The sequence below is a fragment of the Paenarthrobacter sp. NyZ202 genome, assembly GCF_049860755.1.
In the GTDB taxonomy this organism is placed as follows: domain Bacteria; phylum Actinomycetota; class Actinomycetes; order Actinomycetales; family Micrococcaceae; genus Arthrobacter.
Genome location: NZ_CP187556.1, coordinates 907,725 through 965,395, shown reverse-complemented (window position 1 = coordinate 965,395; position 57,671 = coordinate 907,725). Strand labels below are relative to the sequence as shown.

Sequence of the window (57,671 nt, the reverse complement as noted above, 5' to 3'; positions counted from 1 at the left end):
GAGCGCCGAAGTACAGATTCCACGCCTGGCCGCTGCGGAGATCGGGAATGATGCGAGCCTCCTGCTCGGCAAGGTCCATGCAGGCGTTTTGTCCCTCAACAAGCGTGTCCTGAGCGATTTCAGGCTGAGGGAACGCTCTTTCGCTGTGCTGACCCTCGCCTGCAGCGGACTTGAAGCCACGCAACGTGAGCTTGCCGAATTCCTGAGCCTTGATATGAACCAGGTGGCCGGGCTGATCGATGACCTGGAACACCGCGGCCTGGTGGAGCGCGTTCCGGGGCAACGGAACAGACGGTCCCGGGCCATCGTCTCCACGGCCGAGGGGCGCCGTATCCACACCAAACTGCGGGCAGAACTGCAGGCCTGCGAGCAGCAGCAGCTCGCCCACCTGAGCGACGAAGAGACTGAGCAACTCAAAGTTCTCCTCCGAAAGGCGCTCTGGGGTTAGCTCCTCGGTGCCGTGGACATCTGCACAACCAAACCCGCGATCGATATGCATCTGTCCATATCAGAGGCTTTTGAGTTATGCAAGGATCAAAGTTCATCTCCTGTCGAGCGTTTACGGGTCTGCTGAGGCAATCCGTACTAACCGGAATGGACCCATGAATCTCCCGCTTTTCCACGACCCCCTGCAGGGCACCGTCACCGTCGACGCCCCCGTACGTGATCCCAGGATCGGACGCGACGCCGCGTTCAGCCGGAACGCGCAGTCCCGCAGCACGCAACCACGCCCCACCACCACAAGGGCCCCGCGCACGGAGCACAGAACGCCCGTTCCGACGCGCAGCGCCCGCCAGCGCAAGGTCGCCGAAGACCTCCAGGCGCTCATGGCACGGACCGCGAACAGCCACTAGCATCCCACCATGGGCATCCACATCGGCACGTCGGGTTGGAGTTACGACCACTGGAACGGCGTGCTCTACCCGCCGGGCCTCCCCACGGCCAAGCGGTTGGATGCCTACGTCGCCAGGTTCAGCACCGTTGAGCTGAACGCGAGCTTCTACCGATGGCCACGGGATACCACCTTCGCCGGCTGGCGCAACCGCCTGCCCGCCGGCTTCGCCATGTCCGTCAAAGCGCCTCGCGGCCTGTCGCACGGCAAGAAGCTTTACGCTCCGGAGGTCTGGTTGGAGCGGATCAGCCGCTGCTGGCACGAACTGGGCGACAAGCGGGCGGTCCTTCTGGTCCAGCTCCCGCCGGACTTTGCCCGTGACGACGCCCGGCTCGACTACTTCCTGGGAGCCATTCCCCAGTGGATCAGGGTCTCGGTGGAGTTCAGGCATGACAGCTGGGACCACCCCGATGTCTACTCGATCCTGGAGCGCCATCAGACTGCCTACTGCGTCATGAGCGGAGCAAACCTGCCCTGCATCCTGCGGGCAACGGCTCCGTTCGTGTACGTCAGGCTGCACGGCCCGGACCGGCAGCACCTCTACGGCGGCTCCTACCCGGACGAGGACCTGCAGTGGTGGGCGGACCGGATCCGCGAGTGGAGCGGCTCAGGCAGGGATGTGTACGCGTACTTCAATAACGACGGCGGCGGGAACGCCGTGCGGAATGCGGACACGCTGCGGGCACTGCTCGGCGCCAATTGACGTGCCGCGGCACTGCTCGCCGCAGCTGTAACCGGGTGTCGCTTTATGCCGGTTTCAGGAGGCCGTGTTCCTCCACAGCGCTACGGGACAGCGTCTTGTAACCCTCTTGCTCGAACAGCACCGTGATGACGTCGTCTTCGTGCCGCATGACCAGCCCGGGGCCCCATTCCTTGTGGATAACCGTGGACTGCAGCGGGAAAGGCTCCTGGACTCCCGAGTCGTCGGACACTGCGGCGGCTTCGGCAGGAGCCTCGGCGCAGATGTCACAGTTGCCACATGGCTCCGGCAGGTCCTCGCCGAAGTAGCCCAGGAGGAATTGCCGCCTGCACGCGTCCGTTTCGGCGTAGGCGCGCATCATGGTCAGGCGGGACTGGTCGATGCGCTGCCTGGCCTCGGCCTTCTCCACGGCCCGCGAGACAAGGGTGGGAAGCTTGGCCTGCGATGCCAGCCGGACGCCCCGCTTTACGGTAGCAACAGCACCTGCGTCCTCCAGCTGATTGACCAGTGCCGTCACACGGCGGGCGGGATAGTCGGTGAGTTCCGAGACGGCACCTTTGGGAACCGCTGAGTCCGAAGACTTCAGGACCTTGAGGACAGCATGCAGGGCATCGGGGTCGGGGGTATGTGTCCCAAAGAACTTCCTGAGACCCAGGTCTTCCTCGCGGTAGTGGAGTACCGCCACAGCATCGGCGCCGTCACGGCCGGCCCTGCCAATCTCCTGGTAGTAGGCATCCAGCGACTCGGGGATGTCCGCGTGGACCACGAACCGCACGTTGGGCTTATCAATGCCCATGCCGAATGCCGTGGTGGCAACCACGACGTCCAAAGTGTCGTCCAGGAACTCTTCATGGATGCGCTCCCTGTCAGAGGCGGAGCGACCGGCGTGATAGGCCTCGGCCCTGAGTCCGTCCTCGACGAGTTCCGCCGCGTATTTCTCCGTGTCCTTGCGCGTTGCGGCGTACAGCAGTCCATGGCCTGACTGCGCCAGTTCGGCCACCTGCCGGTGGACGGCCTTGCGCTTGTCCTTGTCCGTCTGGTGCCGCATCACGTCCAGGCCGATGTTGGGCCGGTCGAAGCCACGCACCAGCAGCAGCGGGTCTTCCATGCCCAAACGCTCCACGATTTCATCCCGGACAGGCGGGGAAGCCGTGGCTGTGAGGGCGGCCACCGGCGGGTTGCCCAGGTTACGGCGTACGTTTCCAAGTTCCAGGTAGTCCGGCCGGAAGTCGTGGCCCCATGATGAAACGCAGTGGGCCTCATCCACGACCAACATGGTGATGTCCAGCCGGGCGATCCGTTCCACGGTTTCCTGTTTGGCCAGTTGTTCAGGTGCCAGGAACAGGAAGGCCGCCTTGCCCGATTCCACGGCATGCCAGGCAGCCTCCACTTCGGCGTCGCTGCGGGAAGAGTTGACGGCGACGGCGGCCGACTCACCCAGCTGCCCGGCCAGCCCGTCCAACTGGTCCTCCTGCAGGGCAATGAGCGGTGAAACAACGACGGCGGGCCGCCCCGTTTGGAGGTGGAGGTACCGGGCTGCCACCTGGTAAGTGGCAGATTTCCCGTAGCCGGTGGGCATGACTGCGAGGACATCACGACCGGAGGCGAGCGCATTCATGGCGGCAAGCTGGCCGTCGCGCAAATCAGGCAAAGCGAAGGTCGACGCCGCGAGGGCACGCAGCTCTTGATCGAGGGACATTGGTATGCGGCTCCACACGGTGGGTGTTGCGGCCGCTTGCTTCAGCCGAGGTAACCAGCCTAGCGCGCGGCGCCGTCCGCCGTCGCCATCGCCCGAAACATCTGTGGACAACTGTTCTTTCCCGTCGCGGGCCACAGTCCATGGCGCCGCCCGAAGGGTGGCGGTAGCTTTGGACTACTCCTCGTTCCCGGCAGGTGAGGCACCGCTGATGAATGATCTGTCTACGTCATTGCTCCTGATCGCCGCGCTGGCCATCGCCGCCCCCTTGGCTGCCCGCTCGCTGGACCGCTGGCTACGGATTCCCATCATTGTGTTCGAGATCCTGATGGGCATGCTGCTTGGCCCAAGCCTCCTGGGGTGGATTCAGTCCTCGTCGTTCACGGATACGCTGGCGGATTTCGGCCTGGCAATGCTGTTTTTCGTGGCCGGGAACGAGATCGACTTCGCGGCCATCCGCGGGCGTCCCGCCTACCGCGCAACGGCTGGGTGGCTGATCTCGTTGGCCCTTGGAGTTGGCGCCGGATTCCTGCTCGCACCTGGTTTCGAGGCCGCCGTGATCATTGGTGTGGCACTGTCCTCAACTGCCCTGGGGACGTTGATGCCGATTCTTCGTGACGCCGGTGAAGCGAGGACTCCGCTGGGCACCGCGGTCACCGCCCTGGGTGCGGTGGGAGAATTCGGCCCCTTGATCGCGGTCTCGCTGTTTTTCAGCGGCCGGGAGGTTGGCCCTGCCACCCTGGTGCTGCTGGGCTTCGTGCTTCTGACGGGGCTGGCAATCTTCCTGGCTTCACGGTCGCAGCACACCTTCCTTCACTTCCAGGTGACCAGCACGCTGCACACGAGTGGCCAATTTGCCGTGCGTTCGATCATGTTCATCCTGACTGCCCTGGTGGTGCTCAGCATGGTGCTGGGCCTCGACATGCTGCTGGGCGCTTTTGCGGCGGGCGTCCTGTGGCAGGTGGTGATGGCCCGCGCCCCGGAGGCCGACCGCCAAGTGATTGAGACCAAGATCGATGCCGTGGCGTTCGGTTTCCTGGTCCCGGTCTTCTTCATCGATACGGGCGTTGATTTCGACCTTAAGGCCCTTGTTGCCAGCCCCCTGACCCTGGCGACGGTTCCGCTGTTCCTGCTCCTGCTGCTGCTCGCCAGGGGCGTGCCGTCGCTGCTGGCTGCACCGCGCAGGTCGTCGTTTGCGGATAAGCGCGCGGTGGCGCTCTTTGCTGCCACAGGCTTGCCCATCATCGTCGCCGTCACCGGTATCGGCAAGGACGAAGGGCTGATTTCCAGTGGTACCGCTGCTGCCATGGTTGGTGCGGGAATGCTGTCGGTGCTGCTCTTCCCGCTCCTGGCCCTGCACGGGCGCAAGGCAACGCCGGTGGATCCGGCCGCCGGGTTGGCAACCCACCCTCCCCATGCTTAGGCTGGAATGGTAAGGCTGCTTAGTAACTGTGCGGCATGTCCACGGCGGGTCGGCGCAAGCAACCGCCCGCCTGCAACAGATGGAGGACTTCCATGACTGACCAGTACACCTTCCGAAACCCCGTCACCGCTTACGAGCACATCTCTCCCCCTGAGCAGCACCAGCCCGAGCCCGGCCTCGATGCCGAGCTGACACCCAAGGCCGACCTCGGGGAGGACACCTACCGGGGTACAGGCCGACTGGAAGGCCGGAAGGCGATTGTCACGGGCGCGGATTCAGGCATCGGGGCGGCCACAGCCATCGCCTTCGCACGGGAAGGCGCCGACGTCGTCCTTTCCTACCTGCCCGAAGAGGAAGAAGATGCTGCGCGGATAGCGGGGATCATTGAGGCCGCCGGCCGCAAGGCCGTCAAGGTACCGGGCGACCTCAAGGATTCTGCCGTATGCCGCGAACTGGTCGATACCGCGGTGGAAACGCTCGGCGGCATCGACATCCTGGTCAACAACGCCGGCAAGCAGGTGGCCCAGGAAGAGCTGGGGCAGATCAGCGACGAGCAGTTCGACCACACCCAGAAGACCAACGTCTACGCCATGTTCTGGTTGACCAAGGCCGCCCTGCCGCACATGCCGGCAGGCTCCACGATCATCAACACCACGTCAATCCAGGCCTACAACCCCTCGCCCACACTGGTGGATTACGCCACCACCAAGGCCAGCATCAACAACTTCACCAAGGGACTCGCCCAGCAGCTGGCCCCCAAGGGGATCCGGGTCAACGCCGTGGCGCCAGGCCCCATTTGGACCCCGCTGCAGGTCAGCAGCGGACAGCCAAAGGAAGAATTGCCCGAATTCGGACAGTCCACTCCCCTGGGCCGTGCCGGCCAGCCAGCGGAACTGGCGCCGGCCTACGTCTTCCTGGCCTCCCCCGAGTCCAGCTACGTGGTGGGTGAGACGCTGAACGTCAACGGCGGCAGCCCCACGCCTTAGCGGTTGATCCACGACGGCGGCACTCGCCACAAAGGCCCGCGCCGCCGTCGCGGGTGGCCTAGGTGGCCGCCGCGAAGGACGCTACCAGCAGTTCCAGCGGCGGTGGCGCCTGGCCTTCCGGCAGGGCATTGACCAGCAGCGGAGCGTACCGGATCTTGTTTCCACTGCGTCCGCCGAAGAACCGCCGCAGCTGCGCCGGGACCGTCTTTTCGCGCAAGGAAGGCTGGTTCTGCAGCAACCGGAATGAGGCCAGCTCACCTTGCTCGTCGATGACGTCAAGGACGCCATCCACACCCAGGGCGCGGATCAGCTCGTCTTCCAGGTCCACATGGCAGACGTGGAAACCAAGCTCCTCCAGGTCGCCCGGACCGATCCCCGCCCGGGCCAGTGCGCGGGCTATGCCCGGCGATTCCCGTGCATCGCACAAACCCAGGAGCCGGTGGCCTTCTCCCCGGGGCCCATAACGGTCAAGGAAATGGATGATGCTGGTGGCACCGCCCATGGGAACGATCGACACCCCCAGGGCAGCAAGATCGTGGCCCCTGCGCAGGGCGAGCGCCCGGACCGCGGCACGGTCACTTTCACCCTCGACCAACACTGTTGTGGGCTGCATCCTCCCAGTATGCGGGACACCCTCCTGATGGTCTTGGCTCAACGAAAGCCGAGGTGTAGATTCCAATACTAAGGAGGCTGAGTATCGAGGTGCACGACGACAGTCGACAGTTACGGAAAGCACTCATGGATGATCCACGGCAGACAGCCCGGAAGTACTTGGAACAGCACGTCATCACACTGGACAGCTTGTGGGCCAGGTACTGGGCCAACGGCGGCAGCGCCAAACCGCTGGAGCTGGAGGCTTACCTCTACCAAGCCAGGGAACCCTCGCCCTTCGATCTTGAAGTTCTCACGTGGGCTTTGGAAGACCTCGACGCAGAGTCACGGCAATAAGCCTGCAGCGGGATATTTTTGATGGAGCCCCCTGCCGGATTCGAACCGGCGACCCCCTGTTTACAAGACAGGTGCTCTGGCCAACTGAGCTAAGGAGGCGGACCCGGCGTTCCGGGACCAGCCCCGGCGAACCGGAGCAAGCGTAATTCAGCGCTAGATAAGGGTAGCCCAGACGATCCCCCGCACGGAAATCAGCCGGGCAGGACAACGGCGGCCGGCACAGGACAAAGGCGGCCGGCCGCGCCGGGGAACATGCCCCCGACGGCGACCTGCCGCCGTCGTCCGTGTCGCTAACCTAGCCCTTTGCGTCGATCGCGGTCTGGATCTCAGCGTTCAGGTCCGTGGTGCCGTCCCACTGCTTGCCGTCGATGAAGACCGTAGGCGTGCCGGTGACGCCGATTGCGGCGGCTTCCTGGGTGGCGACCTTGACGTAGGGGCGGAACTGCTTGTTCTCGATGCAGGAGTCGATGTTGGCTGCGCCCACCTCAGTGGCCATGGCCTTGAGGTCGTTATCGGAGATGCCCGCGCCGCCTTCGGCCGGCTGGCGCTCGAAGAGCAGGTTGAAGAATTCCGCGTACTTCTCCGGCGACGAGTTCACCACGCAGGCAGCGGCATTGGCCGCACGGGAGGAGTAGTTGGTGGTGGACTGGCGGTCCAGGAACCCGAGCGGGCGGTACTCCAGGGAAATTTTGCCCTCGTTGCGCAGGTTGGTCAGCGACTCCCCGTAGGTGGTCTCGAAGCGCTTGCAGACGGGGCAGATGAAGTCGATGTACGCGATGACCTTGACCGGCTTGCCGGCCTCGGCTTCGCCGCCGGGTACGGTCACGCTGGCGGGCTTGGTGGCCGGAGGCGACGGGACGTCCGCCACGTTGACGGTCGCCGGCTCCGATTTGGCGACCTCGGTGTTGGCGAGCAGCGTCACGCCGCCGTGCACGTTGCCGTTGGCGGGCGTGGGACCGCTGTCTGCGACGGGCGCACTGTTCTGCATGTTCTGCACCACCACCAGGGCGATGATCACGAGGATCGCTACGACGGCAACCACGATGCCCCACAGGACCAGCATCTTGTTGCGCTTGTCCTTCTTCAGCTGTTCTTCGCGGATCCTGCGCGCTTGTTCCCGGGCCTGGGCGGTCTTCTCGGCCTTGGACAGGCGCGGTTCGTTTGCGGGGCTCATCAAATCCTCGTGGTTACTCGGGGTCGTAGTGGCAACGGGGTCAGTTTACGGGAGCAAACCTGAAGATTCGCCGCGTGTGCAGTGACCCGGTTGTTGAACGATCAACGGTGGTACATGATTCCGCCGGTAGGCTGGGAGGTGAGTCACAGCAACCCCAGGGAGCAGTAATGCAGGATTTGGCAAGCGAAAAACTCACTACGGAAGAGGGCGTCAGGGCATCTCCCACGGGGAAGCCGACGGCGAGCACCTTCGACTTCATGGTGGTGTCCAACCGCCTGCCCGTGGACCGGTGCGAAGACAACGGCTGGCGCCGCTCGCCGGGCGGCCTCGTGACCGCCCTCGCCCCGATGATGACCAAGACAGACGGCGCCTGGGTGGGCTGGCACGGGGCACCGGATGAAACCGTGCGTCCGTTCAGCCATGAGGGCATGGACCTTGTGCCTGTCCAGCTCAGCAGCCACGACGTGGAGCTGTACTACGAGGGCTTCTCCAACGCGACCATCTGGCCGCTTTACCATGACGTGATCGCGCCGCCGGAGTTCCACCGTACGTGGTGGGATTCCTACCGCCAGGTCAACAAGAAGTTCGCCGACGCCGTCATCCGCCACGCGTCGGACGGGGCCACCGTGTGGGTGCAGGATTACCAGCTCCAGCTGGTCCCCCGCATGCTGCGGGAGGCACGCCCGGACCTGAAAATCGGCTTCTTCAACCACATTCCCTTCCCGCCACCGGAAATCTTTGCGCAGCTTCCGTGGCGCCGGGAGATTATCGACGGCCTATTGGGCGCCGACCTGCTGGGCTTCCAGCGGCCCAGCGACGCCGGCAACTTCATGCGCTCGGCCCGCCGGTTCCTGGGCGCCAGCGTCAAGCAGCAACAGGTCCACGTCAAGGGACCGGACGGCAGCATCACCCACATTGCCCGCGCGCAGTCCTTCCCGATTTCGATTGATGTGGACCAGATCAGGGAACTGGCAGCCCGGCCTGACATCATCGAGCGCGCCCGGCAGATCCGCAAGGACCTGGGCGACCCCAAGACCATCCTCCTGGGCGTCGACCGGCTGGATTACACCAAGGGCATCGGCCACCGGCTCAAGGCTTTCGAAGAACTCCTGGCCGACGGCCACATCAAGGTCGAGGACGCCACGCTGATCCAGGTCGCCAGTCCCAGCCGCGAGCGTGTGGAGCAGTACCGCCTCCTCCGCGAGGAGATCGAGGGCACCGTGGGCCGCATCAACGGCACCTACGACACCATCCAGAACACCGCGGTCCGCTACCTCCACCACAGCTATCCCGTGGAGGAGATGGTGGCCCTGTACCTTGCAGCGGACGTCATGCTGGTGACCGCCCTGCGGGACGGCATGAACCTGGTGGCCAAGGAGTACGTCACGGCTCGTTCAAATGACGACGGCGCGCTGGTCCTGAGCGAGTTCGCCGGGGCAGCGGACCAGCTGAAGCAGGCCTTCCTGATCAACCCGCACGACATCGACGGCCTGAAGTCGGCGATCCTGGGCGCGGTCAATCTTTCGCCCAAGGAAGCCCGCCGGCGCATGAAACTCATGCGCAAGCAGATCCTGGACCACGACGTCGACCACTGGTCCGCGGAGTTCCTCGCCGCCCTCGACGAGAAAGTGGTCCGCGATGACAGCTGAGCGGCCAGCCCTGACCCTGTCGCCCGAGCTTCTGGATGCGGTGCGCCGGATCGCGGGAACCGAGCACCTCCTGGTGGCCCTGGACTTCGACGGCACGCTCGCCCCGATCGTGGACCACGCCGAGGACGCCCGCCCCCTGCCGCGTTCAGCCGCCGCTTTGGAGAGCCTCGCCACCCTCCCCCGCACGACGACGGCACTCATCTCGGGCCGCGCACTGGACAGTTTGCGGCTGGTCGCCTCGCCACCTGCCGGCTCCCTCCTGATCGGCAGCCACGGCGCCGAAGTATGGCTCGGCGAAGGTTCACTGGGGCTTGAGCTGGACGAAGCCCAACGGGCCCGGCTGGCCGGAGTCCGCGATGTCCTCGCGGGAATCGTCAACGTCGCGCCGGGCACTTTGTTGGAGGACAAGCCGGCTGGAGTTGTCCTCCACACCAGGCTTGCTGACGACGACGTCGCGGAAGACGCCGTCGAGGCTGCCCTCCGCGAGTTGCGGGACCAGCCGGGCGTGTACCTGAAAACCGGCAAGCGGGTGCTGGAAACCTCCGTGGTCAAGGCCTCCAAAGGCGAAGCCGTGGAGTTCCTGCGCCAAGCCACCGGTGCCACGGCGATCCTGTTCGCCGGCGACGACGTCACGGATGAAGACGCCCTGGGCAGGCTCATGGGAGATGACGTGGGGATCAAAGTGGGCCTGGATTTCACGCAGGCCCAGTACCGCGTGGAGGCCCCGGTCCACGTCGCCGAGCTCCTCGAAGCGCTGCTGAAGGAGCGCCGCCGCGCCGTCCAGGAAGCAGCAGGCCAGACCGGGCAGTGACCAAAGCAACATGTGACGTTCGTAACATTTCGACAGGAAGTCAAAAAGTCTGACATACTCTTGGATGTGACGTGACGCACAGTACCGTGCGGCGTCGCACTGATCCTCCCCGGTCTTCGGCCGGGGAGTTCAACTGAACAACAAGAACCATTCACTACGGATCGTCCGGCACGTACCTGCCGGTGAAGGGATTGATAACTGTGGCAACAGTTACTTTTGACAACGCTACGCGTCTGTACCCGGGCACTGATAAGCCCGCTGTCGACAAGCTCAACATCGACATCGCCGATGGCGAATTCCTGGTCCTCGTTGGACCCTCCGGTTGCGGTAAGTCCACCTCCCTGCGCATGCTCGCAGGTCTTGAGGACGTGAACGCCGGCCGCATCCTGATCGGTGACCGTGACGTCACGGATGTTCCGCCGAAGGACCGCGACATCGCAATGGTCTTCCAGAACTACGCTCTCTACCCGCACATGACTGTTGCCGACAACATGGGCTTCGCCCTGAAGATCGCCGGCGTTTCCAAGGAAGAGCGCGCCGAGCGTGTCCGCGAAGCCGCCAAGCTCCTGGACCTCGAGCAGTACCTGGACCGCAAGCCGAAGGCGCTCTCCGGTGGTCAGCGCCAGCGTGTTGCCATGGGCCGTGCAATCGTTCGTAACCCGCAGGTCTTCCTCATGGATGAGCCGCTGTCCAACCTCGACGCCAAGCTCCGTGTCCAGACCCGTACGCAGATCGCATCCCTGACCCGCCGCCTGGGCGTCACCACGGTTTACGTGACGCACGACCAGGTTGAGGCCATGACCATGGGTGACCGCGTTGCAGTCCTCAAGGACGGCCTCCTCCAGCAGGTCGACACCCCGCGCAACCTCTACGACCGCCCGCAGAACGTGTTCGTGGCAGGCTTCATCGGCTCCCCCGCCATGAACCTGCTGGAACTGCCGGTTGTTGACGGCGGCGTCCAGTTCGGCGGCACCGTTTACCCGGTCAAGCACGACGTCCTGGACGACGCATCCGGCAAGACCGTCACCGTTGGTACCCGTCCGGAAGACCTGGAGACCGTCGGCAACGGCGAAGGCCTCCAGGTTGAGGTCGATGTCGTTGAAGAACTCGGCGCCGACGCCTACGTCTACGGCCACACCATCCTTGATGGCAAGAGCCACGACATCGTGGCCCGCGTCGACGGCCGCCGTCCTCCGATGAAGGGCGAGTCCATCTTTGTCCGTCCGCAGCAGGGCCACGTGCACCTGTTCGACACCAAGACCGGTCTCCGCCTGGGCGACTAGTCGCATTATGCAGTGCTGACAGCGGCCCGACCCTCAACGGTCGGGCCGCTCTCTCGTTAACCCATCTCCGGCGAAAGAACGGCATGAACACGACGGACAACCTGATCCCCTTGCCCCGGCACGTCACGCCCCTGGACGGCCAGGTTTTCACGCTTCAGCCCACGGCACGGATCATCGCTGAGGGCGCTGCCCGGACCGCTGCCGGGCAGCTGCAGCTCCTGCTGCAGCGCGGCACCGGCTTCGAACTGCCGATTGCCACCCATTCCTCGTCGGGTGACATTTCGCTGGAGTTGGTGGAAACGCTCGACGGCGGCCCCGAGGCTTACGGGCTCACCGTCACCGATGACGCCATCAGGCTGACAGCGCAAGCACCGGCCGGGTTCTTCAACGCAGTCCAGACCCTGCGCCAACTCTTCCCGGCCTCCGTGGAGCAGCCCCTTACGCCCCACGGTGCCCCACACGCCACGCCGGACGCGGGCACGTGGGTGATTCCCGGCGTCGTTATTCATGACGCCCCCCGCTTCCAGTACCGCGGGCTCATGCTGGACGTCGCCAGAAGCTTCTTCACGGTTGAAGAAGTGAAGGAGCAGATTGATGTCATGGGCCAGTTCAAGCTCAACGCCCTGCACCTTCACCTCACGGACGACCAAGCCTGGCGCATCGAAATCCAGCCGCCGGCGGACAACCCTTCCGGCCTGGACTACGGGAACCTCACAGCCGTGGGCGGCGCCGTCAACCACCCCGGAACCGGATTGGGACCGGGCCGCACCGGTTTCTATACGCAGGAAGACTTCAAGGACATCGAACGCTATGCGGCGGCGAGGAACGTCCTGGTGGTTCCGGAGATCGATCTTCCCGGCCACGTCAATGCAGCCCTGGCCGCTATCCCGCAGCTGAACCCTGACGGCCGGCCCCAACCCATGAACACCACGGGCGACGTCGGCTACTCGACCTTGGACGCCGGTCTTCCCGTTACCTATGAGTTTGTCCGTGAAGTCCTCGGCCAACTGGCTTCCATCACCACGGGTCCTTACCTCCACATCGGAGGCGACGAAGCCCTGGTGACCGGCCACGACAACTACGTCACCATGGTCCGCGAATTCGCCCGTATCGGGGCCGAAACCGGCAAGACGGTGGTGGGCTGGAACGAATACGCCGAGGTTGACCTGCCGGATGGCGCTGTAGTGCAGTACTGGCACGGCGGCTTCGACCCCGTGGTGGAGAAGGCCGGCGCCGGCTCACCGGTGCTCATGTCACCTGCAGCCACCACCTACCTCGACCAAAAGTACGATCCCGGCTCGCCCATCGGTCTGTCCTGGGTGGAAGGCGGACCGTTTACATGGGCCGAGTACTACGACTGGGACCCGGTGCAGGGCGGACTGGCGGAGCACCAGGTGCTTGGCGTCGAGGGTCCGCTGTGGACGGAAACGGTACGTGGCAACCGACAGGCGTACTGGCTTCAGTACCCGCGTGCGGTTTCCCTCGCCGAAGTCGCATGGTCCAGCCGGCCGGCCCGGGACCTTGATGGTTTCCGACGCCGGTTGGGCACCTTGGGTGAAAGGCTCAGCAGGCAGGGTGTCCCGTTCCAGGAGGCGCCCGGGGTCCAGTGGTCGGCACGGCCGTCCGACCCCTTCGCGGACACGATGGGAACCAACAGCGACGAGTACGGAACAATTGAGGCATGAGCGAGACGAACGAAGCCCAGTGGCACGACGAACCGACGGACTACGGGCAGATCGGCAAGCTCCCGCGCACCGAGGCAGCGAGCGCCCAGGACTCCACGCCCCCGGCCGGTGTCATCGGTTCGCTCAACATCACCGCTGCCGCGGCTGACCCGGAACTGCTGGACCTGCCGTGGCACATTGCCCTGGAGGACTGGCCGGCGGAATACCTGGCCGCGCTCCCCCGGGGTATCTCACGCCATATTGTCCGTTTCGCCCACCTTGGTGGCTCTGTCATCGCCATCAAAGAAACCTCCGAACACGTAGCCCGCCATGAGTACCACATGCTGCGGAAGCTCGCCCGGCTGGACGTCCCCTGTGTTGAGCCCGTCGCGGTCATCACGGGCCGGACCACGGCCGATGGCAAGCCGCTGAACCCGGTCCTCGTCACCCGGCACCTGAAGTTCTCCATGCCGTACCGCGCACTGTTCTCGCAGATGCTGCGCAAGGACACCCTGACCCGCCTCATCGACGCCCAGGCCCTGTTGCTGGTCAGACTGCACCTCATCGGCTTCTATTGGGGCGACGTTTCCCTGTCCAACACCCTTTTCCGCCGTGACGCCGGAGCCTTTGCCGCCTACCTGGTGGACGCTGAAACGGGCGAGCTGTACCCGGACCTTTCCATGGGCCAGCGGGAGTACGACCTTGAAATCGCCCGGGTCAACATCGCCGGTGAGCTGATGGACCTCCTGGACGGAGGCCTCATCGAAGAGAAGGTGGATCCGGTGGCCACCAGTGAGCTGATCATGGACAGCTACCGGCGGCTGTGGGCCGAGCTGACCGGGAAAGAGTCCTTTGAGCTCGGCGAGCGTTGGCGCGTAGGTGCCCGTATCCGCCGCTTGAATGAGCTCGGCTTCGACGTCGAGGAATACGCCATCAAGACCACCGCGGACGGATCCACCATCCAACTGCAGCCCAAAGTCGTCGACGCCGGCCACCACCAGAGGCGTTTGCTTCGCCTTACCGGCCTGGATGCCCAGGAGAACCAGGCCCGCAGGCTGCTGAACGACATGGACCAGTTCCGGGCCGACAACAATCCCGAACTGGATGAGGAAATCAGTGCCCACGCCTGGGTGAGCCAGATCTTCGAACCCATCGTCCGCTCCATCCCCCGCCACCTCGCCGGGAAACTGGAACCGGCCGAGGTTGTCCACGAAGTTTTGGAACACCGGTGGTACATGAGCCAGAAGCAGGACAGGTATGTTCCCCTTGCCGAGACCGTGCAGTCCTACCTGGACTCCGTGTTGCAGCACCGCCGTGACGAAGCCGCCATCATGCTGAATCCTGATACGGAACTGCTGAAGATCCTCGAGGTGGAAGTGGAGGAATCGAGCCGCTACGACGAAGTCGACGAATACCCGGACGCCGACGACTGACTCAGGGTTCCAGGGTCTCGGCAAGTCCGGCGAGCACGGGTTCGCGGCCCAGTTCAATGTGTGAGTAGGCCAGCGAGTACGCCAGTTCGGGGCGTCCCTGGAGGATGGCGCTGCAGAGCTGGGTGTGCTCGTCCCGTTGAAGCTCATGGCTGCGGTTGTGGGCCAGGCCGAAAATCCAGCGCATGCGTCCGAACAGGGGTTTCACGGACTCCATCAGGAGCCTGTTGCCGGAGAGGCGCACTATCTCGGTATGCAGTTGTGCGCTGATCAGCGTGACGTCGTCCATGCGGCCGTCGTCGATCGCCGCGTTGGAAGCCTCCATCAGCTCCTCCAGACGGGCGCCTGATGCGCCTTGAGCAACCCGGGTGGCAGCCATCCTTGCGGCAAAGGTTTCCAGGCAGAGGCGGACATCAAAGAGCTCGTTGACGTCGGTCAGGGTCAGCTGGCGCACCACGGCGCCCCGGCGCGGGAACGTTGCAACGAACCCGTCTTGTTCCAGGCGCTGGATGGCCTCACGCACCGGGATCCTGGACACACTGTACAGATCGGACAGTTCCCTCTCGCGCAGACGCGAACCCCGGGCGAAAGTACCCGTGACGATGCCTTCGAGCACCAGTTGGTAGACATGTTCCGCGCGGGCCTCATCGTCGCGGCCATTGGCAGGTTCCGGCGTCGCCTGGGCCACAGCACATCTTCCCTTCAGTCCGGCATCATGATCTGAAGCCGGCTCAACACGCCAGCTTCTTCCCGAGCTTACACGTGCTGGGAGATCCTGCAGGGCAGGCCTTGGTAGCATCCTGCTGGTATTCCAAGTGGTGATCTTTCTTGGTCTCTTGCCCTCCATTTGTGGGAATAAGCTATTTTGGTATTCAATGCGGCGCCCTCCCAGCTTCGGGTCCGCAGAGCCCAACGGACACAAGGAGCCACGTTTGAATACCCTGATCCGCGCCGTCCGCCCTTGGGGACAGGCCCTCAGCGACGTCAGTATTGTTGCCGACCACGCAGGCGGGGAGATCACTGCCGTCGAGCCCCACGATCCTCAACGCGCAGTCCCGGAAGGCACCGACATCGTCCAAGGCCGCAACCGGATATTGGTTCCATCCTTCTCGGACGTCCACGTTCATCTGGACTCCACGCGGATCGGACTGCCGTTCAGGGAGCACACCGGAGGGCCGGGAGTGTGGAACATGATGATGAACGACCGCATGAACTGGCGCAACGCCGAGGTCCCGCTGCAGGAACGGGTCAACACCACCCTGGGCCGCATGATTGCCCGCGGCACCACACGCGTGCGCTCGTACGCGCAAGTGGACGTCGACTGCAGGCTTGAGCGCTTCGAAGCCGTGGCCGGGGCCAAGGAGAAGTTCTCCGACAAGGCCGGGGTGGACATCATCGCGTTTCCACAGGCAGGTTTGTTGAGGGAAGAAGGCACCGTGGATCTCATGGAAGAAGCACTGAATGCGGGCGCCGACGTCGTGGGCGGCATCGATCCGTGCTCATTGGACCGTGATCCTGCACGGCATCTGAACATCGTCTTCGGGCTGGCTGAGAAGTACCAGGTACCGATCGACATCCATCTGCACGAACCCGGTGAGCTCGGGGTCTTCAGCACGGACCTGGTGCTGGAACGGACACGCGCCCTGGGCATGCAGGGTAAGGTGACCATGTCCCACGCCTACCAACTGGGCAGCGTCAGTGAGGCCACCACACGGCGGCTCATCGAGGCCTTCGCCGACCTCGATGTGTCCCTTGCCTCGGTTGCCCCGGCTGCGTCAGGTCAACTGCCCATCCCCCTGCTCACGGAAGCCGGCGTCCGTCTGGGCCTGGGCGAGGACGGCCAGCGGGATTACTGGTCCCCCTACGGCAACACCGACATGCTGGACCGGACGTGGCAGTTGGCCTTCACCCACGGCTTCCGTCAGGACGAACTCATTGAGCACTGCCTGGCTATCGCCACCATCGGCGGGGCCAGCATCCTGGATCCGGACGCAAGGCGGCTTCAGGGCGTATGGCACCGTCCCGGCGTCGAGGTCGGCGACCCGGCCGAGCTCCTGCTGGTGGACGGTGAGACGGTGGCTTCCACCGTAATGGACCGCGGCCAGGATCGCACGGTGATTCATGCCGGCAAGGTGGTGGCCGACCGGCTGGAACTGGTCTAGGGACTATTCGCCCCGGGCCGTCGGAGCATCATCCAGGGGTGTCCACCACGTCACCGGCGGGGTGACCTTGAAGCGCCTGCCCGTCACGGTGTCAGGGGTGATGCGGATGAATTGGTCCTTCTGCCCCGCTTCCCAAGGAAACAAAAGGAGGCCAATGGTATCCAGCACCTCCTGTGTCAGCGTCACTGCCGACGCCTGACCCTTCGCCACAACGCTCCAGGCAACGCCCGTTTCAGCGTTAACGCCGTCAGCCTCGATGGCCACAGGGGCATCGCTCAACGCTGCGTGGAGCTTGGTCCCTTCGCCCGTACGGAAAACCATGCTGCCGTGGTCCACTTTGTAGTTCACGGGAAAGATGTCGGGGTGGTCATCCACCAGGACTGCCAGGCGTCCTACGGAAACGCTGCGCAGAAGGTCCCAGCATTCGTTGGCCGGCAGGATCTCCGTAGCAGGGGTGTCTTGTTCATGGGTGCCCGATGAGTTCATACCGCTGAGGATACGCCGCGTGGCCCCTGCCCCGACAGGGCACGGACCGTGCCTGACGGGCGAGGGGCCACGCGAACTGTCCTAGATGGCTTTGCCAGGGTTCAAGATGCCTGCAGGATCGAACAGTTCCTTGATGCGGCGCTGCAGCTCCCGCACGGGCTCGGGCTGCTCAAGCCCCAGCCACCTGAGCTTGTACTGCCCAACGCCGTGTTCGCCAGTGATGGTCCCGCCCATTGCCAGGCCAACGCGGATGGATTCATCCAAGGCAGCATTGAGCCGGATCAGGGCATCAGCGTCCGTTGCAGGGTCCACCCGGTCCAGCCAGAACGTGGGGTGCAGGTTGCCGTCCCCGGCGTGCGCCACCACCTTGAGTTTGACGTTGAAGCGGATCGCCATGGCCTCGAGTTCGGCCACGAAGTCCACCAGGCGGGACCTGGGCACAGCGATGTCCTCACCCACCCGGAACTCGTCGTCCACTTCCACGCCGCGGCTGTTCCGGCGTAGTTCCACCAGCATTTCCGCTTCGGCGCTGGGCTCCATGCTCACGGTGGCGCCGGTGTCCGCAAGCACCCGCCTGACGACGTCAGCTTCGGCCGCGGCACCAAAACCGTCCGTCTGCACCAGCAGCAATGATCTGCCGCGCTTCTGGAGATCCGAGCCGTTGATATCGTCCAGCTGCTCCAGCGTCCCGTTGTCCAGGAGCTCCATGATGGCGGGTTGAACCCTTGCCTTGCCTACGGCCAACACCCCGGCGGCGGCACTGCGGAAGTCCTGGTAGAACGCGGCGATGGTGTGGATCTCCCGGGGCAGGTACTTCAACCGGACGGTGATTCCCACCACAATCCCGAGCGTTCCTTCCGAACCCACCAAAAGCGCCGTCAGGTCGTAGCCGGCCACCCCCTTGAACGTCTGGTGCCCCGTGTGCAGAAGCGATCCATCGGCCATGACCACATCCAATGCGAGAACGGAATCCCTGGTGACGCCGTACTTGGCACACCGCAATCCGCCGGCATTGGTTGCCACGTTGCCGCCGATCGTCGACATCTTGTAGCTCGCAGGATCCGGCGCGTACATCAGGCCGTGGACAGCGGCGGCAGCATTGAGGTCGGCATTAATGACGCCAGGTTCGACCACGGCCGTTTCGTCATCAGGGTTGAGGTCCAGGATGCGGGTCATCCGTTCCAGGCTGAGCACGATACAGCCGGCGGTTGCGTGCGCACCTCCGGATACACCGGTACCCGCCCCGCGGGGGACAATCGGCACATCATGGGCAGCGCACGTGCGGACGATCAGCTGTACGTCGCCTACCGATTCCGCCCATACGACGGCGAGGGGCAGGTGCCGCTCGGGCAGCGGCCCTTGGTCTGCCGAGTAGGTGGTGCGGGTGGAATGACCTTCGTCCACCTGACCTCGCCCCAGTCCCTGGACAAGTTCGTCCAGGAACGCACGCTCCGCAGCAGTGGGGCTGCCGCCGTCCACGTTGACGAGCGTCCGCTCCTTGATGTTTTCCTCTGTTGTTCCGGCCATGACCGTTTCGTCTGACAAGGTGGTTCCTCCACATGAGCACCGCGGACACGCCAAACCGGCAGTCTTCGCAGTGTTTTCAGTCATCACAGTCTAGCCACCGCGACCTCACAAGGGAGAAAGCCTTTCCACGGACGCAGCTAGCGCAACTGCCGCTCCATGATGAGCTCCCTTTTGCTGGTGTCCTGTGGGTAGGGTTTGCTCGCCCCTGTCGGAGTAAACCCGTGCCGCGCATAGAAAGCCAGTGCCCGTGCGTTGTCTTGGTGCACTCCAAGCTCCAGGATGGCGGCATCCAATTCCTCGCGGGCCGCCGCGCAAGCTTGGTCAAGGAGCTCGTCGGCAAGACCAAGGCCACGGTGTTGCGGCGCTACGTACACGCTGATCAGGACAGCCTGAAGCGGCCTGTCCGGTTGTTGAGGGTCTTTGACCACCACCCTCATCAACCCGGACAGGGGACCGCCGTCCGAGCCGGTATCCGCCACCAGGGTGACACTGCTGTCTCCTGCCATCGCGGCCGCGCGTTCCTGCCATTGGGTATCGGTTTGGCGCCGCGCCGATTCCAGGCTCTCCACATAGGCCATGGGAGTATCGGCAAGCATCTCGAGGCGGACCTTTTTCAGCAGGGGCCAGTCTTCAGCCGTGAGCCTGCGGACCCTAAGCAACCGCCCCACCCATGAACCTCACGTATCGATCCAGGACGCGGGGCCACCCTTCGGCATATGACTCCCGGCTGGCGGCAGGGTCCTCGGCACCTTCCCAGCCGTCGTGGACCAAGCGCACTTCGGTTCCGCCGTCTACGGCACGGAAAGACACCCGCAGCTCGGTGGACCACAGGGGCGTGCTTGCGGGATGCCAACTGGCGTGGAAAGACAGCGGAGGCTGCCAGTCATCAATGGTCCCCCACAAAGATGTGCGGCCGTCTTCGGCTGTTTCCAGGATCATGTTCTCTTCGAACTCGACGTGGGAGCCGGCGCCAAAGACACTCTCGTCTTCAAGCGGCCACCACAGATGCGGGTGGTCTGTGAAGCCCATGAAAGCGTGGGGTACATCGGCGGGAACCACCACCGTGACCACAAGCGGCTCCAGGTCGAAGGCCTCCGGGGAAGGTGCGGCCGGGTCCGGCTCGGGATGGCTGAAAAGACTGTCCATGAGCAACAACTCTACCTGTGGGGATGTTTGCCGGGCTTAAATGGGTGGAGCCCCGACCGTCGTGGTCGGGGCTCCTCCGTTGAAGTGTGTCCGGCGGTGTCCTACTCTCCCACACCCTCCCGGGTGCAGTACCATCGGCGCTGTGGGTCTTAGCTTCCGGGTTCGGAATGGGACCGGGCGTTTCCCCCACGCTATGACCGCCGTAACCTTGTTACCCGTCCCCCGTGTTGGTGGGGGTGGGAAGTTTTTGGTTACAACTGTGGTGTTGTTATTTGGTTGTGGTTGGTTTTCCTGAACGGTTGTTGTTCGGGAACCACATAGTGGACGCGTGCATGCAAGTGTGTGTGGTGTTAGTTGTTGGCCTATTAGTACCGGTCAGCTTCACGAGTCTTTGGTCCTCGCTTCCACGTCCGGCCTATCAACCCAGTGGTCTGGCTGGGGGCCTCTCACACGCTAGGTGTGTGGAAATCTCATCTTGAAGCGAGCTTCCCGCTTAGATGCTTTCAGCGGTTATCCCATCCGAACGTAGCTAATCAGCGGTGCACTTGGCAGTACAACTGACACACCAGAGGTTCGTCCGTCCCGGTCCTCTCGTACTAAGGACAGCCCTTCTCAAATTTCCTGCGCGCGCAGCGGATAGGGACCGAACTGTCTCACGACGTTCTAAACCCAGCTCGCGTACCGCTTTAATGGGCGAACAGCCCAACCCTTGGGACCTACTCCAGCCCCAGGATGCGACGAGCCGACATCGAGGTGCCAAACCATGCCGTCGATATGGACTCTTGGGCAAGATCAGCCTGTTATCCCCGAGGTACCTTTTATCCGTTGAGCGACGGCCATTCCACAATGTACCGCCGGATCACTAGTCCCGACTTTCGTCCCTGCTTGAGATGTCTCTCTCACAGTCAAGCTCCCTTGTGCACTTACACTCGACACCTGATTGCCAACCAGGCTGAGGGAACCTTTGGGCGCCTCCGTTACTCTTTAGGAGGCAACCGCCCCAGTTAAACTACCCATCAGGCACTGTCCCTGACCCGGATCACGGGCCGAAGTTAGATGTCCAAAGTGACCAGAGTGGTATTTCAACGATGACTCCACCCGAACTGGCGTCCGGGCTTCAACGTCTCCCACCTATCCTACACAAGCCACTCCGAACACCAATACCAAACTATAGTAAAGGTCTCGGGGTCTTTCCGTCCTGCTGCGCGTAACGAGCATCTTTACTCGTACTGCAATTTCGCCGAGTTTATGGTTGAGACAGCGGGGAAGTCGTTACTCCATTCGTGCAGGTCGGAACTTACCCGACAAGGAATTTCGCTACCTTAGGATGGTTATAGTTACCACCGCCGTTTACTGGGGCTTAAATTCTCAGCTTCGCCACGCGAGGTGGCTAACCGGTCCTCTTAACCTTCCAGCACCGGGCAGGAGTCAGTCCGTATACATCGTCTTGCGACTTCGCACGGACCTGTGTTTTTAGTAAACAGTCGCTTCCCCCTGGTCTCTGCGGCCCACACCCGCTCCACAACGCAAGGTCGTTTCACGGGGCAGGCCCCCCTTCTCCCGAAGTTACGGGGGCATTTTGCCGAGTTCCTTAACCATAATTCTCTCGATCGCCTTGGTATTCTCTACCTGATCACCTGTGTCGGTTTGGGGTACGGGCAGCTAAAACCTCGCGTCGATGCTTTTCTAGGCAGCATAGGATCACCGGATCCCCCCGAACGGGGGTCCCATCAGATCTCAGGAGCGTGCTCGAAGCACACAGGAACGGATTTGCCTATCCCTGACCCTACATCCTTGGACCGGGGCTACCATCGCCCGGCCCGGCTACCTTCCTGCGTCACACCTGTTAATACGCTTACCTCCCGGGATCAGGTCCCAGCCACCACCACAACCATCACACCACAAGTGGTGATCCGGGCAGGGTGGGGGGTGGTTAGTATCCCCCGCTCAGTATTGGCGGTTTTTCGCCGGTACGGGAATATCAACCCGTTGTCCATCGACTACGCCTGTCGGCCTCGCCTTAGGTCCCGACTTACCCAGGGCAGATTAGCTTGACCCTGGAACCCTTGATCATTCGGCGGACGGGTTTCCCACCCGTCTTTCGCTACTCATGCCTGCATTCTCACTCGTGTAGGCTCCACCGCTGGTTTCCACCGCGACTTCACCGCCCACACGACGCTCCCCTACCCATCCACACCCCTGAACCACAAAGGGCTGAGGTATATGTGTGAATGCCACAACTTCGGCGGTGTACTTGAGCCCCGCTACATTGTCGGCGCGGAATCACTTGACCAGTGAGCTATTACGCACTCTTTCAAGGATGGCTGCTTCTAAGCCAACCTCCTGGTTGTCTAAGCAACTCCACATCCTTTCCCACTTAGCACACGCTTAGGGGCCTTAGTTGGTGGTCTGGGCTGTTTCCCTCTCGACTATGAAGCTTATCCCCCACAGTCTCACTGCTGCGCTCTGACTTACCGGCATTCGGAGTTTGGCTGACGTCAGTAACCTTGTAGGGCCCATCGGCCATCCAGTAGCTCTACCTCCGGCAAGAAACACGCAACGCTGCACCTAAATGCATTTCGGGGAGAACCAGCTATCACGGAGTTTGATTGGCCTTTCACCCCTACCCACAGCTCATCCCCTCCATTTTCAACTGAAGTGGGTTCGGTCCTCCACGACGTCTTACCGTCGCTTCAACCTGGCCATGGGTAGATCACTCCGCTTCGGGTCTAGATCACGCCACTCAAACGCCCTGTTCAGACTCGCTTTCGCTACGGCTGCCCCACACGGGTTAACCTCGCGACGTAACACTAACTCGCAGGCTCATTCTTCAAAAGGCACGCCATCACAACAACAAGGCTGCTCTGACGGATTGTAAGCACACGGTTTCAGGTACTGTTTCACTCCCCTCCCGGGGTACTTTTCACCTTTCCCTCACGGTACTGGTCCGCTATCGGTCATCAGGAAGTATTTAGGCTTATCAGGTGGTCCTGACAGATTCACACGGGATTTCTCGGGCCCCGTGCTACTTGGGATCCTCACCAAAGGCGGTGCACAACATTACGGTTACGGGACTCACACCCTCTCTGGCCGGCCTTTCAAGACCGTTCACCTATACCTGCACTCTCACCCCACCGGTCCGGCAGAACCAGTACAGCAAGTCCCACAACCCCGCCCACGCAACGCCCGCCGGCTATCACACATGGGTCGGTTTAGCCTCATCCGCGTTCGCTCGCCACTACTAACGGAATCACTCTTGTTTTCTCTTCCTACGGGTACTGAGATGTTTCACTTCCCCGCGTTCCCCCCACGCACCCTATGAGTTCAGGTACGGGTCACACAATCACCTCACAGCGTTGTGCGGGGTTTCCCCATTCGGACATCCTGGGATCACCGCTCGGTTATCAACTCCCCCAGGCTTATCGCAGATTCCTACGTCCTTCTTCGGCTCCTGATGCCAAGGCATCCACCGTGCGCCCTTAAAAACTAGACCACACACACCAAACCCCCTCAAGGGGCCTGGCTGATGCTTGAATCCATTCGAGAGAACCACAGGAAAACCACCACCCACCCAACAGGCAGGCAGCAGTCCCAGGTTCTAAATCAAAGAAATTGCTACGAACACACACACCCAACAGGTGCATGCGTCCAGATGCTCGCGTCCACTATGTAGTTCTCAAACAACAACCCCAACAACCACCCCCACCACACAACCCCCACAAACAAAACAGGGGTACCCGTGTGACAAGGAAACGGCCGCAGGAAAACAAAGAAACACCAGAAACGTGTCTCCCCGCAAAAAGCTGCGTGAAGGTCCTGTTGCCTCAGGACCCAACAGTGCGCCAAACACAACCCCCACCACCAACACCCCGGCACCTTCCAAACAACCCCACCACAAAAGGACAGGACCGCCGTACTAACACCAGAACACCAGCAGCAAAAACCATGCCACCACAAAAAATGATTCGTTGATATTCCACCCATGAGCACCCACCGCAGAACATCCGCCTGCGCAATGGGCAACACTGACAACCACCAACACCCCCTACAGGGGCACCGACAGCTGTTAGCAGCTCCTTAGAAAGGAGGTGATCCAGCCGCACCTTCCGGTACGGCTACCTTGTTACGACTTAGTCCCAATCGCCGGTCCCACCTTCGACGGCTCCCCCCACAAGGGTTAGGCCACCGGCTTCGGGTGTTACCAACTTTCGTGACTTGACGGGCGGTGTGTACAAGGCCCGGGAACGTATTCACCGCAGCGTTGCTGATCTGCGATTACTAGCGACTCCGACTTCATGGGGTCGAGTTGCAGACCCCAATCCGAACTGAGACCGGCTTTTTGGGATTAGCTCCACCTCACAGTATCGCAACCCTTTGTACCGGCCATTGTAGCATGCGTGAAGCCCAAGACATAAGGGGCATGATGATTTGACGTCGTCCCCACCTTCCTCCGAGTTGACCCCGGCAGTCTCCTATGAGTCCCCGGCCGAACCGCTGGCAACATAGAACGAGGGTTGCGCTCGTTGCGGGACTTAACCCAACATCTCACGACACGAGCTGACGACAACCATGCACCACCTGTAAACCGGCCGCAAGCGGGGCACCTGTCTCCAGGTCTTTCCGGTCCATGTCAAGCCTTGGTAAGGTTCTTCGCGTTGCATCGAATTAATCCGCATGCTCCGCCGCTTGTGCGGGCCCCCGTCAATTCCTTTGAGTTTTAGCCTTGCGGCCGTACTCCCCAGGCGGGGCACTTAATGCGTTAGCTACGGCGCGGAAAACGTGGAATGTCCCCCACACCTAGTGCCCAACGTTTACGGCATGGACTACCAGGGTATCTAATCCTGTTCGCTCCCCATGCTTTCGCTCCTCAGCGTCAGTTACAGCCCAGAGACCTGCCTTCGCCATCGGTGTTCCTCCTGATATCTGCGCATTTCACCGCTACACCAGGAATTCCAGTCTCCCCTACTGCACTCTAGTCTGCCCGTACCCACTGCAGAACCGGAGTTGAGCCCCGGTCTTTCACAGCAGACGCGACAAACCGCCTACGAGCTCTTTACGCCCAATAATTCCGGATAACGCTTGCGCCCTACGTATTACCGCGGCTGCTGGCACGTAGTTAGCCGGCGCTTCTTCTGCAAGTACCGTCACCCCGAAAGGCTTCTTCCCTACTGAAAGAGGTTTACAACCCGAAGGCCGTCATCCCTCACGCGGCGTCGCTGCATCAGGCTTGCGCCCATTGTGCAATATTCCCCACTGCTGCCTCCCGTAGGAGTCTGGGCCGTGTCTCAGTCCCAGTGTGGCCGGTCACCCTCTCAGGCCGGCTACCCGTCGTCGCCTTGGTAGGCCATTACCCCACCAACAAGCTGATAGGCCGCGAGTCCATCCAAAACCACAAAAGCTTTCCACCACCATGACATGCGCCAGATGGTCATATCCGGTATTAGACCCAGTTTCCCAGGCTTATCCCAGAGTCAAGGGCAGGTTACTCACGTGTTACTCACCCGTTCGCCACTAATCCCCCCAGCAAGCTGGAGATCATCGTTCGACTTGCATGTGTTAAGCACGCCGCCAGCGTTCATCCTGAGCCAGGATCAAACTCTCCGTCAAAGTAAAACAAAAACGAAAACACAACAACCCCCACCGGAAAAAGACAGGAGAAGCCATGCAAAAATCTGAAACCAGCTGAAAACCAAACCACCACACACGGGGGTGCACGGCGGCCCGGCAAAATCCAACCAATCAAAAAACAATCGGTATCAACAAACTTGGCACACTATTGAGTTCTCAAACAACAGGTCACAAACCAGCACCACCACCAACCACACAGGCCAGCAGATCGCTCCGGAGCAACTTTTCAAACTTACCCACTGGATTCCTCCGAGTCAAATCGGCAAGCTCAACCTGATTTCCTTGCGGTTTTCGTGTTGGGCTGTGCGATCTCTCGTGGGGATCAGCGCGGGTACTAACTCTACCACCGCCTCAGCCGAATCGCAAAGTCACCCTGAACAAGGGAAAGACCCGGCCCCCGCGGAGTTCATCACCCCCGGGACCGGGCCCCTCAGACAGCCCGCGGCGGACTAGGAGTCCAGCGTGAACCAGGCCGCACCCAACGGAGGCAGCGTCACGGTCAACGCTGCAGGCTGTCCGTCCGTACCTGGAGTGGCGGCCACCAGCGAACCGTTGTTCACCACGCCCGAGCCACCGTATACCTCGGAGTCGGTGTTGAGGACTTCCTTCCACTTCCCTGCTTCCGGAACTCCAAGAATGTAGTCGCGGTGGGGACCGCCGGAGAAGTTAACCGCGCATACCAGTGCTTTCCCGTCGTGATCCCAGCGGATGAAGGACAGGACATTGTGGTCCGCGTCCCCGCCATTGATCCACTGGAAGCCGCCGGCCTCGTTGTCCCTGACGTGGAGCGCCGGCGTGGACGAGTACAAGCCATTGAGGTCCTTGACCAACAGCTGCAAGCCACGGTGGGCAGGGATATCGGCCAGGAACCAGTCGAGTCCGTACTGCTCCGACCACTCTGCTTCCTGCCCGAATTCGGTGCCCATGAAGATGAGCTGCTTGCCGGGGTGCGCCCACTGGTAGGCAAAGAATGAGCGCAGGTTGGCCAATTGCTGCCACCGGTCACCGGGCATCTTCCGCAACATGGAGCCCTTGCCGTGCACTACCTCGTCATGGCTGATGGGCAGCAGGAAGTTCTCGGAGAACGCGTACACCATGGAGAAGGTGATGGTTCCGTGGTGCCACTTGCGGTTGATGGGGTCCTCGGAGATGTACTTGAGCGAGTCGTGCATCCAGCCCATGTTCCACTTCAGCCCAAAGCCAAGGCCGCCATGGTTGGTGGGAGCAGTAACTCCGGGGAACGCGGTGGATTCCTCCGCGATGGTCACAGCTCCGGGATGTGTCTTGTAGACCGTGGCATTCACTTCCTGCATGAAGGAGATGGCCTCCAGGTTCTCACGCCCGCCAAACTTGTTCGGCTGCCACTGTCCTTCCTGCCGCGAGTAGTCCAGGTAGATCATGGACGCCACGGCATCGACGCGCAATCCGTCGATGTGGAATTCATCAAGCCAGTAGAGGGCGTTGGCCACCAGGAAGTTCCGCACTTCCCGCCTGCCGAAGTCGAAGATCAGCGTGCCCCAGTCCGGGTGCTCGCCGAGGTTCGGGTCCGAGTGCTCGTAGAGTGGCTCACCGTCAAAACGGGCCAGGGCCCAGGAGTCCTTGGGGAAGTGCGCAGGTACCCAGTCCAACAGCACGCCAATGCCGGCCTGGTGAAGGGAATCGACCAGGAAGCGGAACTCGTCCGGGTGGCCGAACCGCGAGGTAGGCGCAAAGTAGGAGGTGACCTGGTAACCCCAGGAGCCGCCGAAGGGGTGCTCCGCTACCGGCATGAACTCCACGTGGGTGAAGCCGAGCCACTTCACGTAGTCCACCAGTTCCTTGGCCAATTCCTTATAGCCAAGGCCAAGGCGCCAGGAGCCAAGATGGACCTCGTACACGCTCATGGGCGAGTTGTGCGGGTCCTTCCGCGCCCGTGCTTCCATCCACTCGGAGTCCTTGAACCGGTAGTTGGAGTCGATCACGCGGGAGGCCGTGAGCGGCGGAACTTCAGTGCCGAAGGCCAGCGGGTCGGCCTTTTCCACCCAATGACCGGCCCGCGTGAGGATCTCGTATTTGTAGCACGCCCCTGCTGCAACGCCGGGAATGAAGACCTCCCAGACACCCGAGGATCCCAGCGAACGGAGGGCATGGTGGCGGCCGTCCCAGCCATTGAAATCGCCCTTGACGCGAACAGCCTGCGCGTTGGGCGCCCAGACGGCAAAGGAGGTGCCGTTCACGTCGCCCAGTGACGTCCGGTAGCTCTGCAGGTGCGCTCCCAGCACGTCCCACAGCCGTTCGTGGCGGCCTTCACCGATCAGGTGCAAGTCCATTTCGCCCACGGTCGGCAAGTAGTGGTAGGGGTCATCAATGGTGACGGGATCGGCGTCGTACACCACCTCCAAACGGTAGTCGGGCACGTGCCCGTGCTGAAGCGGTTCCACGACAGCCACCCAGATGCCGTGTGCCTCATGCTCCATGGGGGTCCGGCCGGCTTCGGTAACCACCGTGACTGAGGTGGCGAGGTGCTTCACCGTCCGTATGGTGACGTGGCCGTGGTCGTCCAGGTGTGCGCCCAGGATGGAGTGCGGGGCGTGGTGTGCCCCGGCTGCCACACGGGCCAAGGTCTCAGGGTCCACGTGGAGGGGAACCCGGGGCCGTTCGGTGCGTGCAGAGCCTGTCATGTCATTACCTTCCGCTGTAGCTGCCGCGTTTCCGCCGCTGCTCGTGTTGTCGAGGATCCGCCGGGATGCGTTGACCGGAATGGACAGCCAGTCCGGTCTGTTCCGCAGCTCGTAGACCACCTCGTATAAGGCCTTGTCCAGCCACAATGCCACAAAGAGCGGCGAGCGGCGGTCTATGGTTCCCGGGTTAACCTCTCCGTACCCAGCCAGGAACGCTTCCGCACAGTCATCCACCCACGAGTCGGGCACTGACGCTGCCGGGTCTTCGCGGACGGCCGCTCCTGCGGCGTAGTCGAACGAGCGGAGCATGCCCACGACGTCCCGCAGTGGCAGGTCGGGAGTATTGCGCTCGTCAATGGTGCGCAGGGGTTCGCCCTCAAAGTCCAGGATGGCCCAGCGGTCCGGCGTCCCGCCGGTTCCGGGCACCTTGAGGATCTGGCCCAGGTGCAGGTCGCCGTGGACCCGTTGCAGGCGTTCGACCGCTGTGGCGTCGACGTCACCGAGCAGGGATTCCAGGCTTGAGTCGTAAGGCCCGACGGCGGCAGCAGCTTCCGCCCATGAGGCACGGATGCGTCGGGTCAACTCGGCGACAACGGCGTTCCCCTGGCCCTCGCCGGCATCGGCTCCGGAAGTTCCGAACGTCTCCGCAAGCCTGGCATGGACGGTCGCGGTAGCGGCACCAAGTCCATGGGCCTCTTCGGTGAAATCCTTGCCCGAAGACGCAGCCTCAACAGCCAGGCGCCACGCATCCTGCCCGCCGGCAAGGAATTCGTGTGCCACAGTCAGTTCGCCGGCAGCAGGGCCGTTGCTGCCCGAAGCGTCCCAGGACCCCGTGATCCACCCGAGCGTTGCCGGGACCTCACTGGTCCCGGCCGCGGTAAGGGCCGCTCCCAGTTCCACCTCCGGGTTCCTGCCCGCAGCCAGCACACGGAAGATCTTGACGATCGCTGCCGAACCGCCGTCGTCCACGATGACCGAGGTGTTGGACTGCTCGCCGGACAGGACCCGTACGGAGGTCGGCTGTGCGGGAAGGGTGACACGTCCCCGGGTCAGGTGCCCCTGCACCAGACCGTTGCCCACCGCGGATTCCAACCGCATGAGCCCAAGCCATGCGGTCACGAAGCCGGCATCGAACACCGCGTCGTACACCAAGCGGAGCCCCAGCTTCGGATCTGTGAACTCCCCCAGCAAGGCTGTGGGGGCATCTGCCAGGGGCTGGGTCCGGAAGCTCAGTGGCACCTGGACCACATCGGTGCGGGGGCCGCCGTCGGACGTTTTGTACGTCACGGCCAGCAGCAGGACCTCCAACCCGGCAGCGCCGCCCGGGTCCTGCAGCGTGAACCCACCCACGCGCTCCAGCCCAAAGTCCGGGCTTTTGACCGGAAACCACCGCTTAGTGGGAAGCCAGCTCCGGAGAAGACTTTCAATCGAGGGGTTAAGCGTTCCCTTGCTCATCTCATCCTTTCGTCGACACCACTGGGATCGCCTGCGTCATAGGCGACGAGGGATTGGAAAAAGCTGAACGAAGCCGCAGCCAGTAAAAGGCGTGGCTCCCCAGCATGACGGTCAGGTGTCCGTTGTCCCCTACGGCGGGAAACGGCTGGCCGCCGAAAATATCGCGGAAACCCCTGCCGGCAAACTCCGGCAAGTCCAAGGTGGCGGCTACAGGGTGCTGGGACAGGTTGAAGACGCACAGGATGGTCTCCGGGTCCTCCCCCTCCGGGTTGCCCGGCACAAGCTCCCGCACGTACGCGAGCACTACCTCGTGGTCCGCCTCGATGTTCCGGTAAGACCCCAGGCCGAAGGCCGGGTGGTTCCTGCGTACGCTCAGGATCTGCCGGGTCCACCGCAGCAGCGACCCGGAATGGGCAGCCTGCGCCTCCACGTTGGCCATGCCGTAGTTGTAGACCAGGGACTGGATGACCGGCAGGTACAACTTGCCCGGATCCGCGGCGGAGAAGCCCGCGTTGCGGTCCGGGTTCCACTGCATGGGCGTGCGCACGGCGTCGCGGTCGTCCAGCCAGATGTTGTCCCCCATGCCGATCTCGTCGCCGTAGTACAGGAACGGGCTGCCGGGCATGGACAGCAGCAAGGCGTTGATGAGCTCGATCTCGGCGCGGGAATTGTCCAGCAACGGCGCCAGCCGCCGGCGGATGCCGATGTTGGCACGCATGCGCGGGTCCGGTGCGTACCAGCCGAGCATCGCGGCACGCTCGTCGGCAGTGACCATTTCCAGGGTGAGCTCATCGTGGTTGCGCAGGAAGGTTCCCCACTGGGCGCCGCGCGGAATTTCCGGGGTCTCCCTCAGCGTCTGGATGATCGGGGCGGCTTTCTGGTCCCGCAAGGCGTAGTACAGCCGGGGCATGATCGGGAAGTGGAAGGCCATGTGGCATTCCGGATCATCGTCCGTGCCGAAGTATTCCACCACCTCATGCGGGGGCTGGTTGGCCTCGGCGATGATCACACGGCCGGGGTAGTTGGCATCCACCATGCGCCGCAGGTCCCTGAGGAAGGCGTGCGTGGCAGGCAGGTTTTCGCAGTTGGTTCCCTCTTCTTCGAACAGATACGGAACCGCGTCGGCCCGGAACCCATCGATGCCCTGGTCGAGCCAGAAGCGGACGACGTCATAGAGCGCCTCGATGACGGCGGGGTTTTCGAAGTTCAGGTCAGGCTGGTGGCTGAAGAACCGGTGCCAGAAGAACTGGCGACGGATGGGATCGAACGTCCAGTTGGACTCTTCCGTGTCCACAAAAATGATGCGTGCGTCCTGGTATTTCTCGTCAGTATCGCTCCACACGTAGAAGTCGCCGTACGGACCCGTGGGGTCTTTCCTGGATTCCTGGAACCAGGGGTGCTGGTCCGAGGTGTGGTTCAGTGGCAGGTCGATGATGACCCGGACGCCCCTGGCGTGGGCTTCTGCCACCAGACGCTTGAAGTCGCTGATGGTACCGAATTCATCCAGCACGGACGTGTAGTCGGCGATGTCGTAACCGCCGTCGCGCAGCGGCGAATGGAAGAACGGCGGCAACCACAGGCAATCGACACCCAGCCATTGGAGATAGTCGAGTTTGTCGATCAACCCGTGGAAGTCCCCGGACCCATCCCCGTTGGTGTCCGCAAAAGCCCGGACCAGTACTTCGTAGAAAACTGCCTTGCGGTACCAGTGCGGATCATGCTGGAGACCTGGGGCGTTCAGCTCGAAGGTGTTCTTCGGAGTGAAGTACTGGCTCGGGTTCTGCGGGGAAAAACTCACTAAGGCTGCCTCCTGATGTGGAGGATGTGTGCGGGCTCGTGGTGGGCGTCAAGCCGGACGTAGTTGTGTTCTCCCCATTCCCAGCTTTGGCCGCTGATAAGGTCGTCCACCCTGAACCGGCCGTCCTCGTTGTAGTCTGCCGGGTCCAGCTGCAGCGCCGCCAGGTCCAGGGAGACCGTGCTCTCGCGGACACTGTGCGGATCCACATTGACCACGATGATCAAGGTGTCCTTGGTGCCGTCCGGCAGCGTCTTGTGCTTGGAGTACACCACCGTGGCGTCATCCGTACTGCTGTGCAGGGTGAGGTTCTGCAGGTCGCCCAGCGCCACGTGCCCCTTGCGGATCGCGTTGAGCCGGGTGATGAAGGGAGCCAGGCTGTGGCCGGACGCCGCCGCGCCTTCCCAGTCGCGGGCCTTGTACTCGTACTTTTCGTTGTCGATGTACTCTTCCGCGCCTGGCCTGGCCACATGCTCATACAATTCGTAGCCCGCGTAGACACCCCAAAGCGGGCTGGCAGTGGAGGCGAGGACCGCCCGGATTTTGAACGCCGCCGGGCCGCCGTACTGGAGGTACTCGGTCAGGATGTCCGGGGTGTTCACAAAGAAGTTGGGCCGGAAGAACGGTGCGCTTTCGTGGCTGACCTCGTGGAAGTACTCCTCAAGTTCAGTCTTGGTGTTCCGCCACGTGAAGTACGTGTACGACTGCTGGAAGCCCGCCCGACCCAGGGCGTGCATCATGGCCGGCCGTGTGAAGGCTTCGGCAAGGAAGACAACTTCGGGGTTCTTTTTGTTGATCTTGCCAATCAGCCATTCCCAGAACCACACCGGCTTTGTGTGCGGGTTGTCCACCCGGAAAATCTTGACGCCGTGGCTGATCCACAGCTGGACGATCCTCAGGATTTCCTTGGAAAGGCCGGCCGGATCATTGTCGAAATTCAGCGGATAAATGTCCTGGTATTTCTTGGGCGGGTTTTCCGCGTAGGCAATGGTTCCGTCCACCCGCATGGTGAACCACTCAGGATTCGAGGTGACCCAGGGGTGGTCCGGAGCAGCCTGCAAGGCCAGGTCCAAGGCCACTTCCAGGCCCAGTTCGTTGGCGCGGGCCACGAATGCGTCGAAGTCCTCGAAAGTGCCCAGGTCCGGGTGGATGGCGTCATGGCCGCCGTCCTTGGAACCGATCGCCCACGGAGAACCGGGGTCCTGCGGGCCCGGAGTCAGGGTATTGTTGCGGCCCTTGCGGTGCTGGAAACCGATCGGGTGGATCGGGGGCATGTAGATGACGTCGAAGCCCATCCCGGCCACGGCATCCAGCCGCTTGGCGGCAGTCCGGAAGGTGCCCGAGGTCCACACGCCGGTGGCGTGGTCCAGGACTGCGCCCTCCGAGCGCGGGAAGAACTCATACCAGGCGCCGCGGCCCGCCAGGTCACGTTCCACCTGCAGGGGGAACCGCTCCGAGACCGTCACCAGTTCGCGGATGGGAACACGCCCGACGGCGGCCAGCACCTCGGGGCTGAAACCGGCACCAAGGCGCTCCTCGGCAGATCGGGTGGTGTCGGCGAGCGCAACTGACGCGGCGCGGAAGGTGCGCTTGTCCGCAGCGCTGCGTCCGGCGTCGTCATCTGCCGCTTCCGACAGGAGGGCTGCGCCCTCGGCGAGCATCAACTCAACATCGATTCCCGCAGCGACCTTGACCTCGGCGTTGTGGTGCCAGGTGCCGTAGCGGTCGTGCCAGGCCTCGATCACGAAGGACCAGGCACCGGTGCCTGCCGGGGTCAGCTGGCCCACCCAGCGGTCACGGCCTTTCCAGCGTTCCTCCTGGGAAGGGGAAAGGCGGACACGCTGGCGTTCCCGGCCGCGGGGGTCGAGCAGCACTGCCGACACGCCGAGCTGGTCATGGCCTTCGCGGAAGACCGTGGCACTGACGGCGATGTCCTCGCCCGGGAGTGCCTTGGCGGGAAAGCGGCCACCCTCTACCACCGGCTGAACTGCCGTGATGGGGAACCGGCCGAAGCGAAGTCCGTCGGTGATGTCCGTTTTTGTCTTGGATTTCAGGGCGGTCAAGGTTCGCGAGGTAGTCGTCACAACCACGACGTTAGCGACAAAAATCACAGAATGCTAAGCACACGACCTATCTTCTTGACGCAAGGTGTCTTTTACCTAAAAGAAACCCAAAGCAGTTCCGACTGCCATGTGAGTCCGTTAGTGTGGCGCTCGTGAAGGCAATTCGAAGGTTTACAGTCCGTACCGTCCTCCCTGAGCCCATCCGGCCTTTGGCCCGGTTGGCCACCAACCTGCGTTGGTCCTGGCACCGGCCCACGAGGGAACTTTTTGCGAGCCTCAACCCGGCTCTCTGGGAGGCAGCGCAGCACGATCCGATCGCCCTGCTTGGCTCCATCAGCCGCGAGCAGCTGCAGGACCTTGCCAACGACGGCGGGATCGTCAACCGCATACAGGAAGCGGCTTCGGACCTTGACCGCTACCTCAGCGAACCGCGCTGGTACCAGGGGCTTGGGGAGGAAGCACCCAGGTGCATTGCCTACTTCTCCCCCGAATTCGGCATCACGGAGGTCCTGCCCCAGTACTCCGGCGGCCTGGGCATCCTCGCCGGTGACCACCTCAAGGCAGCTTCCGACCTCGGCGTGCCGCTGATCGGCGTGGGCCTCCTGTACCAGGCCGGGTATTTCAAGCAGTCCCTGTCCCGGGATGCCTGGCAGCAGGAAACCTACCCCGTGCTGGACCCGGACGGCCTGCCGCTGACGCTGCTGCGCTGGCCTTCCAAGGAAGACGGTACTCCCGGCAAGCCGGTCCACATCTCCCTGCCGCTGCCCAACGGCCGTGAGCTCCACGCGCATGTCTGGCGTGCCGACGTCGGACGCGTTCCCCTGCTGCTGCTGGACTCAAACGTGCCGTCCAACGACGAAGCCGCGCGCGGCATCACGGACCGCTTGTACGGCGGCGGCGGCGACCACCGCCTGCAGCAGGAGCTCCTCCTGGGGATGGGCGGCGTCAAGGCCCTGCGCGTCTACCAGGAACTGACCGGCACTCCTGCGCCGGAGGTCTTCCACACCAATGAGGGCCATGCAGGTTTCCTGGGCATCGAACGTATCCAGGAAGCCATGGCCGACCCCACCGCTCCCCTGACGTGGGAGGAAGCCCTGGCCGCCGGCAGGTCGTCCACGGTGTTCACCACGCACACGCCCGTGCCGGCCGGCATCGACCGGTTCGAGGCAGTGCAGATCAAGCATTTCTTCGACGCCGGACTGGCACCGGACGTGCCCGTGGACCGGATCCTGGAACTCGGCCGCGAGAACTTCGACGGCGGCAACCCGGCGGTCTTCAACATGGCGGTCATGGGTCTGCGGCTGGCGCAGCGCGCGAATGGTGTGGCCAAGCTGCACGGCGTGGTGTCCCGCGAGATGTTCTCCGGCTTGTGGCCGGGATTCGACCACTCGGAAATTCCGATCACGTCCGTGACCAACGGCGTGCACGTGCCCACCTGGGTGGATCCGCGGATCTCTTCCCTCGCCCGCCAGCAGTTCGGTGCCGAGGCCGAGGCCCTGGGCCGGTGGGACCTGGCGTACAACGTCAGCGACGAGGACGTTTGGGCGCTCCGCCGCGAACTGCGCGTCCAGCTGATCGAGGATGTCCGGCGCCGCCTGCGTGCCTCCTGGAAGAAGCGCGGCGCCGCGGACGCGGAGCTCGGCTGGACGGAGAAGGTGCTCGATCCCGACGTCCTGACCATCGGCTTCGCCCGCCGTGTCCCCACGTACAAGCGGCTCACGCTCATGCTGCGCGACCCCAAGCGGCTCAAGGCGCTCCTGCTTGACCCCAAGCACCCCATCCAGCTGGTGATCGCCGGCAAGTCCCACCCTGCGGACGACGCCGGCAAGAAGATGATCCAGGACCTGGTCCGGTTCACCGACGACCCCGAAGTCCGCCACCGGATCGTGTTCCTGCCGAACTATGACATTGCGATGGCCCGCACCCTCTTCCCGGGCTGCGATGTGTGGCTGAACAACCCGCTGCGGCCCCTGGAAGCGTGCGGTACGTCCGGTATGAAGGCAGCCATCAACGGTTCCCTCAACCTGTCCGTGCTGGACGGCTGGTGGGACGAGATGTACGACGGCGAGAACGGCTGGGCCATCCCCACGGCCAACAACGGCGCTTCCGCCGATGAGCGCGACACGATCGAAGCCGCCGCGCTCTACGAACTGCTGGAGACCCAGGTGGCACCGCGCTTCTACGGCACCACGGTGGCGCAGGGCGCGGGGGCCGCAGGACCCTCCGAATCCAGTGTGGAAAAGGTGCCTACCCACTGGGTGTCCATGATCAAGCACACCCTGGCCCACCTGGGACCTGCCGTATCTGCGGAGCGGATGCTGCAGGACTACGTCAACAAGCTCTACTGCCCGGCCGCCGTCTCCGGACGCCGGGCAACGGCAGGGTCTTACAAGGAAGCCAAGGAGCTGGCCGCCTGGATCTCCAAGGTGCGCAGCGCCTGGCCGGAGATCGTGGTGGAGCACGTGGACTCCGTGGGCCTGTCCGAGGAACCCCAGGTAGGCGACACGCTGCAGGTCAATGCCTACGTGGCCCTGAACAGCCTCACGCCGGACGACGTCTCCGTGGAGGTCGCGTTCGGACGCGCTGAGGAATCCGACGAGCTCGAAGACGTGGTGGTAGCCGAACTCGCTCCGCTGGAGGACCTCGGCAACGGGCGCCACCTGTTCCGCGGCGACCTGGTCATCAACCGCTCCGGTTCCTTTGGATACACCGTCCGCGTGTTCCCGAAGCACAGCGCCCTGGCGTCGAAGGCCGAGTTGGGCCTGATCGCGAACGCGTAAGCCCACACCACGTAGCCGGCCCGCGTTTTTGGTTGTTGGGAAACAACGAAAAACGCGGGCCGGTGGCATCTGGAACCTATTGCTGGAACACCGCAATCACCGTGAGGTCACGGCCGGCGTAGCGTTCGGCGTCCTGCAGTATTTCGCACACTACGCCAAAGGATCTGTCCGTGCGGTAGGCCGCCGGGACCTGCCAGATCATGGTGACCGGACCGTCGCCGTCGTCGGACAGGGAATCGGCGAAGTCGTGCAGGGAGTCGTTCAGGGCATCCAGGTTGACGCCGTAATACTCGGGGAAATCGAGCACCTGGCCGAACACTTCCAGGACCGCCTTCTTGGTTTCTGCTGGCGGCACCAGGATGGTCCTGCGTCCGGCGTCGGCCACCTGTGCCTGCAGTTCCTCCAGGGTCCAGGTGTCTGCTGAGTAGATCTTCATGGGCTCCTACCTGCCTTCGACAATGAACGAGAACGACTCGTAGTGGTCCGGTGTGTAGTACTTGGCGCCGTCCTTGCCGACCACGATCCGCCGGGCTCACTTGGGGCTCTGGCTGGTGGTGCCGGATGCCAGCAGGCCGCCACCCGCTGCTTTTCATGGGTCCCTTCCTGCTGCTCCGGGTGGTCAGGTGCGGTAGATGTTGATGGTGTTGGCGTGAAGGATGTCCCGCTCCCCTGCAGCCACCAAGGCACCCTTCCGGCGTTCATGCAGCACGGAGGTGGTGAATCGAAGCTCAAACATGCGTTTACCGGTTCCCCTGTCGCTGGGGATGTCCGGCAGCACCATCCTAAGATCCTGGTTGCTTCCGTTGACTACCACCAGGCCCCGGACCTCACTGTCTTCATGGCCCATCAGGAGCTGCACGGTGCGGACGTTGGGATCGTTCCAGTGCACCGGCGTCATCCGCTTGCCCTTGTCGTCGAACCACTGGAGGCTGGAATTGTTGGCTGTCTCCGGGAAGTCCTCCGGCTGGTGACGCAGGAACCACCGGCGCAGGCGCACCAACTCCCGGGTGGTCCTGAACATGGACACGGCCTCCTGTGGCCAACTCCAGTCCAGCCAGGCAGTGGGATTGTCCTGGCAGTAGGCGTTGTTGTTCCCGTGCTGGGTGCGGCCAAGTTCGTCACCTGCGGTCATCATGGGCACGCCGATGGATAACAGCAGGGTGGCCATGAGGTTGCGTACGGACAGCGCCCGGGCAGCTACGATCGTTTCGTTTTCGCTGCGGCCCTCAACGCCGTGGTTGTAGCTGCGGTTATCGCCGTGGCCGTCACGGTTCTGTTCACCGTTGGCCTCATTGTGCTTTCGGTCGTAGCTGACCAGGTCCTTCAACGTGAAGCCGTCGTGGGCCGTGACGAAGTTGACCGATGCCAAACGGGTCCGCCCGGACGGGGCGAACAGCCCCTGCGACCCTGCCATGAGTTCAGCAAGGGATGCGATGGAGCCACCCTGCCCGCCGGCCTCGATCGCTGCGCGGTCCGACAGCCAGAAACGCCGCACGCCGTCCCGGAAGTGGTCGTTCCAATCTGCCCAGCCCTCCGGGAAACGGCCGGTCTGCCAGCCACCGTACCCCACGTCCCAGGGCTCGGCGATCAGCTTGACCCTGGAAAGCACGGGGTCCTCGGCAATGGCCGTCAGGAACGGGTGGTGCGGGTCGAACTGGTTTCCGGAATCCCGGCACAGCGTGACAGCGAGGTCGAAGCGGAAGCCATCGACGTGGAAGTCGTTGACCCAGTACCGCAGGGAGTCGAGGGCAAGGTCGACCACCACGGGATCGCTGAAGTCCAAGGTATTGCCGCAACCAGTGGTGTCCAGGTAGCGGCCGTGGGCGTCGTGCCGGTAGTAACGCTTTTCCGCGAGGCCCCGGAAGCTGGTGGGCGGACCGTCGGGACCGGCTTCGGCGGTGTGGTTGTAGACCACGTCCAGGAGGACTTCAATGCCGGCCGCGTGCAGCAGCTTGATCATGCCCTTGAGTTCGTCCTGCACCGCGTGCGGCCCGGCATTGCGGGCAGCCTCCGTTGCGTAGTCGGAGTGCGGGGCAAAGAAAGCCGCGGTGTTGTAGCCCCAGTAGTTGGTCAGGCCGAGGTCCTGGAGGTGGGCTTCGTCCTGGTGGAAATGGATCGGCAGCAGCTGCACTGCGGTAATGCCGAGCTCGGTGAGATGCTGGATCATCACCGGGTGGGCCATGCCGGCATACGTTCCCCGCAAGTGCTGGGGGATGTCCGGATGGAGCATTGTCTGGCCGCGGACGTGGGCCTCATAGATGACGGTGCTCCGCATCGGAGTGTTCGGGGGTTGGTCGTCGCCCCAATCGAATCCGGTAGCCACGTGCACACTGGTCAGGAATTCGCCCCGCTGGTCCACGGCGCGTCCGTATGGATCGAGCAGGAGGGGTTGTCCGCCGTCGTCGTCAAAATCCAGGGAGGGGACCGAGAGGGGAAGGCCACCCTCAGAGGGAGCCGCGCGGAAGCCGTAGCGTGTGCCGGGCGGCATGCCGCCGACGATGCCGAAATGGACGCCGTCCTCCACATTGGGAAGTGTGTGGACCCGCCAGCCATCACCGGGCGCCTGGTACGCAACCTCAACACGGTCCAGGCCGGGTGCGAATACCGCGACGTTGACCTGGCCGTCCCGGGCGTCGGGCTCACCGAACTGCCCGGGCCGGGGTGCGCTCAGTCCGAGGGGCCGGGGACGCGAGGCATCCGTGGTGGCCGCTGTGTCCAAAATAGGCATAACCATTGCTTGCAAGTTTAGTTCCACGACGAGTAAGTGCGGCCACCGTGCGCCGTGTGACGACATACACGGTGTCTCTTTTGGACAACGTGCCCTAGGTTGGAGTGGAACAACAGGAGGAACAACCGTGCGCGTGGCACTTGCTCAAGTCATTACCGGCCGGGACCTGCAGGAAAACCTGGGGATCCTTGAGGAATACGCCCGGAAAGCCAAAGAGGGCGGAGCGGCGCTGGTGGTTTTCCCGGAGGCGATGATGCGCGCTTTCGGCAACTCCCTGGTGGACATCGCCGAACCGTTGGACGGCCCATGGGCCTCCCGCGTGCGGGACCTGGCTGCCGAACTGGACCTGGTGATCGTTACCGGCATGTTCACGCCGGGTACTGCCTCCGAATCCGGCAAGCCGCGCGTGCGCAACACGCTCCTGGCCACCGGTCCCGGCGTCGAGGCCAGCTATGACAAGATCCACCTTTTCGACGCGTTCGGCTTTGCGGAATCGGACACCGTTGAAGCCGGTACAGCGCCGGTAACGTTCGACGCCGGTGGCCTCACCTTCGGTTTGGCCACGTGTTACGACATCCGTTTCCCGGCCTTGTTCACGGCCAACGCCCAACGTGGTGCCGTGGTCAATATCGTGTCAGCTTCCTGGGGCGCCGGCCCGGGGAAAGCCGATCAGTGGCAGCTCCTGGCCCGTGCCCGCGCCGTTGATACCACCACGTTCGTCCTGGCGTGCGGGCAAGGTGATCCGGCCACCCAGGGCATCGAAACCAAAGGCGCGGCGCCCACGGGAGTCGGGTACTCCGCCGTCGTGTCCCCCTTTGGCCAGGTTGTGGAAGGCCTCGAAGGTGAGCCCGGGCTGATCTTCGCGGACCTCGACGCCTCCGTGGTGGATGATGCCCGCCAGAAGCTCCCGGTCCTTGCCAACCGCCGCGACTTCTAGTCCCTCCCCCGACGCTCTCTCACCTAAATCCCCTTTCCTGCCGACGCTCTCTCACCTAAATCCCCTTTCCAGCCGACGCTCTCTCACCTAAATCCCCTTTCCGGCCGACGCTCTCTCACCTCCCGGGAGGAAGTGAGAGAGCGTTCGCCAAAAGCCGGGTTTATGTGAGAGAGCGTTCGCCAAAAGCCGGGTTTATGTGAGAGAGCGTTCGCCAGGCGACTGCGGAGCGTTAGCGAGGACTACTGTGCAACGCGCTGGCGCGACACTTCGTACAGGGAAATGCCCACGGCCATGGAGGCGTTAAGCGATTCCATGGCCGAGTCGATGGGAATCGACACAATCTGGTCGCAGTTCTCGCGGACCAGGCGGCTCAGGCCCTTGCCTTCGGAACCCACCACGATGCATACGGGTTCCGTGGCCACAGTGAGGTCCGGCAGTGAGACGTCGCCGCCGCCATCGAGGCCGAGCACAAAGATACCCATGTCCTTGAACTGCTTGAGCGCGTTGTTGAGGTTCGATGCGCGGGCTACCGGGACACGGACGGCCGCACCGGCGCTGGTCTTCCAGGCCGCTGCCGTAACGCCCACTGAGCGGCGCTCGGGAACGATGACGCCATGGCCGCTGAAGGCGGAGACAGAGCGGATGATCGCACCGAGGTTGCGGGGGTCGGTGATGCCGTCGAGCGCGACGAAGAGCGGGGCGTTGCCGATGTGCCCCTTCTTCCACTTGGCTACGGTTTCCTCGGCGAGGTCGTAGGCGTCCTGGTACTCATACGGCGGGATCTGCAGGACGAGACCCTGGTGGACAGCGTCTTCGGTCATGCGGTCCAGCTCGGGCTTGCCGGTTTCGAGCAGCGGGATGCCGCGCTCGGTCGCGATCTTCAGCGATTCCTTGACGCGGTCGTCCATCTCGATGCGGATGGCAACGTGCAGGGCCTTGGCGGGCACACCGGCGCGCAGCGCTTCAACGACCGAGTTGCGGCCGGTGACGAACTCTTCGGTGGCGCGGCCCTTGGGACCGGAACTGCGGCCCGCGGCGAGGCGGCCGGTACCGCGCTTGGCGGCCGAGCGCTCAGCGAGCTGCTTGTTCTTGTGGGCCTTGTGGTAGACGCGGTCCTCCGCCTTGGGCGTGGGTCCCTTGCCTTCCAGTGCCTTGCGGCCGTGGCCTCCGGTACCGACGGTGGCACCCTTCTTTTTCTTGCGGATTGCACCCGGGCGACCGTGGTTGGCCATTGTTTCCACCTTGCTTGAAGTTGATGAGTCTGCAATCCAGTCTACTGACCCCATGCAATTCGGCTGGCGGGCCGGGATTCACGCAGGAATCAGTCGCGTTTCAGGCTCCACGTGGCGCCCTCTGCACCGTCCTCCACCACGACCCCCGCAGCCGCCAGGGTATCCCGGATGGCGTCGGATGCGGCCCAGTCCTTGGCCGCCCTGGCAGCAGCGCGGGCCTCGAGCTGGGACTCCACCAGGACTTCCAGCGCGGCATGCTCGCGGCCCTGGACTGCTTCGGGCTGCCTCACGGAGTCGAGGCCCAGGACGCTGGTCATGGCGTTCACGCTGTACAACGCCTGTTTGGCTGCCTCAAGGTCGCCGGAAGCCAGTGCGGTGTTGCCCGCCCGGACCGTTTCGTGCAACACACCGAGGGCCTGGGGGACGTTGAGGTCATCATCCATGGCAGCGGCAAATGCAGCCGGCATGTTCGCCTGCGGAGCCACCGCGTATGCCGCGGGACCCCCCATATCGTGCTTCACTTTGGCCGCGGCCTTGGCGATGAAGCCATCGATGCGGGCAACGGCTGCGGCAGCCTCCTGCAGGGACGTGGGCCGGTAATCGAGCACTGAGCGGTAGTGTGCCTGGCCGAGGTAATACCGGACCACCCGCGGCGACGCCAGTTCCAGCATCTCGGCTGGGCTGACGGTGTTGCCCACGGATTTGGACATCTTTTCGCCCTCGTACGTGACCATGCCGTTGTGCATCCAGAAGTTGGCGAAGTCGTCGCCGGCTGCCTGGGACTGGGCCATCTCATTTTCGTGGTGCGGGAAGCGGAGATCCAGTCCCCCACCGTGGATGTCGAATTTTGAGCCCAGGTATTTGGTGACCATGGCGGAGCACTCCAGGTGCCATCCAGGCCTGCCGGCACCCCAGGGCGAGTCCCACTTGGCGGTTTCCGGTTCCCCGTCCTTGTAGCCCTTCCAGAGCGCGAAGTCCCGGGGATCGCGCTTGCCCCTCGGGTCGGCGTCCGTGGCGCCCTGCATGTCGTCAATGTTTTGGCGCGTCAGCGAGCCGTACTTGCTCCACGAGCGGACGTCGAAGTAGACATCCCCGGAACCATCGGGGGCGGGGTAGGCGTGGCCCCGGTCAATGAGTCGCTGGATCAGGCCGTGCATCTCGGGGATGTGTCCTGTGGCGCGGGGTTCGTAGGTTGGCCGCTGGACCCCAAGGGACCCGTAGGCTTTCTCGAATTCCTGCTCGTAACGGTAGGCCAAGGCCCACCACTCTTCGTCCTGCCGGGCGTTCGGCTCCGAGGCCCAGTCCGGCCCGAAGGACTGCTCCGACTTGGCCAGGATTTTGTCGTCGATATCCGTGACATTGCGGACCACCGTGACCTTCAGCCCACGGAATTCGAGCCACCGGGTGAGCTGGTCGAAAGCGATGGCGGAACGGACGTGCCCCACATGCGGCATGCCCTGCACCGTGGCCCCGCAGTAGTACACGCTCGCTTTGCCTTGTTCGAGGGGAACGAAGTCGCGGACTTCAGCGGAGGCGGTGTCGTAAAAGCGCATGGTCACCGCTCCAGATTAGCCGATGACGCGGCATGGACTGCCTACTTGCAGTACTCCCCCACTTTGTTGAACTGCACGGTGAGTCTTTGCTGCTGGTCCTTGGTGGCCGCACCCAGGGACGACGCCGCCGCCTCGTCCATGATGGCTGCCATCTCCTTGATGGGGTCCCCGATTTCCGGGGCCAGCTTGCCGGCGATCCCGTGGTAGTGCGCCGCGAGTTGCTTGGACTGCTGCTGCTGGTTGCCGTCGGGCTTGAAGTCGTCCTGGTCCAGGAACGCGCAACTGGCCTCGACGTCCATCCTCTGCTGGCTTGAGCAACCGCCCAGCAGGAGCGCGGTGGCCACCGCTGCGGCAAGGACGACGCCGGCACCCGGCTTACGCATCCGGCGCGCCTTCACGGGAAGGAACCGGATAGACCAAAGCCGTCGCCACAGCGGAAATTCCTTCGCCACGTCCGGTGAATCCCAGTCCGTCGCTGGTGGTTGCCGTGACGCTGACCTGCGCTCCCGCGGCTTCGGACAGCACCTGCTGCGATTCCTCCCGCCGGGGTCCGAACTTGGGCCTGTTGGCCACGAACTGCACGGCAACGTTGCCGATCTCAAAACCGGCGTCACGGACGATCCTTGCCGCTGCCCGAAGAAGCGTCACACCGGAGGCGCCTGCGTACTCAGGGCGGTCCGTTCCGAAGTGCGTGCCAAGATCACCGATTCCGCACGCTGAAAAGAGGGCGTCGGCCGCCGCATGGGCCACGCAGTCGCCGTCGGAGTGTCCGGAAAGTCCCTGTTCGCCTTCCCACAACAGGCCGCCCAACCACAGCGGACAAGGGTCATCCGCCGGCGCGAAAGCGTGCACATCCACCCCGATGCCGGTCCGCGGAAGAATCATTCCGGCTCCAGCCATCAGCCTTCCACCCACCTGATGCCCAGGGGACCTTCGAGCAGCCCTTCGGCAATGATCAGGTCAAGCGGCGTGGTGATCTTCAGGGACTGGCTGGCACCGCGCACAACATGGACCGGCACTCCCTGGAGTTCCACCAGCATGGCGTCGTCGGTGACCGCCGCGGACTGCTTGTCGTCGAACATGCCGGCGGCGTCATGGGCGCGGCGCAGGGTAGCCACATCAAAACCCTGTGGCGTCTGGACAGCCCGGAGCTCTTCCCTGGGCGCAGTTCCCGTGACGACTTCAGGGGCGATCCGGGTGTCGGAATCGTCGGTGGCCTTCACGGTTTTAATGGTGTCCACTACGGGCATGGCTGGAATGACGGCTTTCGCACCGGAAGCGAGGGCTTCGGAGACGCGCTGGAACACGCGCTCCGGAGTGAGCGCACGTGCAGCATCATGGACCAGCACGGCCTCCGTTCCGTCCTCCAGGGCAGCCAGTGCGGCCCGGACGGAATCCGCACGGGTGCGTCCGCCGTCGACCACCGTCACCTCAGGTCCGCCGTCCACCAACTCGACGGTGAAATCGGCTATGAGCTCGCGCAGTTCCGTATCGCCTTTAGGCACGGCGATGCAGATCTGGCGGGCGACATCCGCCGCGACCACTCCGCGCAGGGCGTGCATCAGGATGGCTTCGCCACCCAAAGGGACCAAGGCCTTGGGCTTGCCATAGCCGAGGCGTTCACCGGAACCGGCGGCGACAATGACCACAGCCGTGACGGAACGCTGCGTAGGGTTACTCATGCTGACAAGCGTACTTTGTGGCAAAAAGAAACCCGGCGGCGCTTTCGCACCGCCGGGGATCAATTCTTAGGAAGCCAAGACTTCGTCGAGAACGCTCGCTGCCTTCTCTTCATCTGTCTTTTCAGCCAGGGCAAGTTCCGAAATCAGAATCTGCCGTGCCTTGGCCAGCATGCGCTTCTCGCCTGCGGAAAGGCCGCGATCGTGATCACGGCGCCAAAGATCGCGGACGACCTCCGCCACCTTGATGACATCGCCCGAAGCAAGCTTCTCCAGGTTTGCCTTGTAACGACGTGACCAGTTGGTGGGTTCTTCAGTGAACTCGGCGCGGAGTACGTCAAATACGTGCTCCAGGCCTTCCTTGCCCACTACGTCCCTGACCCCAACAAGGTCAACGTTCTCTGCTGGAACTTCAATGGTCAGATCACCCTGAGCCACCTTGAGCTTGAGATACATCTTCTCTTCGCCCTTGATGATGCGCATCTTGATTTCCTCAATTTTTGCTGCACCGTGGTGAGGGTAAACTACTGTCTCGCCGACCTCAAAAACCATGTGGACTTTCCCCTTTCCCGCAGACTAGTCTATCACGATTAAGGCATACGACTGGCATCGAGGGGCCACTCCTGCCGCGTAAATAAAGGGAAACAGGCCTCATGGGGTCACAAACCACCCCTTGACGAAAACCCTGAAAGATGCTTGGAGCAACCACCTGACAGGCTGGTCCTCCCTCGTTGCGTCCGCCACAAAGGCTTCCCGAATCCTTGTTTCGGCCTCTTTGCCGATAGGCTATGGCTGAAAAGTTTTCCAATGACTCTTGAGGAGTAGGTGTCGTGCGCAATTCTGCGATGAACACTGTCCAGCGCGGCAAGCTGGCGATTGCGGCGGCTGCAATCGGCGTCGGCCTTCTGTCCGTTACCGGCTGTGGCTTCGTCAACGCCCAGCAGACCAACCACCAGTACTCGGCTTCGGACGGGATCAAGGCAGATCTCGGCCAGCTGCAGCTGCGCAACATCCTGATCGTCGCTTCGGGAGAGAACGAGCCCGGCCGCGTCATCGGCGCCGTGTTCAACAACGGCAGCTCCGACGCCACGCTGACCATCAACGGCGCGAACGGCGCACAGACCGAGATCCCGGTCAAGGCCAACTCCGAGACCTACCTGAACACCGGCGCCGACGCCGCGATCCTCAGCACGGCAGGCACCATCCCCGGCGGTCTCACCCCGGTGACCATCCGCAGCGGATCGGATTCCGCCACGGTCAACGTCCCCGTTGTTGACGGCACGCTTCCCGAATACCAGGAATACCTGCCTACCACCCCGAGCCCGACGGCCACGCCGTCCTCCACCGCAACCTCCACGGAGTCCGCGGCAGCCGGCCACTAAGGACCGGCCCCACCAGGCACACCAACAAAAGGAAGGGTTCCGCCGCGGCGGAACCCTTCCTTTTGTCGTAGCTTGGGACGCCTACGGCTCGAACTTGTAGCCCAGGCCGCGCACGGTTACCAGGTAACGGGGAGCCGAGGGATCGGGCTCCACCTTGCTGCGCAGCCGCTTGACATGAACGTCCAAAGTCTTGGTGTCGCCCACGTAATCGGAGCCCCAAACCCGGTCGATCAGCTGGCCCCTGGTCAGGACCCGGCCAGAGTTGCGCAGCAGCATTTCCAGCAGCTCGAACTCCTTCAGGGGCAGGGACACCTGTTCACCGTTAACGCTGACCACATGGCGCTCGATGTCCATCCGCACGGGACCGGCCTGCACGGTCGAGGTGATCAGTTCCTCCGGCTCACCCTGCCGGCGCAGGACTGCCCGGACCCGGGCAACCAGTTCGCGGGAGGAGTACGGCTTGGTGACGTAGTCGTCGGCGCCGAGCTCCAGGCCCACCACCTTGTCGATTTCGGAATCCTTGGCCGTCAGCATGATCACCGGCACACTGGAACGCTGGCGCAACTGGCGGCACACCTCGGTGCCCGGGGTTCCCGGCAACTGGAGGTCCAGCAGCACGAGGTCGGCTCCATTGCGGTCAAACTCCACCAGTGCGTCGCTGCCGTTGTCCACTACCTCGACATCAAAACCCTCTTTGCCCAGGAGGTAGGACAGGGGGTCGCTGAAGGACTCTTCGTCCTCCACTATCAAAATCCGGCTCAAGCGCTGGCTCCTTGTTCTTGGGCGCCCGGTGCGCCCTTGGTGTGAATCGCATGTGGTTCATTGGCGGCCGGGGCCGCCGAAAGTTCTGAGGCGGCCGGTGCGGCGTGGGCCGAAGCCGGCGTCCCGCCGTCGTCATCCTGCCCTTCCATCTCCGGCAAGCGGAGGGTGAACGTAGATCCCTGGCCCGGCTGCGACCAGACGGTCACCTCGCCGCCATGGTTGGAGACCACGTGCTTGACGATGCTCAGGCCCAGTCCGGTGCCGCCGGTGTGCCTGGACCGGGCAGCATCCACCCTGTAGAAGCGCTCAAAGACGCGTTCCTGGTCTTCGGGAGTGAGGCCCTCGCCCTGGTCGGTGACCGAGATAGCCACCACTCCCTCTTTGCTGCGGACGCCCACCCCTACGCGCGTATTGTCCGGCGAGTACCGGATGGCGTTGTCGATCAGGTTGCGCAAGGCGGTGACCAGGAGATCCCGGTCCCCGAACACCATGGCCTCCGAGTGTCCGCCCACCACGATCTGGATGTTCTTGCTTTCGGCCGGAAGCTGGGAGCGGTCCACGGCCTCCGTGATGACTCCGTTGATGTCCACGGGCAGGCCCTGCTGTGCCACGTTGGCGCCCTGCAACCGGGAAAGTTCGATGATGTCCTGCACCAGCGCAGCCAGGCGGCCGGACTCCTTGTGCATGCGCTTGGCGAATCTCCGGACGGCGTCCTCGTCGTCGGGAGATGCCTCCAGCGCCTCGGCCAGCAGGGAAATCGCCCCCACAGGCGTCTTGAGTTCATGGGAGACGTTGGCGACGAAGTCGTTACGGATTTCCTCGGTACGGGTAATCTCCGTGCGGTCGTCTGCCAGCAGCACGATGTATTCCTGGCCGAGCATCGCCGCCCTGACCTGGACCACAATGGCGCCCTTGCCCAAGGGTCCGCGGGGCAGCTCATACTGTTCTTCCAGGATCACGCCATCGCGGCGGACCTTAGCTGTCATGTCCAGAAGCTGTTTGTGGACAACGGTGTGGCCACGCACCAGGCCATACGCATAGGCGGCAGGGCTGGCCCGCACGACGCCGTCAATGGCATCCACCACCACGAACGCCCTGCCTACCACGGACAGGACTTCGGCCGCGCCCTCGGGAAGCAGCGGTTCGGTGACATCCAGGTCAACGATCCGGCGCTGCCGTTCACTGATGCGGAACGCGAGCATGCCAAAGACGCCAAGGGACAGGCCAACCAGGCCTGCCACGACACCTATGAGCAATGGATCCACCTGTCCAGCTTATGCTCTGGAAACAGGACAAAGCATGGATTCCATGCCAAACGCGGGCGGTTCAACTAACGTTCATCTAAAGATGCGCAACCGTTCACGGTTGGCTGTCAAAGTTACTGGTTGGATTGCCAATGGTCTGAAATCCACCGCCCGCCGCGGGAACCGGATTTCCAAAGAAAGGACGCCTTAGTGCGCAAGGTTTTTCAAGAGGAGCTCACCCAGGTAGGTGACGACCTCATCGAGATCTCCAAGCTCGTCCACGAAGCCATCACGAAGGCCACCACTGCCTTCGAGGGCGCCGATGTCGATCTTGCCCAGGACGTCATCGCTGCCGACGCCCGCATCGATTTCCTCCAGAACAGCCTGGACGAGCGCGCCATCGATATCCTGGCGCTCCAGGGTCCGGTAGCCAGCGACCTCCGCATGATCGTCGGTTCGCTCCGGATGAGCGCTTCGCTGGAGCGCATGGGTGACCTGGCCCGCCACGTGGCGCAGCTGGCCCGCCTCCGCTACCCCGCCACCGTCATTCCCGCGTCGCTGACCCAGACCTTCAAGGCCATGGCCCAGCACGACATCGACATCACTGCCAAGGTGATCGAGCTCCTGGAGACCCGCAACCTTGAGGTGGCGCGGGACATCCTGAAAATCAACATCGCCGTGGACGACCTCCACCTCAGCGTCTTCAAGGCCATTGCCGCCCCGGAGTGGAACGAATCCGCCTCCACCACCGTGGACGTAGCCCTTGCCAGCCGCTACTTCGAGCGTTTCGCCGACCACGGCGTCTCCGTAGCGCGCAAGGTCACCTACCTGGTGACCGGCGAATGGCAGCCCGAGGGTTTCTAACCCAAGCAAGTTAAATACGACGGCGGCCGGGTCACGTAAGGTGACCCGGCCGCCGTCGTTGGTGCTACTTTTTGCCCTGGTTGGCGACGGCGAGGATGGCTTCGGCCGCGGCGTCGGGGTCCAGGTAGGTTCCACCGGCGGTGACGGGCTTGAAGTCCTCGTCCAGTTCATAAACCAGCGGGATGCCCGTGGGAATGTTCAGCGAAGCGATGGCGTCGTCGCTGATGCCGTCCAGGTGCTTCACCAGTGCCCGCAGCGAGTTGCCGTGGGCGGTGACCAGGACGGTCTTGCCGGCCTTGAGGTCTTCCTTGATGTCCGATTCCCAGTACGGGAGCAGGCGGACCAGGACGTCCTTGAGGCATTCGGTGCGGGGCAGGGCGTCGCCGAGGTCCTTGTAGCGGACGTCGTTGGCCTGGGAGAACTCGCTGTCGTCGGACAGGGGCGGCGGCGGGGTGTCGTAGCTGCGGCGCCATTCCATGAACTGCTCTTCGCCGAATTCGGCGAGCGTCTGGGCCTTGTCCTTGCCCTGCAGCGCGCCGTAGTGGCGTTCGTTGAGGCGCCAGTCGCGCTTGACCGGGATCCAGCCGCGGTCGGCCTTGTCCAAGGCGATGTTGGCCGTGTTGATGGCCCGCTTGAGGAGCGAGGTGTAGAGGACATCCGGGAGGATGTTGTTCTCCACCAGGAGCTCACCGCCGCGTACTGCTTCCTTGCGGCCTTGGTCGTTCAGGTCAACGTCCACCCAGCCGGTGAACAGGTTCTTTGCGTTCCATTCGCTGTGGCCATGGCGCAGCAGAATCAGCTTGTAAGTCATGGTTTTCATCCTAGCCGAGGGGTCCGATTCCCTGCCGGGCGTTACGTTTGCCGACGTACTCGGCCGGGGCGGTTACGCGGGCCGCGCCCGTTCCCGCTGAGCGCACCCCGTGTGCACACACACCGCACCCGTTCCCGCTAAGCGCACCCGTAACCGCGGGGGCGGAAGGCGGCAAAGGGTGCGCCGGCCACGCTGAACGTGCACACGCCGCACCCGTAACCGCTGCAGGATAAGGTTGGGCCGTGGTACAGAAAGCTGAACGGGTAAGCCCGGCCCGCAGTCGAAGCGGCAAACCGGTCGGCAACATCACCCGCGGCACCACGAATCCCAACCGCATGCGACGTCTGGACAGGTGGCTTGCAGGTCCGCAGGCGTGGCGGCTCCGCACCGCCGTCGAGCCCTTGGTAGTGGACCTTGGCTACGGCGCGTCGCCGGCCACCGCGGTCGAACTCTTTGAGCGTCTGCAGGCGGTGCGCCCCGACGTGCGCGTGTGCGGCATCGAGATCGAGCCGGAACGGGTCCGCAATGCCAAAGCCCTGGAGCGTCCTGGCTTGAGCTTCCACGTGGGCGGATTCGAGATTCCGATTGCCGGGCAACCCGTCCTGGTCAGGGCTTTCAACGTGCTGCGCCAGTATGAGGAGACAGACGTCGCCGCCATCTGGCAACTGGTCCAGTCCCGGTTGGCACCGGGCGGGCTGTTCATCGACGGCACCTGCGACGAGATCGGACGCCGGGTCACCTGGGTAGCTTTGGACCACGAACGGCCGCTGAGCCTCAGCTTGTCCGTCCGCTTCGGAAGTTTCGATGTTCCCTCCGATGTAGCGGAGCGGCTTCCCAAGGCGTTGATCCATCGCAACGTTCCCGGTGAGCCCATCCACACTTTCCTGCAGGCCATGGACAAGGCCTGGCTGGAGGCGGCGCCACTGGCGTCTTTCGGGAACCGGCAGCGGTGGACGGCCATGTGCCGTTCACTGCGCGACGCCGGATGGCCGCTTCAGGACGGGCCGTCGCGGTGGCGTTTGGGTGAAGTGACAGTGGCCTGGGACGCGGTGGCACCGGGCCAGGCCGCGGGTTGACGGTCCAGCGGCCGGAAACGCGGTTTACCAGGGCCAGACCGGCCGGAAACGCGGTTTACCAGGGGCCGTAGGGACCCACGTTGCGGTTGCCGCCACTGCCGGCCTCCCGGAGTGCGGGGCGGACGTCAGCCAGGTAGACGCATGCTGCCGTAACTGCGGCGATGCCGAACAACCCAAGGCCGCTGCCGCCGGTCAGGACCGTCAAGGCACCGATCGCGAAAGCGATGCCGGTGAGGGCCAGCCAGAACGTCTTGGTGCGCTTGGACGCGGCGACGAAAAGCGAAGGCCTGTGCCGCAGGCAGTCAGCGAAGGCCCAGATCTCCAGTGCGAGGGCCACCAAGCCAAGGATGAAGTAGACCGCGTTGGTGACAATCGCGATCAAGAATTTTCCGTCCACGCCCATTAGCCTAACCGTCCAACTGCTTGAGCGCTTGCTCCAGGTCCGACCAAAGGTCCTCGACATTCTCGATGCCGACGCTCAGGCGGACCAGATTCTCCGGAACGCTGAGCGGCTCGGCCGTGTGCCGCCGTCGGCGTTCAATCAGGGACTCCACGCCACCCAGGGACGTTGCGGGCAGCCACAGCCGCAACGCGGCCACCAGTTGATCGGCCGCTTCGGCGCCAGTACGGGCGTCGTCCCCGGCAATCTGGATGCAGAGGATGGAGCCGAAGCCCTTCATCTGGACCTTCGCCCGCTCATGGCCGGGGTCCGATGCCAGGCCCGGGTAACGGATGGCTTCCACGCGCGGATGGGTGCCCAGGCGCTCGGCAAGGACAGCGGCAGAAGCCTGCGACCGCTCAATCCTCAGCGCCAAGGTCCGCAGCCCACGCAGCGCCAGCCACGATTCGAACGGTCCCGCAATGCCGCCGTGGATGATCCGGTGATGAAGCAGGCTGGCCCGCAGGTCCGGATTGGAGGTGACCAGGGCGCCGAGGACGACGTCTGAATGTCCGGCCAGGTACTTGGTCACCGAGTGAAGAACGACGTCGGAGCCCAGGTTCAGGGGCTGCTGCACCAACGGCGTGGAGAACGTATTGTCCGTCACCACGACTGCGCCCACGGCGTGTGCGGCGTCGGTGAGTGCGCGGACGTCGGCGATCCCGAGCATGGGGTTCGTGGGGCTCTCCAGCCACAGCATGTCCGCGGGCTTGCCGCTTTCCGGGGAAATGAGCGCCTTCACCGCTTCCGTGTCCGTGATGTCCACAGTGCGGAGCTCCAGGAAGCCCTTCTCCGCCAGCTCGGTGGCCATCACCAGCGAACCCGCGTAACTGTGCGACGGCATGACCACGACACCACCGGCAGGCACCAGGGACAGGGCCGAACTGACCGCGGCCAGGCCCGAGGCATAGAGCAACCCAGGGAGCGTGGCACCTTCGAGCTTGGCCAGGGCGTCCTCGAACGGATCCCACGTGGGGTTCGCGTATCGCCCGTAGCCGCGGTCCCCGTCGCCGAGGGGTCCCGTTCCGAAGTATGTGGAGGACAGGACGATCGGTGGATTGACCGGTTCATCATGTGCGCGCTCGGGGCGGCCTGCAGCCACCACAACGGTTTCAGGGGACAGATCCGCAGCATGCTGGTCCGGGAGGCTCATGGTTTCAGCGTAGCCGCGCTGCGGGTTGTGGATGAAAGAGATGACGTGGGCACGTGATCGGTAGGCTAGTCAGGTGAGTATTCAGAGCCCAGGTCTTTTCATCGCTTTTGAAGGCGGGGACGGAGCAGGCAAGTCCACCCAGGCCGCCCGGCTCTTCGACGCCCTGGAGGCACGCGGGCTTTCCGTGCTGCGGACCCGGGAACCCGGCGGCACGCCTATCGGCGAAAAGCTGCGATCCCTTGTCCTGGACCATGGCCACGGAACCATCGACGCACGCACCGAAGCCCTCATGTTCGCAGCTGCCCGTGCAGCCCACGCCAGCCAGGTCATCCGGCCCTCGCTGGCTGCCGGAACGATTGTCATCACCGACCGTTACATCGACTCGTCCGTGGCGTACCAGGGCGCGGGACGGGGCCTGGGGGCCGCTGAAGTTCTTTCCCTTAACCAGTGGGCCACGGAAGGCCTGCGTCCTGACCTCACGGTGCTGCTCGACGTCGAACCTTCACACGGCCGCCAGCGCCGCACGGCGGGCGACGCCACCGAAGACCGGTTGGAATCGGAGCCTGACGATTTCCACCTTGCCATCCGCAAAGCGTTCCTCGACCTCGCAGACCAGGAACCGGCACGCTACCTGGTGCTGCCGGCCAACCAAGGGATCGACGCCCTGGCCACCCGGATCCTGGAGCGGGTGGAGTCGCTGCTGAACCAACCCGTGGGCGATCGCCGGTGACTGTTTGGGACGACCTCCAGGGCCAGGCTCCCGTGGTGGCGCAGCTCCAGCAGGCGGCGCAAGGGGAAACCGGGCTGACGCATGCGTGGCTGTTCACGGGTCCGCCCGGGTCCGGCCGCTCCAACGCTGCCAAAGCATTCGCGGCTGCGTTGAACTGCGAACAGGACGACGTCACCCTGCGCGGCTGCGGTGAGTGCGCAGCCTGCCACACCATCCTTGGTGAAACCCACTCCGACGTGACCTTCGTGCGGACGGAAAAGGTCACCATCACCATCGACGAAGCCCGCGAACTCGTGTCCAAAGCCGGTGACCGGCCCTCCACGGGCCGTTGGAGGATCATCGTCGTCGAAGATGCGGACCGTATGGCCGAGCGCACCACCAACGTGCTGCTCAAAGCCATCGAAGAACCCACGCCCCGGACCATCTGGATGCTGTGCGCCCCCTCCCCCGCGGATGTGCTGGTCACCATCCGGTCCCGGTGCCGGCCCGTCAGTTTGCGCCTTCCGCCGGCCTCTGACGTCGCAGCCCTGCTGGTGCGGCGCGACGGCGTGGACCCCCAACTGGCCGACCGGGCAGCAAGGGCAGCCCAAAGCCACATCGGGATCGCCCGCCGGCTTGCCCGGGACGCCGATGCCAGGGAGCGACGCCTGGAGACTGTGCGCATCCCGTTGGGACTCCGCGGGGTCACCGCTGCCGTCATGATGGCGGAGAAACTGGTGAAAATCGCCACCGATGAGGCCAACAGCTCCAACGAGGAACGCGACGCCGCAGAGAAAGCAGCCCTGCTGGCCAGTTTGGGGGCTCCCGATTCCGGGACACTTCCCCCGTCAATGCGCAGCCAGGTCAAACAGCTTGAGGACGACCAAAAGCGCCGCGCCAAGCGTTCCATCACGGACTCGCTGGACAGGACGCTGACCGATCTGTTGTCGTTCTACAGGGACGTGCTGATCATCCAGCTGGGGAACGCCGTGGAACTGGTCAACGTTGAGCTCAAGAGTGAGCTCGAAGAGTTCGCCGGTCGTTCCACGCCGGAAACCACCCTGGCGCGGATGGATGCCATCAACACAGCCCGTGTCCGAATCACTACCAGCAACGTGGCGCCGCTCCTGGCGGTCGAGTCCATGGCAACCAGCCTGATCCAGCAATAGGAGAACGCATGATGTCCGCACCCCGCCGGCCTGCCGGTGCCCCGTCAAGGGACCGGTCCGACCAGCAGCTCGCGGGCTCCGACGCCGCCGTCGGAAGGGGCACACGACGCGGGTTCGCGGCGCTGTGCCTTGCCATCGCTTCGATGCTGGTCCTGAGTGCCTGCTCGTTGCCGTTCCTTCCGCAGCCCACAGCCAAACCCACCACCAGCACGGTGGACCCGTCCATCGCGGCATCGGCGCCTGAAGGCCTGGAGAAGTACTACTCCCAGACCGTGGAATGGAGCTCCTGCGAAGGCGGCATGCAATGCGCCACCATCCAGGTACCCATGGACTACGACGACCCCGACTCCGCGGACATCGAGCTCGCCGCCATCAAGATGACCAGCACAGGGACCAAGAAGGGGTCCGTACTGGTCAATCCCGGCGGACCGGGCGGGTCCGGCGTTGATTTCGTCAAGGACGCCGGCAACACCCACTTCACGCAGAAACTGCGCACCAACTTCGACGTAGTGGGCTTCGACCCACGGGGCGTCAAGCGCTCGTCCCCCGTCACGTGCCTGACCGATTCGGAAAGGGACGCCGCCCGTGAGATGGTTTTCCGCAAGGAAACGGACGCCGGCCTGGCCGATGCCCTGGCCTTCAACAAGTCCGTGGCGGATAAATGTGCGGAAAAGACCGGCCCGGTGCTGGGCGAAATCGACACCGTGAGCGCAGCCAAGGACCTGGATATTCTGCGGGCCGTGGTCAACGACGCCAAACTCAATTACCTGGGCTACTCCTACGGCACGTTCCTGGGATCGACCTACGCGACCCTCTTCCCGGACAACGTAGGCCGGCTGGTGCTGGACGGTGCCGTGGATCCCTCCATCAGCAACGAGGAACTCACCGCCGGGCAGGCACGGGCCTTCGAGAAGGCACTGCGCGCCTACGTCGCCAGCTGCCAAAGCCAGAACCAGTGCCCGCTCAGCGGTTCCGTGGACAACGGCATCCAGGAAATCCGGGAACTGATCAACGCCGTGGAGCAGAATCCTCAAACGGCCAAGGACGGCCGCCTGGTCACAGGGTCGGAGTTCGTCAACGGCATGTACTTGCCGCTCTACGACGACCAGAGCTGGCCTGCCCTCACCCAGGCGCTGGAGAGTGCCTTCTCCGGTGACGTCTCCCAGATGCTGCGCATCGCCGACCTCGGAGCCGACCGCGACCAGTCCGGCAAGTACACCTCCAACTCGGCCTTCGCATTCAACGCCATCAACTGCCTGGACTACCCTATGGTGTCGGACACGTCAGCGATGCGGGCCGAAGAGGCCCGGCTGAAGCAGGAGTCCCCCACGTTTGGCTCCTACTTCGCCTACGGCGGCATCAATTGCCAGGATTGGCCGTACCAGCCCAAGCGGACGCCCGCACCCGTGGAGTACACGGGTTCGGAACCCATCGTGGTCATCGGCACCACGGGCGACCCAGCGACCCCCCTCGAATGGTCGCAGTCGCTCCGGAAGCAGCTGGACAACGCTGCCCTGGTCACCTGGGAGGGTGAGGGGCACACAGCCTACGGGCGCTCCAACACCTGCGTCAGCACCGCCGTCGACGATTACTTTGTTGACGGCAAGCTGCCGCAGGACGGGCTGCAGTGCTAGCCGCTTAGCGGCAACTCAGAAGTGCCGGGCCTCGTGCTTCTCCAGCAGGAGCGGGAGCTGCTTGATGGAATCCACGACGGCGGTGGCGCCTGCAGCGCGGAGCGTCGCCTCCGAGTGGGAACCAGTGAGGACACCGGCCATCAGTGAGGCCCCGGAACGGACGCCGGACAGCATGTCCGAACTCGTGTCGCCCACCACTGCAACTTCGCGGACATCGTCCAGGTCCAGGGCCAGGACAGCGGTAAGGATCATGTCCGGGTACGGCCTCCCCCGGCCGGCGTCAGCAGGGCAAAGGCTAAGGTCGGCCAGGCCCATCCACCCCAGAGACTCAAGCACCATGTTCTGCGTGTGGCGGCCGAAACCAGTGGCCAGGCAGACCTGCATCCCGGATTCGCGCATCCACACGATCGCTTCTTCGGCGCCAGGAATGGGCCGGACGCCACCATCATCGATCATCTCGTCGTAGGCCGCCTCGAAGACCTTGTTGGCGCTGGCAGCTGTCGCTGGGTCCTCAAAAAGATGGCCGAATACCGTCAGTTTGGAGAACCCCATGGTGTCCCTGGCATAGCCAAGCATGCTTTCAAAACGGGTACTTCCGGGCTCGATGCCATGTTCCACGAGCGCGCGTGACATGGCCCGTTCTGTTCGACCGTCGTCGGTGATGGTGGTGCCTACCATGTCCACGACTGCCAGCCTCAACCGGTTCGGCCCTGTAATGGTGTCCCTGATCGATGCTTCCCCGGTCATTGCGCGGCCCCTTTGAGTGTGTGCCGGCTACCCGGCGACGGCTTGATTCCCCACAGCTTGCGGCGGCAGGGAGAAGCCGGCCTGAACCCGGCCCGACAACCGGGTGAACATCCCCGCAACGGCCGCCTTCGGCGTCGTTTTGACCGCGGCGCAGTGCCTCCATTACAGTTATGTCTTGCGTGATCGCCCGGGAAACCGGTAGATGGACGCGGTGCTTCCTTAGCTCAGTCGGTAGAGCGTTTCACTCGTAATGAAAAGGTCATCAGTTCGATTCTGATAGGAAGCTCGTTAAGAACCCCCGGAGATCTGCGGATTTCCGGGGGTTCTGCTTTTCCTGCCATCGCGCTTTAACGCCGCAGTCCGGCGCACAACGTTCAGCCTTGCCGGCAGGTTCCGGTTTCAGCCTCAGGCGCACAAGCATCCGACGGCGGACGGTCACCCGGTAGACTGGGCCACACTATGGATGACCCTCCTTCACATATGCCCAGGCCCCTCTGCTCATTGACCGGACTGCCGGTTTCCACGGGAGAGGGGCGCCCGAATGTATGAGTGGATCATGCTCGGCATAGGCCTCGTCCTCACTGTCGGCACAGGATTCTTTGTTGCTTCCGAGTTCGCGCTGGTCAATCTTGACCGCGCTGAATTGGAGGCCCGCCAAGCCCGCGGCGAAAAGCGGCTGGGGCCAACCATCAAGGCCCTGAAAATCACCTCCACGCACCTCTCCGGCGCGCAGCTCGGTATCACTTTGACCACGTTGCTCACCGGATACACCTTCGAGCCAGCCATCAGCAGCATGCTCAGCGGACCCTTGCAATCACTGGGACTACCCGCAGCCTTGGTGCCCGGAGTCGGAGCCGTGGTTGGCATCTTCGTCGCAACCGTGTTCTCCATGGTGATCGGCGAGCTGGTTCCCAAGAACTTTGCGCTGGCGCTCCCTTTGGCAACTGCCAAGGTGGTGGTCCCCTTCCAGGCTCTGTTCACCGCGGTGTTCAAGCCTGCGATCCTGCTGTTCAACAACACTGCCAACAAGATCATCCGTTCCTTCGGCATTGAGCCGAAGGAAGAGCTTTCCGGCGCCCGCTCGGCAGAAGAACTGTCATCGCTGGTACGCCGTTCTGCGACTGAAGGCCTGCTGGACCAGGACCACGCCGAACTGCTGAACAGGACCCTTCGTTTCTCCGAGCACACTGCCGG

46 protein-coding genes, 2 tRNA genes, 3 rRNA genes and 1 pseudogene (2 of these 52 cut by a window edge) are annotated in these 57,671 nt (G+C 63.5%); 22 read left to right on the top strand and 30 right to left on the bottom strand.

All coding sequences use genetic code 11. From position 1 onward, the window contains the following. From ACPFL9_RS04625 to ACPFL9_RS04615, 3 genes are all read left to right on the top strand, one after another. On the top strand, positions 1 to 448 hold the 3' portion of the coding sequence (locus ACPFL9_RS04625; protein ID WP_426006099.1) for a MarR family winged helix-turn-helix transcriptional regulator. It extends 11 nt beyond the left edge of the window; only the last 448 of its 459 coding nucleotides appear in the window; the start codon falls outside the window, past its left edge; its stop codon occupies positions 446 to 448. A gap of 154 nt (positions 449 to 602) precedes the next feature. Beyond that, the gene (locus ACPFL9_RS04620) at positions 603 to 854 is read left to right on the top strand and encodes a hypothetical protein (RefSeq protein WP_426006098.1); all 252 of its coding nucleotides are present in this window, start codon (positions 603 to 605) and stop codon (positions 852 to 854) included. A gap of 9 nt (positions 855 to 863) precedes the next feature. Next, positions 864 to 1,595, top strand: a complete 732-nt coding sequence (locus ACPFL9_RS04615; RefSeq protein ID WP_426006097.1) for a DUF72 domain-containing protein — start codon at positions 864 to 866, stop codon at positions 1,593 to 1,595. A 43-nt stretch (positions 1,596 to 1,638) separates the two neighbouring features. On the opposite strand, the gene ACPFL9_RS04610 is transcribed toward ACPFL9_RS04615, so the two are convergent. Continuing rightward, a complete protein-coding gene (locus ACPFL9_RS04610; protein ID WP_426006096.1) occupies positions 1,639 to 3,291 on the bottom strand; it encodes a RecQ family ATP-dependent DNA helicase in 1,653 nt (550 codons plus the stop codon). A gap of 208 nt (positions 3,292 to 3,499) precedes the next feature. On the opposite strand from ACPFL9_RS04610, the gene ACPFL9_RS04605 reads away from it, so the two are divergent. Both ACPFL9_RS04605 and ACPFL9_RS04600 read left to right on the top strand, forming a co-directional pair. Continuing rightward, a complete protein-coding gene (locus tag ACPFL9_RS04605) occupies positions 3,500 to 4,711 on the top strand; it encodes a cation:proton antiporter (RefSeq protein WP_426006095.1) in 1,212 nt (403 codons plus the stop codon). Positions 4,712 to 4,803: 92 nt separating this feature from the next. Continuing rightward, positions 4,804 to 5,697: a glucose 1-dehydrogenase gene (locus tag ACPFL9_RS04600; protein WP_426006094.1), complete on the top strand. Its 894-nt coding sequence runs from the start codon at positions 4,804 to 4,806 to the stop codon at positions 5,695 to 5,697. Positions 5,698 to 5,755: 58 nt separating this feature from the next. On the opposite strand, the gene ACPFL9_RS04595 is transcribed toward ACPFL9_RS04600, so the two are convergent. Beyond that, positions 5,756 to 6,310, bottom strand: coding sequence for a TOPRIM nucleotidyl transferase/hydrolase domain-containing protein (locus ACPFL9_RS04595; RefSeq protein ID WP_426006093.1), 555 nt, complete (start codon positions 6,308 to 6,310; stop codon positions 5,756 to 5,758). 125 nt (positions 6,311 to 6,435) lie between these two features. Here ACPFL9_RS04595 and ACPFL9_RS04590 point away from each other — a divergent pair, with 125 nt between their 5' ends. Next, a complete protein-coding gene (locus ACPFL9_RS04590) occupies positions 6,436 to 6,645 on the top strand; it encodes a hypothetical protein (RefSeq protein WP_426006092.1) in 210 nt (69 codons plus the stop codon). A 22-nt stretch (positions 6,646 to 6,667) separates the two neighbouring features. Here the strand turns inward: ACPFL9_RS04590 and ACPFL9_RS04585 are convergent. Together ACPFL9_RS04585 and ACPFL9_RS04580 are read right to left on the bottom strand one after the other, a co-directional pair. After that, positions 6,668 to 6,744 (bottom strand) — tRNA-Thr (locus ACPFL9_RS04585). A 196-nt stretch (positions 6,745 to 6,940) separates the two neighbouring features. Then, on the bottom strand, positions 6,941 to 7,819 hold the full coding sequence (locus ACPFL9_RS04580) for a DsbA family protein (RefSeq protein ID WP_426006091.1): 879 nt from the start codon (positions 7,817 to 7,819) through the stop codon (positions 6,941 to 6,943). A 167-nt stretch (positions 7,820 to 7,986) separates the two neighbouring features. On the opposite strand from ACPFL9_RS04580, the gene ACPFL9_RS04575 reads away from it, so the two are divergent. From ACPFL9_RS04575 to ACPFL9_RS04555, 5 genes are all read left to right on the top strand, one after another. Further along, a complete protein-coding gene (locus ACPFL9_RS04575; RefSeq protein ID WP_426006090.1) occupies positions 7,987 to 9,468 on the top strand; it encodes an alpha,alpha-trehalose-phosphate synthase (UDP-forming) in 1,482 nt (493 codons plus the stop codon). Further along, positions 9,458 to 10,279, top strand: a complete 822-nt coding sequence (otsB, locus tag ACPFL9_RS04570; protein WP_426006089.1) for a trehalose-phosphatase — start codon at positions 9,458 to 9,460, stop codon at positions 10,277 to 10,279. Before ACPFL9_RS04575 ends, otsB begins: the two co-directional genes overlap by 11 nt. Positions 10,280 to 10,479: 200 nt before the next feature. Next, positions 10,480 to 11,562, top strand: coding sequence for an ABC transporter ATP-binding protein (locus tag ACPFL9_RS04565; protein WP_426006088.1), 1,083 nt, complete (start codon positions 10,480 to 10,482; stop codon positions 11,560 to 11,562). Between the two features lie 83 nt (positions 11,563 to 11,645). After that, positions 11,646 to 13,247 (top strand): beta-N-acetylhexosaminidase, encoded by a 1,602-nt coding sequence (locus ACPFL9_RS04560; protein WP_426006087.1) that lies wholly within the window; start codon positions 11,646 to 11,648, stop codon positions 13,245 to 13,247. Further along, on the top strand, positions 13,244 to 14,659 hold the full coding sequence (locus ACPFL9_RS04555; RefSeq protein WP_426006086.1) for a DUF4032 domain-containing protein: 1,416 nt from the start codon (positions 13,244 to 13,246) through the stop codon (positions 14,657 to 14,659). Before ACPFL9_RS04560 ends, ACPFL9_RS04555 begins: the two co-directional genes overlap by 4 nt. Position 14,660: 1 nt before the next feature. Here ACPFL9_RS04555 and ACPFL9_RS04550 read toward each other — a convergent pair whose 3' ends face one another. Beyond that, positions 14,661 to 15,344 carry a GntR family transcriptional regulator gene (locus tag ACPFL9_RS04550; protein WP_426006085.1) on the bottom strand — a complete coding sequence of 228 codons (684 nt, stop codon included), beginning with the start codon at positions 15,342 to 15,344 and terminating at the stop codon, positions 14,661 to 14,663. A 244-nt stretch (positions 15,345 to 15,588) separates the two neighbouring features. Here ACPFL9_RS04550 and ACPFL9_RS04545 point away from each other — a divergent pair, with 244 nt between their 5' ends. Next, complete coding sequence (locus ACPFL9_RS04545) at positions 15,589 to 16,818, top strand: amidohydrolase family protein (RefSeq protein ID WP_426006084.1); 1,230 nt, start codon at positions 15,589 to 15,591, stop codon at positions 16,816 to 16,818. Positions 16,819 to 16,821: 3 nt separating this feature from the next. Here ACPFL9_RS04545 and ACPFL9_RS04540 read toward each other — a convergent pair whose 3' ends face one another. The 10 genes from ACPFL9_RS04540 to ACPFL9_RS04495 form a co-directional block, all read right to left on the bottom strand. Then, the gene (locus tag ACPFL9_RS04540) at positions 16,822 to 17,304 is read right to left on the bottom strand and encodes a pyridoxamine 5'-phosphate oxidase family protein (protein WP_426006083.1); all 483 of its coding nucleotides are present in this window, start codon (positions 17,302 to 17,304) and stop codon (positions 16,822 to 16,824) included. Positions 17,305 to 17,385: 81 nt separating this feature from the next. Continuing rightward, a complete protein-coding gene (locus ACPFL9_RS04535) occupies positions 17,386 to 18,831 on the bottom strand; it encodes an FAD-binding oxidoreductase (protein WP_426007487.1) in 1,446 nt (481 codons plus the stop codon). 137 nt (positions 18,832 to 18,968) lie between these two features. Then, complete coding sequence (locus ACPFL9_RS04530; RefSeq protein ID WP_426006082.1) at positions 18,969 to 19,499, bottom strand: GNAT family N-acetyltransferase; 531 nt, start codon at positions 19,497 to 19,499, stop codon at positions 18,969 to 18,971. Further along, entirely contained in the window at positions 19,483 to 19,977 is a 495-nt protein-coding gene (locus ACPFL9_RS04525; RefSeq protein WP_426006081.1) for an SRPBCC domain-containing protein, read from the bottom strand. The genes ACPFL9_RS04530 and ACPFL9_RS04525 overlap by 17 nt, the downstream gene beginning before the upstream one ends. Positions 19,978 to 20,065: 88 nt before the next feature. Next, a 5S ribosomal RNA gene (gene rrf, locus ACPFL9_RS04520) occupies positions 20,066 to 20,182 on the bottom strand. A 139-nt stretch (positions 20,183 to 20,321) separates the two neighbouring features. Beyond that, positions 20,322 to 23,470: ribosomal RNA gene (locus tag ACPFL9_RS04515) — 23S ribosomal RNA — on the bottom strand. A gap of 588 nt (positions 23,471 to 24,058) precedes the next feature. Continuing rightward, positions 24,059 to 25,584 (bottom strand): 16S ribosomal RNA (locus ACPFL9_RS04510). Together the 16S, 23S and 5S rRNA genes form the textbook arrangement of a ribosomal RNA operon. A gap of 470 nt (positions 25,585 to 26,054) precedes the next feature. Continuing rightward, positions 26,055 to 29,720: a 1,4-alpha-glucan branching enzyme gene (locus ACPFL9_RS04505; RefSeq protein ID WP_426006080.1), complete on the bottom strand. Its 3,666-nt coding sequence runs from the start codon at positions 29,718 to 29,720 to the stop codon at positions 26,055 to 26,057. A gap of 1 nt (position 29,721) precedes the next feature. Further along, the gene (treS, locus tag ACPFL9_RS04500; RefSeq protein ID WP_426006079.1) at positions 29,722 to 31,518 is read right to left on the bottom strand and encodes a maltose alpha-D-glucosyltransferase; all 1,797 of its coding nucleotides are present in this window, start codon (positions 31,516 to 31,518) and stop codon (positions 29,722 to 29,724) included. After that, positions 31,518 to 33,605 carry an alpha-1,4-glucan--maltose-1-phosphate maltosyltransferase gene (locus tag ACPFL9_RS04495; protein ID WP_426007486.1) on the bottom strand — a complete coding sequence of 696 codons (2,088 nt, stop codon included), beginning with the start codon at positions 33,603 to 33,605 and terminating at the stop codon, positions 31,518 to 31,520. The genes treS and ACPFL9_RS04495 overlap by 1 nt, the downstream gene beginning before the upstream one ends. Before the next feature lie 125 nt (positions 33,606 to 33,730). On the opposite strand from ACPFL9_RS04495, the gene glgP reads away from it, so the two are divergent. Then, positions 33,731 to 36,358 carry an alpha-glucan family phosphorylase gene (gene glgP, locus ACPFL9_RS04490; RefSeq protein ID WP_426006078.1) on the top strand — a complete coding sequence of 876 codons (2,628 nt, stop codon included), beginning with the start codon at positions 33,731 to 33,733 and terminating at the stop codon, positions 36,356 to 36,358. Positions 36,359 to 36,434: 76 nt separating this feature from the next. Here glgP and ACPFL9_RS04485 read toward each other — a convergent pair whose 3' ends face one another. From ACPFL9_RS04485 to glgX, 3 genes and pseudogenes are all read right to left on the bottom strand, one after another. Next, positions 36,435 to 36,794: a barstar family protein gene (locus tag ACPFL9_RS04485; protein ID WP_426006077.1), complete on the bottom strand. Its 360-nt coding sequence runs from the start codon at positions 36,792 to 36,794 to the stop codon at positions 36,435 to 36,437. A 6-nt stretch (positions 36,795 to 36,800) separates the two neighbouring features. Then, positions 36,801 to 36,890 (bottom strand): annotated as a pseudogene (locus ACPFL9_RS04480) (ribonuclease domain-containing protein); the annotation flags it as partial. Positions 36,891 to 36,977: 87 nt separating this feature from the next. Next, entirely contained in the window at positions 36,978 to 39,092 is a 2,115-nt protein-coding gene (gene glgX / locus ACPFL9_RS04475; RefSeq protein ID WP_426006076.1) for a glycogen debranching protein GlgX, read from the bottom strand. Between the two features lie 121 nt (positions 39,093 to 39,213). Between glgX and ACPFL9_RS04470 the strand changes: the two genes are divergently transcribed. After that, positions 39,214 to 40,023, top strand: coding sequence for a carbon-nitrogen hydrolase family protein (locus ACPFL9_RS04470; protein WP_426006075.1), 810 nt, complete (start codon positions 39,214 to 39,216; stop codon positions 40,021 to 40,023). A 239-nt stretch (positions 40,024 to 40,262) separates the two neighbouring features. On the opposite strand, the gene rlmB is transcribed toward ACPFL9_RS04470, so the two are convergent. From rlmB to ACPFL9_RS04440, 6 genes are all read right to left on the bottom strand, one after another. After that, on the bottom strand, positions 40,263 to 41,255 hold the full coding sequence (gene rlmB / locus ACPFL9_RS04465) for a 23S rRNA (guanosine(2251)-2'-O)-methyltransferase RlmB (protein ID WP_426006074.1): 993 nt from the start codon (positions 41,253 to 41,255) through the stop codon (positions 40,263 to 40,265). 89 nt (positions 41,256 to 41,344) lie between these two features. Then, complete coding sequence (cysS, locus tag ACPFL9_RS04460; protein ID WP_426006073.1) at positions 41,345 to 42,814, bottom strand: cysteine--tRNA ligase; 1,470 nt, start codon at positions 42,812 to 42,814, stop codon at positions 41,345 to 41,347. 35 nt (positions 42,815 to 42,849) lie between these two features. After that, a complete protein-coding gene (locus tag ACPFL9_RS04455; RefSeq protein ID WP_426006072.1) occupies positions 42,850 to 43,191 on the bottom strand; it encodes a hypothetical protein in 342 nt (113 codons plus the stop codon). Continuing rightward, positions 43,184 to 43,708, bottom strand: a complete 525-nt coding sequence (ispF, locus tag ACPFL9_RS04450; RefSeq protein ID WP_426006071.1) for a 2-C-methyl-D-erythritol 2,4-cyclodiphosphate synthase — start codon at positions 43,706 to 43,708, stop codon at positions 43,184 to 43,186. The genes ACPFL9_RS04455 and ispF overlap by 8 nt, the downstream gene beginning before the upstream one ends. Beyond that, positions 43,708 to 44,490 (bottom strand): 2-C-methyl-D-erythritol 4-phosphate cytidylyltransferase, encoded by a 783-nt coding sequence (gene ispD / locus ACPFL9_RS04445; protein ID WP_426006070.1) that lies wholly within the window; start codon positions 44,488 to 44,490, stop codon positions 43,708 to 43,710. The genes ispF and ispD overlap by 1 nt, the downstream gene beginning before the upstream one ends. Before the next feature lie 66 nt (positions 44,491 to 44,556). After that, complete coding sequence (locus ACPFL9_RS04440) at positions 44,557 to 45,039, bottom strand: CarD family transcriptional regulator (protein ID WP_237429851.1); 483 nt, start codon at positions 45,037 to 45,039, stop codon at positions 44,557 to 44,559. Between the two features lie 293 nt (positions 45,040 to 45,332). Here ACPFL9_RS04440 and ACPFL9_RS04435 point away from each other — a divergent pair, with 293 nt between their 5' ends. Further along, the gene (locus ACPFL9_RS04435) at positions 45,333 to 45,869 is read left to right on the top strand and encodes a hypothetical protein (RefSeq protein WP_426007485.1); all 537 of its coding nucleotides are present in this window, start codon (positions 45,333 to 45,335) and stop codon (positions 45,867 to 45,869) included. Positions 45,870 to 45,950: 81 nt separating this feature from the next. Here the strand turns inward: ACPFL9_RS04435 and ACPFL9_RS04430 are convergent, their stop codons facing one another. Next, positions 45,951 to 46,631 carry a winged helix-turn-helix domain-containing protein gene (locus ACPFL9_RS04430; protein ID WP_426006069.1) on the bottom strand — a complete coding sequence of 227 codons (681 nt, stop codon included), beginning with the start codon at positions 46,629 to 46,631 and terminating at the stop codon, positions 45,951 to 45,953. Further along, positions 46,628 to 47,887 carry a sensor histidine kinase gene (locus ACPFL9_RS04425; protein WP_426007484.1) on the bottom strand — a complete coding sequence of 420 codons (1,260 nt, stop codon included), beginning with the start codon at positions 47,885 to 47,887 and terminating at the stop codon, positions 46,628 to 46,630. Before ACPFL9_RS04425 ends, ACPFL9_RS04430 begins: the two co-directional genes overlap by 4 nt. A gap of 198 nt (positions 47,888 to 48,085) precedes the next feature. Between ACPFL9_RS04425 and phoU the strand changes: the two genes are divergently transcribed. Then, entirely contained in the window at positions 48,086 to 48,739 is a 654-nt protein-coding gene (gene phoU, locus ACPFL9_RS04420; RefSeq protein ID WP_426006068.1) for a phosphate signaling complex protein PhoU, read from the top strand. Positions 48,740 to 48,803: 64 nt separating this feature from the next. Here phoU and ACPFL9_RS04415 read toward each other — a convergent pair whose 3' ends face one another. Then, complete coding sequence (locus ACPFL9_RS04415; protein ID WP_426006067.1) at positions 48,804 to 49,550, bottom strand: phosphoglyceromutase; 747 nt, start codon at positions 49,548 to 49,550, stop codon at positions 48,804 to 48,806. A gap of 242 nt (positions 49,551 to 49,792) precedes the next feature. Here ACPFL9_RS04415 and ACPFL9_RS04410 point away from each other — a divergent pair, with 242 nt between their 5' ends. Then, positions 49,793 to 50,626, top strand: coding sequence for a class I SAM-dependent methyltransferase (locus ACPFL9_RS04410; RefSeq protein WP_426006066.1), 834 nt, complete (start codon positions 49,793 to 49,795; stop codon positions 50,624 to 50,626). Positions 50,627 to 50,681: 55 nt separating this feature from the next. Here ACPFL9_RS04410 and ACPFL9_RS04405 read toward each other — a convergent pair whose 3' ends face one another. Both ACPFL9_RS04405 and ACPFL9_RS04400 read right to left on the bottom strand, forming a co-directional pair. Then, positions 50,682 to 51,023: a DUF2516 family protein gene (locus tag ACPFL9_RS04405; protein ID WP_426006065.1), complete on the bottom strand. Its 342-nt coding sequence runs from the start codon at positions 51,021 to 51,023 to the stop codon at positions 50,682 to 50,684. 10 nt (positions 51,024 to 51,033) lie between these two features. Next, entirely contained in the window at positions 51,034 to 52,218 is a 1,185-nt protein-coding gene (locus ACPFL9_RS04400) for a trans-sulfuration enzyme family protein (protein ID WP_426006064.1), read from the bottom strand. A gap of 73 nt (positions 52,219 to 52,291) precedes the next feature. Between ACPFL9_RS04400 and tmk the strand changes: the two genes are divergently transcribed. Genes tmk through ACPFL9_RS04385 form a run of 3 tightly spaced genes read left to right on the top strand, consistent with a single transcriptional unit; the run spans position 52,292 to position 55,730 of the window. Then, positions 52,292 to 52,948: a dTMP kinase gene (gene tmk, locus ACPFL9_RS04395; RefSeq protein WP_426006063.1), complete on the top strand. Its 657-nt coding sequence runs from the start codon at positions 52,292 to 52,294 to the stop codon at positions 52,946 to 52,948. Next, positions 52,945 to 54,096 (top strand): DNA polymerase III subunit delta', encoded by a 1,152-nt coding sequence (locus ACPFL9_RS04390; protein WP_426006062.1) that lies wholly within the window; start codon positions 52,945 to 52,947, stop codon positions 54,094 to 54,096. The genes tmk and ACPFL9_RS04390 overlap by 4 nt, the downstream gene beginning before the upstream one ends. A gap of 8 nt (positions 54,097 to 54,104) precedes the next feature. Continuing rightward, positions 54,105 to 55,730, top strand: coding sequence for an alpha/beta hydrolase (locus ACPFL9_RS04385; RefSeq protein ID WP_426006061.1), 1,626 nt, complete (start codon positions 54,105 to 54,107; stop codon positions 55,728 to 55,730). Between the two features lie 15 nt (positions 55,731 to 55,745). Here ACPFL9_RS04385 and ACPFL9_RS04380 read toward each other — a convergent pair whose 3' ends face one another. Further along, positions 55,746 to 56,477, bottom strand: a complete 732-nt coding sequence (locus ACPFL9_RS04380; RefSeq protein WP_426006060.1) for an HAD family hydrolase — start codon at positions 56,475 to 56,477, stop codon at positions 55,746 to 55,748. A gap of 213 nt (positions 56,478 to 56,690) precedes the next feature. Between ACPFL9_RS04380 and ACPFL9_RS04375 the strand changes: the two genes are divergently transcribed. Continuing rightward, positions 56,691 to 56,763: transfer RNA gene (locus ACPFL9_RS04375), tRNA-Thr, on the top strand. Between the two features lie 255 nt (positions 56,764 to 57,018). Then, positions 57,019 to 57,671: the 5' end (the start) of a hemolysin family protein gene (locus ACPFL9_RS04370; protein ID WP_426006059.1), read on the top strand. 706 nt of this gene lie beyond the right edge of the window; the window shows 653 of its 1,359 coding nt (coding positions 1-653); its start codon is at positions 57,019 to 57,021; its stop codon lies off the right edge, out of view.

Coding starts and splice junctions, on each gene's coding strand:
- ACPFL9_RS04620 (WP_426006098.1), top strand. CDS start 603: ATGAATCTCCCGCTTTTCCACGACCCCCTGCAGGGCACCGTCACCGTC.
- ACPFL9_RS04615 (WP_426006097.1), top strand. CDS start 864: ATGGGCATCCACATCGGCACGTCGGGTTGGAGTTACGACCACTGGAAC.
- ACPFL9_RS04610 (WP_426006096.1), bottom strand. CDS start 3,291: ATGTCCCTCGATCAAGAGCTGCGTGCCCTCGCGGCGTCGACCTTCGCT.
- ACPFL9_RS04605 (WP_426006095.1), top strand. CDS start 3,500: ATGAATGATCTGTCTACGTCATTGCTCCTGATCGCCGCGCTGGCCATC.
- ACPFL9_RS04600 (WP_426006094.1), top strand. CDS start 4,804: ATGACTGACCAGTACACCTTCCGAAACCCCGTCACCGCTTACGAGCAC.
- ACPFL9_RS04595 (WP_426006093.1), bottom strand. CDS start 6,310: ATGCAGCCCACAACAGTGTTGGTCGAGGGTGAAAGTGACCGTGCCGCG.
- ACPFL9_RS04590 (WP_426006092.1), top strand. CDS start 6,436: ATGGATGATCCACGGCAGACAGCCCGGAAGTACTTGGAACAGCACGTC.
- ACPFL9_RS04580 (WP_426006091.1), bottom strand. CDS start 7,819: ATGAGCCCCGCAAACGAACCGCGCCTGTCCAAGGCCGAGAAGACCGCC.
- ACPFL9_RS04575 (WP_426006090.1), top strand. CDS start 7,987: ATGCAGGATTTGGCAAGCGAAAAACTCACTACGGAAGAGGGCGTCAGG.
- otsB (WP_426006089.1), top strand. CDS start 9,458: ATGACAGCTGAGCGGCCAGCCCTGACCCTGTCGCCCGAGCTTCTGGAT.
- ACPFL9_RS04560 (WP_426006087.1), top strand. CDS start 11,646: ATGAACACGACGGACAACCTGATCCCCTTGCCCCGGCACGTCACGCCC.
- ACPFL9_RS04555 (WP_426006086.1), top strand. CDS start 13,244: ATGAGCGAGACGAACGAAGCCCAGTGGCACGACGAACCGACGGACTAC.
- ACPFL9_RS04540 (WP_426006083.1), bottom strand. CDS start 17,304: ATGAACTCATCGGGCACCCATGAACAAGACACCCCTGCTACGGAGATC.
- ACPFL9_RS04535 (WP_426007487.1), bottom strand. CDS start 18,831: ATGGCCGGAACAACAGAGGAAAACATCAAGGAGCGGACGCTCGTCAAC.
- ACPFL9_RS04525 (WP_426006081.1), bottom strand. CDS start 19,977: ATGGACAGTCTTTTCAGCCATCCCGAGCCGGACCCGGCCGCACCTTCC.
- ACPFL9_RS04505 (WP_426006080.1), bottom strand. CDS start 29,720: ATGAGCAAGGGAACGCTTAACCCCTCGATTGAAAGTCTTCTCCGGAGC.
- ACPFL9_RS04485 (WP_426006077.1), bottom strand. CDS start 36,794: ATGAAGATCTACTCAGCAGACACCTGGACCCTGGAGGAACTGCAGGCA.
- glgX (WP_426006076.1), bottom strand. CDS start 39,092: ATGGTTATGCCTATTTTGGACACAGCGGCCACCACGGATGCCTCGCGT.
- rlmB (WP_426006074.1), bottom strand. CDS start 41,255: ATGGCCAACCACGGTCGCCCGGGTGCAATCCGCAAGAAAAAGAAGGGT.
- ACPFL9_RS04455 (WP_426006072.1), bottom strand. CDS start 43,191: ATGCGTAAGCCGGGTGCCGGCGTCGTCCTTGCCGCAGCGGTGGCCACC.
- ispF (WP_426006071.1), bottom strand. CDS start 43,708: ATGGCTGGAGCCGGAATGATTCTTCCGCGGACCGGCATCGGGGTGGAT.
- ispD (WP_426006070.1), bottom strand. CDS start 44,490: ATGAGTAACCCTACGCAGCGTTCCGTCACGGCTGTGGTCATTGTCGCC.
- ACPFL9_RS04440 (WP_237429851.1), bottom strand. CDS start 45,039: ATGGTTTTTGAGGTCGGCGAGACAGTAGTTTACCCTCACCACGGTGCA.
- ACPFL9_RS04435 (WP_426007485.1), top strand. CDS start 45,333: ATGAACACTGTCCAGCGCGGCAAGCTGGCGATTGCGGCGGCTGCAATC.
- ACPFL9_RS04415 (WP_426006067.1), bottom strand. CDS start 49,550: ATGACTTACAAGCTGATTCTGCTGCGCCATGGCCACAGCGAATGGAAC.
- ACPFL9_RS04400 (WP_426006064.1), bottom strand. CDS start 52,218: ATGAGCCTCCCGGACCAGCATGCTGCGGATCTGTCCCCTGAAACCGTT.
- ACPFL9_RS04385 (WP_426006061.1), top strand. CDS start 54,105: ATGATGTCCGCACCCCGCCGGCCTGCCGGTGCCCCGTCAAGGGACCGG.
- ACPFL9_RS04380 (WP_426006060.1), bottom strand. CDS start 56,477: ATGACCGGGGAAGCATCGATCAGGGACACCATTACAGGGCCGAACCGG.